Consider the following 57,671-nt stretch of genomic DNA (forward strand, 5'->3'; position numbering starts at 1 on the left):
ATCTGCGTCTTATCGGGAGGTTAAAGAGAAAGTAATAGAATTTGCCGGAGCTTTACTCTCTTTAGGGATGAATAAGGGAGACCGGGCAGCTCTTTTGAGTGAAGGATGTAATCGTTGGGTATATGCTGAACTGGGGGTATTGTACGCGGGAGGGATAAATGTCCCTTTAAGTATCAAATTGACAAGTGATGAAATCTTATTCCGGATAGAACATTCGGGAGTTCGTTTTTTAATTGTTTCTTCTTATTATTTCCGTCGGGTGCGTGAGATGAAATCCCGTTTGCTCCAAGTAGAGAAGATCATTGTATTCGATTATGAGGGAGAAGAGGAGCGTACTCTTTCTTTCGAGTCTCTTTTGTCTGAAGGCAAGTTGTGGTTAGCATCTAATTCTCACGTCTTGAACGATCGGATTCGGTCTGTTCGGGCAGATGATCTGGTAAATATCTCTTATACTTCGGGAACAACGGCAGACCCTAAAGGGATTATGTTGTCGCATGGAAATTATGTGACGAACGTGTTACAGGCCGATTCGCTGATACAGATTCCATCGTCTTATAAGGTGCTTTTGTTTCTTCCTTGGGATCATAGTTTCGCTCATACGGTAGGCATCTACTCTTTTATGTATAACGGAGCTTCGTTGGCTTCGGTGGATTTTGGAAATTCTCCTATGGAATATTTAAGAAATATTCCGGTGAATCTTTTGGAAATAAAACCTCATGTCTTGCTTAGTGTGCCGGCATTAGCGAAAAACTTCAGAAAAAATATAGAGGCCGGTATACGGGCGAAAGGACGCTTTATATGGAAGTTATACCGATGGGGGCTGAAAGCTGCATATCGTTATAATGGTCTGGGAGATGATAGGGGAAAAGGTGGAAAGGCATTTTGGTGGCCTTGGGTTAAAATGGCGGATGGGTTTATTTTCTCTAAAATTCGTCGGAGTTTCGGTGGAAATTTGCAATTCTTTGTCGGGGGAGGGGCTTTGTTGGATATCGAACTGCAACGCTATTATGCAGCCTTGGGGATTCCTATGTTACAAGGGTACGGGTTGACGGAAGCCTCGCCTGTTATCAGCTCCAATACGCCGGAACGGTATCGTTTCGGTTCTTCCGGTATGGTCGTAAAGCCATTGGAGTTGAAAATATGTGACGAGGAGGGAAAGGTTCTTCCGGTTGGTGAACAGGGAGAGGTATGGATTAAGGGAGGCAACGTGATGCTGGGCTATTGGCGGAATGAAGAAAATACAAAAGAATATATCATAGACGGATGGTTGCGTACCGGTGATATCGGTTATCTTGGGAGAGAGGGGTGGCTTTATGTTTTAGGCCGGTACAAATCCTTGTTGATAGCTAACGATGGGGAAAAATACAGTCCTGAGGGGATTGAAGAGGCGATCGTGGAACACTCCCGCTATATCGAGTGTTGTATTTTATACAATAATCAATCTCCATACACGGTCGGGCTGATTGTACCGAATAAAACAGCATTGGAGGAGTATATTATGCAGCAGGAGGTAGAACCGAATACCATGGATGCCTATCGCTCCATGGCCTTGAAGCTGGAAGAGGAGTTGATAGCTTTCAGAAAGGGAGGAAAATGGGCCAATTTGTTCCCGGAACGTTGGCTGCCAGCGGTTACCGGAATACTTCCTGAAGTTATTGGGGAACAAAACGGTTTGATGAACTCTACCATGAAGGTCGTGAGACGTAACGTGATCGAGTACTTTAGAGCGGAAATTGATTACCTTTACACTCCGGAGGGGAAAGCTATTACGAATAAGCGAAACCTTCGGAATTTGAAACGAATAATGTCATAATCGATTGAAATATAATTATTATGCGTAGGAGAACGAGACAAGTTAAAATTGGAAATACGTTTATTGGGTCGGAATATCCGGTTCTTGTGCAGTCCATGCTAAACACGAGTACGATGGATACTTTCGCTTGTGTGGAACAGGCTGTTCGAATTATTGAGGCAGGAGGAGAGTTGGTAAGAATTACGGCTCCGGGAAGAAGAGAGGCAGAAAATTTGAAAAATATACATATTGCTTTACGGGAAAAAGGATATCGGGAACCTCTTTCGGCGGATATTCATTTTAATCCGGAAGCTGCTATGATTGCGGCTCGTTATGTCGAGAAAGTGAGGATAAATCCGGGGAATTTTGTGGATAAACGGGCTACGTTTGAACATTTGGAATACACGGAAGAAGAGTATACGGAGGAGTTGGAGCGTTTGCGGGCGAAATTCACTCTTTTTTTGAACGTGTGCCGGGAATATCATACAGCGGTACGTATCGGTACGAATCATGGTTCTTTATCCGACCGGATTATGAGTCGGTATGGAGATACTCCTGAAGGAATGGTAGAGGCGACGATGGAATATCTTCGAGTATGTCGGGAAGAAGAATTTAATGATGTGGTGATCTCTTTGAAATCCAGCGATTGTCGAGTAATGGTGGAAGCCGTTCGTCTGTTAGTCAGGGAGATGGAGAAAGAGGGGATGGATTATCCGTTGCATTTGGGAGTGACGGAAGCCGGGGAGGGGGAGGACGGACGAATTCGTTCGGCTGTGGGGATAGGAACTCTGTTGAATGAAGGGATCGGAGATACGATTCGGGTTTCTTTAACGGAGGCTCCGCAAAAAGAGATCCCGATAGCTCAACGGCTGGTACGGATTTGTACTCCTGAATATCGTTCGGAATTTCCCGTTTGGAAATCTCGTTTTGTTAAACCTTTGATCGTGGCGGATATTTCTCATGTGGATTGTATCGACGAGCGAATTACGGCAGGATTGGATTTTCACGTTGCCGCGGTCAATGATCCGGTTTACGGTGATTTGCTGAAAGCAGGAAAACAGGCTCCGGAGATTATTTACACGGAAGCTTTGGGACCGGAATTAACTAAATTACCGGAGAGTGTGAAGATCCTTGTCCCCTATGAGAATATCGATGTCGCTCACGTGTATAACCGGAATGCAGTTGCCTTGATTGGGGTAAGGGAATTTTTAACCTTGGAGGAGGGACCGGAAGGTAATGGCGTATTTGTAGAGATACGGGGTGTGGAGGAGATAAATCAGGAGTTGGCCGTGAAATTGCAAAGAGAGGAAGAGGCTATTTTGGTATTGACACCGACGGAAGTACTTTATTCTGACTATCGCCATCTTTTGGAACGATTGGCTGAATTGAACATCAAAAACCGGGTGATTATCCGGGCGGTCGCTTCGGGAGAGGAAATAGATGATTTGAATCTGCGAGTTGCCGCTCATGTCGGAGGGTTATTTATAGATCGTCAGGGATACGGTTTATGGATTAGTTATCCTCAGGCGGGTAGCCCTTTTGACGCCCTATCCATTAGTCGGAATATTCTTCAGTCAGCCGGCGTTCGGCGCTATAAAACAGAGTTTATTAGTTGTCCGGGATGTGGACGTACGTTGTATAATTTAGAGGAGTCGGTTGCTAAGGTGAAAAAGGCCTTTGCTCATTTGAGTAAATTGAAAATTGCCGTGATGGGCTGTATTGTAAATGGCCCAGGAGAGATGGGTGATGCCGATTACGGTTACGTGGGGGCTGGGAACGGGAAAGTGAATCTTTACCGGGGAAAAGAAGTCGTTCGGATTGCCGTTCCCGAGAGCGAAGCTCTCGAAGCATTAAAACAGGTGATCATGGATAATGGGGATTGGGAGTAAACGAAAGAACTTTTTTGAATTTGTGGTGATCGACATGTTATAATTCGTCTATCTTTGCGGCCGTTTTTATTCAACAGCTAAATAGATCTTATGTCACAAAATACACCTTTGATTTTAGGTACGGAGAAAATCGGAAAATTACTTCTTCGTTATGCTATTCCCGCCATTATTGCAATGACGGCCTCCTCTTTATATAATATGGTCGATAGTATTTTCATCGGCCACGGGGTCGGCCCGTTGGCTATTGCCGGATTGGCGGTGACATTTCCTCTGATGAATTTAGCGGCAGCTTTCGGTTCGCTTGTAGGTGTCGGCGCATCTACTTTGGTGGCCATAAAATTGGGACAAAAAGATAAAGAGAGTGCAACGCATGTATTGGGGAATGTTATCGTTTTGAATATAATCATTGGAGCGTTGTTTATGGTGCTGATGCTGATTTTTTTAAAACCGGTACTTCTTTTTTTCGGGGCGAGCCCCGAAACATTACCTTACGCGGAAGATTATATGCAAGTTATTTTGGCCGGAAATTTGGTAACGCATGTATATTTAGGATTGAATGAGGTATTGAGGGCTTCCGGTTATCCTCAAAAGGCAATGGCGGCAACCTTGATGGCGGTGTTGGTAAATTGCGTGTTGGATGCCCTTTTTATTTTCGTGTTGGATTGGGGGATACGCGGAGCTGCTTACGCTACCGTCTTTGCTCAGGTTTTGGCCTTGAGTTGGGAGTTGATGCATTTCTTTAATCCGAAAAGTTTTCTTCATTTTCAAAAAGGTATTTTCGGTTTAAAAAGAAGCATAGTGGGAGGGATGCTCGCTATCGGTTTATCTCCTTTTTTAATGAATTTATGTGCTTGCTTGGTTGTCATATTGATTAATAAAAGTTTGAAAGTACATGGAGGGGATATGGCGATAGGAGCGTATGGTATAGTGAATAGAGTGGTTTTTTTGTTTATTATGATTGTGATGGGTTTCAACCAGGGAATGCAACCCATTGCCGGATATAATTTTGGAGCTCGACAATTTGATCGTTTGATTCGGGTGTTGAAATATACCCTGATTTGCGGTATCGGTGTAACGACTTCCGGTTTTTTGATAGGTCAGATTTTTCCTCGACCTATTATTTACCTTTTTACCGTACATGCCGAGTTGGTCGAAATTGCTTCGAGCGGGTTGAGGATTGTGCTTGCTGCATTTCCTTTGGTCGGTTTTCAGATGGTTACTTCCAGCTTTTTTCAGTCCATCGGGATGGCTAAAAAAGCTATTTTCCTTTCTTTGACACGCCAATTGTTATTTTTGATTCCCGCTCTTTTGATATTTCCTCATTTTTGGGGTACGACGGGAGTTTGGGCCAGTATGCCGACAGCCGATGTGATTGCTTCTGTCGTGACGGGATGTATGTTGCATTGGCAATTGAAACGGTTAAAAATTTCGAATTTGCTTTGATTGCGATGTTTTGTCGTTTTAGGTATGGGCTCTCGCGAATATTTTGATTTAAAATAGGCTCCGGCACCTTATAGGAAAGAAAAAATAAGTAATTTTGTATGTATAACTAATCCTAAATAAAGTGTTATGGAAAATTGTGTCGTTACAATCGGTAGGCAATTCGGCAGTTGTGGTAAGCAAATCGGACAAAAATTATCCGAAAAATTGGGAATTGCTTTTTATGATAAGGAGTTAATCACGTTAGCTTCTCAGGAGAGCGGATTGTGTAAAGAATTTTTTGAGAAAGCGGATGAACAGAATTCCGGTAGTTTATTGCATGCTTTTGCCGCGGGCTTTACTTTCGGCGGATTTCAATATAACGATTTTCTTTCCAATGAAAAACTATTTCAAATTCAGTCGGATGTTATCCGTAAATTGGCGGAAGAGAAATCTTGTGTTATTGTAGGACGTTGTGCGGATTATATTCTGCGGGAGAAGAAAAATTGCGTGAATATTTTTATTCATGCTCCATTGGATGAACGGATAAAAACCGTGATGCGTCGGGAAAACGTATCCGAGCATGATGCTTCGGAACTTATTCGTAGAATGGATAAAACTCGTCCGGGATATTATAACTATTACACGGATAAAGAGTGGGGAGTAGCTTCTTCCTATCATTTATCTGTCGACTCTTCTCTTTTGGGAATCGATCGTAGCGTAGATTTTATACAGGAATTTGTAAAGGAAGTGATCTCTTGTTGATGAATGGATACGGGATTTTAGAAAAGTATGGTTTTACGAGTGTTATAAGTTTAAGGGGGCTTTGGATAGGCCCCCTTAAAATGGGATTGTTTATTTGAGTTCACAAGAAATTCGGGTTTCGTTCGGACTTGCTTGATGATTCTCTTTTTGTTTTAAGCCTGACTTGGCCCGAGGATTTGTCTCTTTTCCGGACAACGAAAATGTTCCGTTGTCGCTTTTGGTAACGGTTTCGGGGATATTCTTTTTATATTCGGTCCAGATTAATTTTACCGGAACTTTGTTATGACCTTCCGGTACAATGGAAGTTAGGTCAAAAGATACTCTGCCGTAGCTCCAAACATATGAATCTGTGTTTTGGGCATCGGGTTTTTCTCCGTATGCGTTATGGCGTAAAGTGATATATACGGAGTCGTTGTGTAATCCCATATCGTCTTGAACCAGATTGATGAAGTGTTTTTCAGAGGAGCCTTTCTTTACCGGAATTTTGAATTCGACATTCAAGTATTTTCCGCCGAACCATGCTTCCGTGATAGTAATGGGATCGTTACCGATGCTGTCGTTTCGGACGGCTTCATTTTCTTTAATGAAGGATTCTTTTACGGGGACTTTACAAAGTACATCGTCAATATCGTATAAACGGATGTAATAATTCATTTTGCCATTTAGGCTTGTTTCCTCCCTTTCACTCCCGATGATGGAGTAATTGGCAACAACCCGCAGACCTTCTTTTACTTCATCGCCATTGAGACGTACTCCTTCGGAGAGAATCAGTTTATTTCCGTCATCCCGGCGGATAACGTATTTGGATTGGGAATGATCGACTTTTTCAAGATTACCATAGCTTATCCACGAATTTCCGTTCCCAACGTAGTAATATTCATCATCGTCATCGCATGACGTAAAGAAGAAGACGGCTAAAAAGCAAATTAACGCCAATTTCCATGTTTTATTTTCCATAGCTGTTTTTAATTATAAAGTTCATCTATATGATGCACTACTTTAAAAAAGGTTGCGTCAATTCGATTGTAATTTTTAATTAACGAGATCGGGAGATTGAAGGACTAAGAGATCCAATGATTGAATTGAATCTCTTAATCGATTGTCGGTACATTGCTCCGTTCTTATGGGTCGTTATTCAGCCATGAAGATTTCCGGTTCTTTTCGGTCATGGAAGTTCCTGAAAAGAAATTCCGTAAAAGGGGTATTGAATATTCTGGCTTGGCTGGGGCATTGTTTTACACAGGCACAACATTTAATACAAGTTTCATCGTTGCTTATGATTTCGTCTTTCAGTTGAATGGCTTCGACAGGGCATATTTCGACGCAAAATCCGCATCGGGTACATAAATCTTTTATGGTTTTCGGAGAGGCGGGAGTTTTGGGTTTCTTTTCTTTGTAAGGAATATTTCCTTTCACTTCCAATAAAGGGATATCGCTGGTAGAACCGTAGATATGCACTTGCTCCACGCTTTTTCTCCCTAATGTTTTTGCTATTTGCAAATCGGATGGGTCGGGCCGTCCGGGAGCGGTTGGCATTGTGGAGGTACTGTAAGAGTGTTCTCCGATGAAGGCTCCTCCACTAATGGGAATAAAACCGAGTTCGTTTACCGTATCTCTTAGTTCGATTAAGGCATCTTCGTAATCTCTATTACCATACAAAACGGCGATAATGGCTGGCGATTGATAGGCTTTAATGATTTTTAATCGATCCAAGGCCGTTTGCGCAACTCGACCCGCGTAAGTCGGAACAGCTATGATTGTTAATGTATTCTCAGCTTCGATTGATGTTGCGTTTGACGCGGGCGTCAAGTCGATCTCTTTTCCGATGGGAAGTTGAGTTCCTTTTGCGATGGCCCTTGCCACTTCCCGAGAAGTGTGAGTTGGTGAAAAATAGATCAATTGAATGGAATTAAATTTCATTTTGTTGCAGATTAATTGTTTTGCGGTAAAGATAAATATAAAAAACAAAGATTAATGTCCGGCGAAAATGAGATTTTTATTTTGTATCGGAGCAATGGCGTGAATTTCGAAACAGAAATTGCCGAAGCCGATATATGGATAAATTCAAAATAGAAGGTAATTCCTAAAAATAATAGTTGAAACGAGTAGCTTATGCTGTATTTTTCCGTAGAAGATATAGATGGGTAATGGTACAAAATGCAGAGCGTTATGAAGAATATTTATATTACGGGGATACATGGTTTTATCGGAGAAACCATACGAGGTATTTTTGAAAAATATGGATATAAGGTCAATGCGATTCCGAGAAACGTGTTGTTTGAGGGAGGGATGGCATTGAAGGTATGTATCGAAGATGCTGACGTGATTGTTAATCTTGCCGGTAAAAGTATTATGGGCCGTTGGACAGCTCGCGGGAAGGAAGAGATTATGCGTTCCAGGGTATTGGCGACTCGAAACCTGGTGAAGGCCGTCAATGCACTTCAGCGAAAACCTCAGGTTTTCATCAATGCTTCGGCCGTGGGTATATATAAGGAAGGGAGCGTAAGTGATGAAAATGCCACAACTTATGATTCCGGTTTCTTGGCAGAAGTTGTAAAGGGTTGGGAAAAAGAAGTAGCGTATTTGGAGGGTGTGCGTAAGGTTATTTTGAGATTCGGAATCGTGCTGGGGAAAAATGGGGGAGTTTTGAAGAAACTCAAACCATCCTTTCGGTTTCATTTATTCTTGATCATGGGAAGCGGGAAGCAAACTTTTCCGGTGGTGCATGTTAAAGATATTGCCGGTTTTATCCGGTACGCCATAGAAAACAGAGATATAGAAGGGATTTACAATATGGTTATTCCAAATACACTTAGTTACTTAGAGTTTATCAAAACCTTGGAAGAACATATTAGAATAAAAATAACAATAAAAGTTCCTGAGAAAGTATTACTGATGCTGTTGGGAGAATCTGCTTTGGTATTGACTCGCTCTGCTAATGTGATCCCCTTTCGAACGTTACGTTCCGGCTATCGAATGCAATATCCCGATTTAAAATCTATCTTGTCAGATGTTTTAATTGACGATTAGAATGATTTAGTGATTCAATGATTCTGAGATTTAGTGATTCAAATCTCTTAATCCTTTAATCCCTTAATCTCTTAATCTCCTAATCCGTCCGTTCATTGTAAATTGTAGATTGTAGATTTTAGATTGTAGATTGAACGCTGTTTTTAAATTTGCAATCGTCAATCTACAATCGTCAATCTTTTTAATCTCCCAATCTCTTCTTCTAATCTTTTCATCTTTTAATTTTCGTTCTCGCTGTGTTGTCGAGTTTTTCCTTTTCGTTGGCAGTAGTTTTCCGGGGGGGACATTTTTTAATTCTTTCAGGTTCAGCTTGATAATTGCCTGTTAAAATTTTTCCGGGAAAAAATGTGGTAAAAAATTTGGAGAAGGGGATAAAGTTTGTTTATCTTTGCACCCGCTTTCCGGAGGGGTAGCGACACGAAACGGGCTTGGAGGTGTTGAACGAGGGGGGTGAAAAAAGTTCGAAAAAATAGTGAAAAAGATTTGGAAGGGAAGAATAAAAGGTGTTATATTCGCGTCCGCTTTCGCCGTTAAAAAAGGCGGGAGCCGAAAGACAGAGAGAGACGAGTTCTTAAAGATATTGAAGTGACAAAAAGCGAGCGTGGCTTTTGATGACGAGAGTTGTCAGGAGCGCGAGAATTAAACCGGGACAGGAAGAACAAAAAAGTAAAGATTTTTTATCATGAAGAGTTTGATCCTGGCTCAGGATGAACGCTAGCGACAGGCTTAACACATGCAAGTCGAGGGGCAGCGGGGAGTGGCAACACTCTGCCGGCGACCGGCGCACGGGTGCGTAACACGTGTGCAACCTGCCCGTCACCGGGGGATAACCCGTGGAAACGCGGACTAACACCCCATGAGACGTTGATGGCGCATGCCGTTGACGTTAAAACTCCGGTGGTGACGGATGGGCACGCGGGACATTAGGTAGTTGGCGGGGTAACGGCCCCCCAAGCCGACGATGTCTAGGGGTTCTGAGAGGAAGGTCCCCCACACTGGTACTGAGACACGGACCAGACTCCTACGGGAGGCAGCAGTGAGGAATATTGGTCAATGGGCGCGAGCCTGAACCAGCCAAGTCGCGTGAGGGAAGACGGGTCCATGGCCTGTAAACCTCTTTTCTGGAGGAAGAACCGCGGGGACGTGTCCCCGCCTGCCAGTACTTCAGGAATAAGCATCGGCTAACTCCGTGCCAGCAGCCGCGGTAACACGGGGGATGCGAGCGTTATCCGGATTCATTGGGTTTAAAGGGAGCGTAGGCGGCCCGACAAGTCAGCGGTCAAAGACTGCAGCTAAACTGTAGCACGCCGTTGAAACTGCCGGGCTAGAGTGCAGACGAGGTTGGCGGAACAGGTGAAGTAGCGGTGAAATGCATAGATATCACCTGGAACCCCGACAGCGAAGGCAGCTGACCAGGCTGTAACTGACGCTGATGCTCGAGAGCGTGGGTAGCGAACAGGATTAGATACCCTGGTAGTCCACGCCGTAAACGATGCTCACTGGCCCTGGGCGACAGACGGTCCGGGGTCGAGCGAAAGTAAAAGTGAGCCACCTGGGGAGTACGTCGGCAACGATGAAACTCAAAGGAATTGACGGGGGCCCGCACAAGCGGAGGAACATGTGGTTTAATTCGATGATACGCGAGGAACCTTACCCGGGTTTAAATGCAGGTTGCATGGGTTGGAAACATCCCTTTCCCACGGGACCACTTGCAAGGTGCTGCATGGTTGTCGTCAGCTCGTGCCGTGAGGTGTCGGGTTAAGTCCCATAACGAGCGCAACCCCTATCGATAGTTGCCACCGGTCAGGCCGGGCCCTCTATCGAGACTGCCACCGTAAGGTGCGAGGAAGGCGGGGATGACGTCAAATCAGCACGGCCCTTACACCCGGGGCGACACACGTGTTACAATGGCCGGTACAGAGGGTCGCGAGCCGGTAACGGCGAGCCAATCTCGAAAACCGGTCTTAGTTCGGATCGGGGTCTGCAACTCGACCCCGTGAAGTTGGATTCGCTAGTAATCGCGCATCAGCCATGGCGCGGTGAATACGTTCCCGGGCCTTGTACACACCGCCCGTCAAGCCATGGAAGCCGGGAGTACCTGAAGCTCGGAACCGCGAGGGCCGATCTAGGGTAATACCGGTAACTGGGGCTAAGTCGTAACAAGGTAGCCGTACCGGAAGGTGCGGCTGGAACACCTCCTTTCTGGAGTCCCCTTTTTTCTCGTTTTTCTCGCTTTTTGTTTCATTTCAAGACAGTCTCTTAGCTCAGTTGGTTAGAGCGCTACACTGATAATGTAGAGGTCCGCGGTTCAACTCCGCGAGGGACTACGCGTGATTTCTTAACGGGTAAGACGCACGGGGGATTAGCTCAGTTGGCTAGAGCACCTGCTTTGCACGCAGGGGGTCAAGGGTTCGACTCCCTTATTCTCCACGTTAAAGTTCTTTGACATGGTGGGACATCGATGTACAAATGAAACATTGATATATAACGAAAGTAGAACGATAATCAAGAGCCGCCCTGGCCGCGAGGCGAGGGCGAGGCTAAAGGAGTCGAGCGTTAATAATGACAGAGTAAATTAAGGGCGCGCGGTGGATGCCTAGGCTCTCGGAGGCGAAGAAGGACGTGACAAGCTGCGATAAGCCCCGGGTAGGTGCAAATGACCATAGATCCGGGGATTTCCGAATGGGGCAACCCGGCACGCGGGACGCGTGTCATGCTATATATAGCAGGCGAACGCGGGGAACTGAAACATCTCATTACCCGCAGGAAAAGAAAACAACAGTGATACCCCCAGTAGCGGCGAGCGAACGGGGCGTAGCCCAAACCGTTGGCGTCGAGGCGCCAGCGGGGTTATAGGACCGTGTAATGTCATGGAGAGGAAGACGCAGAAGTCGCTGGAAAGCGACGCCGTGGATGGTGAAAGCCCAGTACGCTAAATACCTTCCCGTGATAACGGTATCCTGAGTAAGGCGGGACACGAGTAATCCTGCCTGAATTCACCGGGCCCACCCGGTAAGGCTAAACACTCCCGAGAGACCGATAGTGAACCAGTACCGCGAGGGAAAGGTGAAAAGCACCCCGAGCAGGGGAGTGAAATAGACCCTGAACCCGCGCGCCTACAAGCGGTCGGAGCCACGCGATGTGGTGACGGCGTGCCTTTTGCATAATGAGCCTACGAGTTAGTCGTCACTGGCGAGGTTAAGGGTCTGGAGACCCGTGAGCCGAAGCGAAAGCGAGTCTTAATAGGGCGCAAAGTCAGTGGCGCTAGACGCGAAACCTTGTGATCTACCCTTGTCCAGGTTGAAGGATGGGTAACACCATCTGGAGGATCGAACCGGTAAACGTTGAAAAGTTTTCGGATGAGGCGAGGGTAGGGGTGAAAGGCCAATCAAACTGGGAAATAGCTCGTACTCTCCGAAATGCATTTAGGTGCAGCCTGTCGAGTTTCGTTACCGAGGTAGAGCTACTGATTGGACGCGAGGGCTTCACCGCCTATCAAATCCGGCCAAACTCCGAATGCGGTAACTTCAAATCGATGGAGCGAGCCCGCGGGTGCTAAGGTCCGCGGACGAGAGGGGAATAACCCGGACTATCAGCTAAGGTCCCGAATTGACGTTTAAGTTGAATAAACGAGGTGGGATCGCCTAGACAGCTAGGATGTTGGCTTGGAAGCAGCCATTCATTTAAAGAGTGCGTAACAGCTCACTAGTCGAGCGCTCCCGCGTGGATAATACACGGGCATGAAAACGTCAACCGAAGCTATAGGATGTACTTGAATGGTACGTCGGTAGGAGAGCATTCCTGTCAGCGTCGAAGCGATATCGCGAGGTGTCGTGGAGCGTCAGGAAAAGCAAATGTAGGCATAAGTAACGATAATGGAGGCGAGAACCCTCCACGCCGCAAGACCAAGGCTTCCCCGGCAATGTCAATCACCCGGGGGTCAGTCGGGCCCTAAGGCTAACCCGAAGGGGGATGCCGATGGCGAACGGGTTAATATTCCCGTACTTCTTCACGTCGTGACGCGGTGACGGGGCGATGACAGGGTCGCGTGCGGACGGAATGGCACGTTGAAGCCCGTACCCTTCGAGGCCGGTAGTTAAGCACGCCGGCCGAGGCGAAAGGCGATAGTACCGCGAGATTTCGGTCGAGCGGATAGTACCCGTAATTTCACCCCCAAGAAAACCCGCTAAACTTCAAGCGTGAAGGACCCGTACCGTAAACGGACACACGTGGTCGGGTAGAGTATACCAAGGCGCTCGAGTGAATCGTGGCCAAGGAACTAGGCACAATGGTCCTGTAACCTCGGGATAAAGGACGCTCTAGTGATAGAGCCGCAGAGAAATGGCCCAGGCGACTGTTTACCAAAAACACATGGCTATGCTAAATCGCGAGATGACGTATATGGCCTGACACCTGCCCGGTGCCGGAAGGTTAAGAGGAGGGGTTAGAGTGATCGACGCCCCTAATTGAAGCCCCGGTAAACGGCGGCCGTAACTATAACGGTCCTAAGGTAGCGAAATTCCTTGTCGGGTAAGTTCCGACCTGCACGAATGGTGTAACGATCTGGGCACTGTCTCGGCCACGAGCTCGGTGAAATTGTAGTTCCGGTGAAGATGCCGGGTACCCGCGACGGGACGGAAAGACCCCGTGAACCTTTACTGCAGCTTCGCGTTGTTCCCGGGCACGGGACGTGTAGGATAGGTCGGAGACATAGAAGTGGTTTCGTCAGGAATCATGGAGTCATCGTTGAAATACGACCCTTCCCTTGTCTGGGATCTAATCTAGTGATAGAGACACCGCGTGGTGGGTAGTTTGACTGGGGTGGTCGCCTCCAAAAGCGTAACGGAGGCTTCCAAAGGTACCCTCAACTTGTTCGGTAATCAAGTGTAGAGTGCAATGGCACAAGGGTGCTTGACAGGGAGACACACGAGTCGATCTGGCGCGAAAGCGGGGCATAGTGATCCGGTGGTTCCAGTGTGGAATGGCCATCGCTCAAAGGATAAAAGGTACTCCGGGGATAACAGGCTGATCGCCCCCAAGAGCTCATATCGACGGGGCGGTTTGGCACCTCGATGTCGGCTCGTCACATCCTGGGGCTGGAGAAGGTCCCAAGGGTTCGGCTGTTCGCCGATTAAAGTGGCACGCGAGCTGGGTTCAGAACGTCGTGAGACAGTTCGGTCCCTATCTGTCGTGGGCGTTGGAGATTCGCGAGGTCCTGACTCTAGTACGAGAGGACCGGGTTGGACGCGCCTCTAGTGAACCGGTTATGACGCCAGTCGTACGGCCGGGTAGCCACGCGCGGATCGGATAAGCGCTGAAAGCATCTAAGCGCGAAGCCGGCCTCAAGATGAGATCTCCATTTAGGGTCGTTGTAGACGACGACGTTGATAGGCCGCAGGTGTACAGCCGGTGACGGCATAGCCGAGCGGTACTAATCACCCGATATACTCTGTTGGTTGTTTCATTTCCACGTTCGATGTCCCTCTCATTCAAACGAGCTTTAGATTTGACGCGAGGCGTTGAATTTTTTTAAAGGTATTAAAAGGTATCTACAGCGACGGTGATCCACCTCTTCCCATTCCGAACAGAGAAGTTAAGCCCGTTAGCGCCGATGGTACTGCCGCGAGGTGGGAGAGTAGGTCGATGCCGAATTTAAAAAATCGTTCTAATTTATTAGGGCGATTTTTCTCTGGCGAGGTAGCTCAGCTGGTTAGAGCGCATGATTCATAATCATGAGGTCTCCGGTTCAATCCCGGATCTCGCTACGATTTCGATAAGAGCCACGAGAGATCGTGGCTTTTTTTATTTTAGATTTTAGATTGTAAATTGTAAATTAAAAACGGAATTCAATCTACAATCTACAATCCTTTAATCTCCTAATCACGGAATCTCCTAATTTCTCAATCTTTTATTCCCTAAGCTTAGAATCGTGAGTATCGTAAGAATGAATGGGTATACAAGAAAAAGTATAATCGTATTCTATGTTTCCCAAATAGGAGGTGGCATATCTTGTTTTGCACGATCGGCTAAGGTATATACGGAACGATGAATAAGTTGTCGATAGAAACAGGCGGGAAGTTAGCGGATTAGAGTAGTTAAAGAGAGCAACTCACCTTATATTGAGTTGCTCTCTTATTTTAGTTATTATCAAGATCTTCCAGTAAGGCTTTAACGGTAGCTTCGACCTGAAGGTCTCTCCCCTTTATGGCATTCGCCGGATCGTTATTGACTTTTATATCCGGTTCCAATTGAAGATTTTCCAAATAGCGTCCTTGGTTATCTTTCATACCCACTTGAGGGATACCGAATACAAGTGTCGGGTCCTGTTGAAGTTCCCACCATACGGCAGTCATGGTTCCGGGAACCGGCATACCGACTAATTTACCGAGCTTCATCTCTTTGTAGGCCCACGGGAAACCGTGTGCATTACTGTAATTGTCTTCGCTCATGATTACCGCAGAAGGTTTGGCCCATTGGAATAGAGGGTCCCGGCCGATGTATTGCCCTCTGGGGACGAATTGGGCGTATATGTTACCGCTTAATAGCGTTAGCAGGTCTTCATGAAGCCACCCTCCTCCGTTCGAACGGGTGTCGATAATAATGGCTTCCCGGTTACGATAACGTCCCAGTAGTTCGGAAAAAACTTCCCGGAAGCTTTGGCTGTCCATAGCTTTGACATGTATATAACCGATTCTGCCTTGCGATAATTTGTCTACCAAAACTTTACGTTGTTTTACCCAACGTTTGTATAACAGGGCGTTTTCTTGTCTTGATGAAATGGGTTTCACGTATTCTTCCCAACGTACTTTGGTCGTCGGATCATAAAGGGAAAGAAGGACTCTTTTCCCCGCTAAATTTTGTAATAGTTGGAAATAATCTTCTCCTGCTTTGATTTCTTGCTGGTTGATCTTTTCGATGATTGTTCCTGCTTTGATTCTGGTGTCGGCGGAAACAAGCGGGCCTTTCTCGATGATCTCTTCAATTTTTAAACCGTTACCTTTGTATTTGGCGTCATAAAAGGCTCCCAGGGAGGCTGTTTGAGTTTTGTTGTATGTCCCGAAATATCTTGCACCCGTGTGGGAGGCATTTAGTTCGCCTAATAATTCACTAAGCAGGTCAGCGAAATCGTAATTGTTATTGATATGCGGCAAGAAACGCTCATAGGCTTTTTTATAAAAATTCCAATCCAACTGATGAAGATCCGGATCATAGAATTTATCTTTTACTTGTCGCCAGGCATGTTCATAGATGTATTGGCGTTCGGCTGCTTTTTGGAGTTCTAATTCGGCATTGAATGGCAAAGGGGTTACTTTTCCGGAATTGACGTCGATTTTGCTGAGGCGTCCGCCCGACAACATGTAGATGTTTTTACCTTCTTTATCCATTTCCAGGCTGGCATAACGACTGTTTAGCTTGGATAGGATACGGGTGCTTCCCTCTTTGAGATCTCTGACCCATAGGTCGTAGCCTCCTTCGAAACGACTCATGTAGAAGAGTTTGTTCGCGTCATTTGTTAAAATAGCGTCTCCTAAATTGGAAGAGTTGATCGTGAGACGAGCTATACGATCTTCCAGATTGTTAAAATCGATCTTCAGTTCGGGAAGTTTATCTTTTTTCTCCGTCGTCTTCTCTTCTTTCTGTTTTTTAGCGTTCTTTGTCATCTCTTTGGCTAAGGCCGATTCTTCCTTGTTTCTTTTGAATTCATCCCAGGCTTCCGAGTCCAGGAACAGGGCATAAACATCGTATTGGGAACCCCAGCTTCCGTGACTACGGTAACCTTGTCGGTCGGTAGACCAGATGATCACTTTGCCGTTCATCATCCATTTAGGATTACTATCATTGTATCCGCTATTGGTCAGGTTATGTATTTCTCCGCTACCGTCGGCTTTGACAAGAGCGATGTCCGTATATTGCCAGCCTCCTTTTTCAAAATATTGCGCCAATATCCATTTCCCGTCCGGGGACCATTGATACCATTGATCTCCATCCGCGTAAGAGTAATTGTATTTCCCGTCTAATACGGTTCTTGTTTTTTTGTTTTTAAGCTGGATCACTTTGATTTCGGTTCTGTTTTCCAAATAAGCGATCTCTTTTCCATCCGGAGAAAAAGCCGGTTGGAAACAGGCATTTTTACTGTTTGTGATTTGAGATTCTTTGATCTCTTTTGCATATGTGAACGAGTGATCCGTACTATCCGTCAGGGAGGAAACATAGATGTTCCAGCCTCCGTTTCGTTCTCCGGCGTATACTAAAGATCGTCCGTCCGGAGAAAAACTTACGGAGCGTTCTTGTGTCGGGGTATTAGTGATTCGTCTCGTTGTGCCGTATTCGACTGAACTGACAAAAATATCTCCCCTGAGGACGAAAGCAATCTCTTTTGCGTTGGGCGATAATGCCATTTCTGTTGCCCCATAAGTTAAATTTTGTAAGATTGAGCTCGGTTCTATCTCATCGGTTGTGATTTGGATGGTCAGTTTTTGAGGTTGTTCGCCTTCTTTACAGGTATAAATTTCTCCGTTGTAAAAATAACATAAGGTCCCGTTATCTGACATGGAGAGAAAACGTACCGGATGTTTACGGTGTTTGGTCAATTGTTTTACTTGTGAAGGATTTTCGAGTGATAATTTGCATACATTGAAATCCCCGAAGCGTTCACTTAGGAAATAGATGCTTTTTTCATCTTTTGTGAAAATAGGATTCCGGTTTTCGACCTCTTTGTTCGTGATATTAGTGAATTTGCCCGTTTTCAGATCGTGTAACCAGATATCGCGGGTGACAGAAGAGGTATGGTGTTTCCGCCAATTATCTTCGTAGCCTTTTCGGTCATGATAAACGATCCGGTCTCCTTTTTTATTAAAATGAATATCGTAAGCCTCAAAAGTCAGAAATTGTTCCGGTCTTCCGCCTCCTACGGGAATACGATACATTTGTGCGCTGTTGGGAAACTGGGTGTAATGGACATCGGGTAAGATCGTTGCTCTGTAAATAATACTTTTTCCGTCTGGAGTAAAACATACCGGAATCTCGGAATTGGAATGAAATGTAAGTCTGGTAGGAGAACCTCCTGTCGCGGGCATGACATAAACATCAAGGCCGCCTGCTCGATCCGAAGCAAAAGCGATGCTTTTACCGTCCGGGGACCATATCGGTTGGGTGTCGTAAGCCGGGTTTGTCGTGAGTTGCGTAGCTTTTCCTCCCTTGCTGTCTACCGTGAATAGGTCTCCCTTGTAACAGAAAACGATGGTCGTTCCGTCCGGGGAGATGGCGGGATAACGCATCCACAGTGCCTCGTGTTGAGCAAATGCCTTTGGAATACTCAACAGGAAAATAATGGAAATGAAAAATGAAAATAGTTTCATGTTTGATCGTTTAAATGATTTGTTTGGTATAAAAATAATAGAATTATGATATATAATCTCTTTTCGCAACATATTTAAATATATGGCGTCCCGCTCGAATGGAATTAAATTTGTACATTTACGTGTTAGGCGTATGAATGTCGGTTACCGTTACTTCGATTCCCCTTTCTTGTAAATCGTTTAAAATTTTAGAGGGGATCTTGTTATCCGTGATGATATGGTCAATGGCATCCAGATCGCAGATTTTACTGAATCCCCGCCGACCGAATTTGGAAGAATCTGCCAATACGATTGTTTTTTGTGAAGCCTTCATCATTACTCGATTTAAATTGGCTTCCATCATATTGGTTGTTGTCAACCCGTATTCCAAATCAATTCCGTCGACACCCATGAATAATTTGCTGCATGAAAAATATTCAAGCATATTTTCAGCATAATTTCCTACGACAGAGAGGGCGCTGTTGCGCACGAAACCTCCCAATTGAATAATGTCGATGTTCGGATTACGGGCCAGTATATTAGTTACGTTTATAGCTGCCGTTATTACGGTAAGATGTCCTTGGGCTTGAATTTGTCTGGCAAGGGCATGCATGGTGGTTCCCGAGGCGATCAAGATGGAATCATCGGGGGTGATCAATTGGGCTGCACTTATTCCTATCAGACGTTTTTCTTCCGTGTAGAATTTCTCTTTTTCGCTTACATGCCGGTCGTTGATATATGGGTTGATAAGGATGGCACTACCGTGGGTACGATACAACATCTTTTTTTCCTCTAACAGGGTTAAGTCTTTTCGGATGGTAACGGAGGAGACCTTTAGTTGGTTCGCCAGGTCTACAACGGATATAGAGCCTTGTTGACGTAAAGCTTCCAGAATATAATTATGCCTTTCCTTTACGGATAATGTTTTCATCCTATTTTGTAGTTATAAATGTCGTTTATTGTAATGATATATACACCTGAGACTTATAAATTAAGTTGGACGAAGTTAATAATTTATTTTGAAGGCCGGATGAAGCTCCTTTAAAAAAGAGAACTTTTATTATATTATTTCGTATGTTAACTTAGATGTCCGGAGTTAATCGACGAGCATCGCATGGTATGGATATAAATTATAAACAGATGAAACGTAATGATTTAATCGGAAAAATTACAGATACATCTAAGACTTGGGATGTAGTAGTCATAGGGGGTGGGGCTACAGGACTTGGGGTTGCTGTTGATGCAGTTCTTAGAGGATTTAGTGTTGCTTTATTTGAATATGATGATTTTGCAAAATGTACTTCCAGTAGGAGTACGAAGTTGGTTCATGGCGGTGTACGGTATTTGGCTCAAGGTGATGTGGGGCTCGTGCTGGAAGCTCTTTATGAACGTGGACTATTGAAGAAGAATGCTCCGCATTTGGTGAAGAATCAATCTTTTTTAATCCCCAATTACAGGTATTGGGATAATATTTTGTATACGGTCGGTTTGACTTTATACGATCTTTTGGCGGGACGTTTGGGATTAGGACGTTCTTTATATGTATCTAAATCGAAATCTTTGAAGCACATTCCCGTGCTTCGTGAAAAGGGGTTGAAAGGGGGTGTCATCTATCATGACGGTCAGTTTGATGACTCCCGTCTGGCTGTCAATTTAGTACAGTCTTGTATAGATAACGGGGGATGTCCTATAAATCATATGAAAGTTACGGGTTTGATTCATGGTACGGAAGGGAAAGTAAAAGGGGTGGAAGTGGTAGATATGGAAACCGAAAAATCATATGAAGTTCAAGCGAAAGTCGTTATAAATGCGGCAGGTGTATTTGTGGATGATATTATGCAGATGGATACTCCCACGGGGGAGCATATGGTACGTCCCAGCCAGGGAGTTCATTTGGTTTTGGATAAATCGTTCCTGCAAAGTGATTACGCGATTATGATACCGAAAACGGATGATGGCCGGGTACTTTTTGCTGTACCGTGGCACGATAAAGTTGTTGTCGGGACAACGGATACTTTGCGGGAAAAACCGGAATTTGAACCTAAACCCTTGGAAAAAGAGATTGAATTCATATTGAATACCGCGGGGAAGTATATGACGCGCAAACCTACCCGTAAGGATGTGTTGTCCGCTTTCGCGGGTTTGCGTCCTTTAGCTGCTCCCAAAAAGGAGGGGAAGAGTACGAAGGAGATTTCGCGAAGTCATAAGATTATAGTTTCTCCGAATAATCTGATCACCATTACGGGGGGAAAATGGACGACTTACAGGCGGATGGCGGAAGATACCGTGGATCAGGCTATAAAAATGCAATTACTGGAGGAACGGAAATGCATGACAAAAACGTATCATATTCATGGTTACCGTCTGAATCCGGATCTTTCGGATCATTTATATGTTTATGGTTCTGATGTGGACGGGATAAAAAAATTGATGGATAGCGATCCGGCAATGAGAGAAAAATTAAGTCCTAAATACGATTATACGGTAGCGGAGGTGGTATGGGCAGTCAGGGAGGAGATGGCCAGGAACGTGGAGGATGTTTTGGCCAGAAGGGTTAGGTTGTTGTTTCTTGATGCTCGGGTTGCGATAGAGGTTGCCCCGAAGGTTGCTGAGATTGTCGCGAAAGAGTTAGGGTATGATGAGATCTGGAAAAAATCGCAGATAGAGCGATTTGAAAAAACAGCTGCCAATTATATACTGGATTAAACAAGAAGCCGATGTACCGGAGCTTCCTGAAAAATATTTTGTACCGCAAATAAATCTGCTTTTGGAGTGGCAATGTATTACGATTAGAAACCTTTATTCTCATTAATTGTTTCGTTTTGTTATGAATTAAGTAAAAATAATTGCGTTTTTGTTTTGAATTATTTCGTTTTGTTTGTTTCTTTGTAACAAAACTAAAAATTTCTGTATATGAAACAGGATACTACAAAGCCATTTGATGTCATTGTTATTGGCGGGGGAGCTACCGGAGCGGGGACGGCGAGGGATTGTTCGCGTCGAGGATTGCGGGTGCTGTTGGTCGAACGTTTCGACATCTCGACTGGAGCTACGGGTAGGAATCATGGATTGTTGCATAGTGGGGCTCGTTACGCCGTGACCGATAAAGAGTCGGCGGAAGAGTGTATTAAGGAAAATATGATTCTACGCAAAATAGCCAGTCATTGTGTGGAGGAAACGGATGGTCTGTTTCTTAGTTTGCCGGAGGATGATATCGCTTATCAGGCCAAATTTGTAGAGGCTTGTCGCCAGGCTGGAATTCGGGCGGATGTTATTGATCCGAAAGAAGCTTTGCGGTTAGAGCCGGCGGCTAATCCGGATATTATCGGAGCTGTTCGTGTTCCGGATGGTGCCGTAGATCCGTTTCGATTGACGGCTTCCAATATAATGGATGCGAAGCATCACGGTGCTAAGGTGTTGACTTATCACGAGGTGACGGAGCTTTTGCGGGAACAGGACCGCGTTGTCGGGGTAAAGGTGTTGGATCATAAGACCAAAGAGGTGAAGTCGTATTATGCTTCGGTAGTTGTTAATGCGGGAGGAATTTGGGGACATAATATAGCCCGGTTGGCGAGAATCGATATTAATATGTTGCCGTCGAAGGGTGCCTTGTTGATTTTCGGACATCGGGTGAATCATATTGTTTTGAACAGATGCCGGAAGCCGGCGGATGCGGATATTCTTGTGCCGGGAGATACCATTTGCCTGATCGGAACGACTTCGAGTAAGGTTCCTTTTGAGGAGATCGATCATATGTGTGTTACCTCGGGAGAAGTCGATTTGTTGCTGAGAGAGGGGGAGAAATTGTCACCTGTTCTGGCTCAAACCCGAATCCTCCGGGCTTACGCGGGCGTCCGTCCTTTAGTAGCATCGGATAATGATCCCAGCGGGCGGAATGTGAGTCGGGGTATCGTTTTGTTGGATCATGCCGTTCGGGATGGATTGGAGGGATTTATAACGATTACAGGCGGAAAATTAATGACTTATCGGTTGATGGCTGAATGGACGAGTGATCTGGTCTGTAAAAAATTGAATATTTCGGCTGTTTGTACCACGGCCACGGAAAAATTGCCCGGTTCCCGGGAAAATGTGGAAGAGATAAGTAAAAAAATTCTTTCTATACCTTCAACACAGCGGAATGCCACGATTTCCCGTCACGGTGATATGGCCGGTAAATTTTCTGAAAATACCTCTTTGGACAACAGTTTGGTCTGTGAATGCGAGGAGGTATCGGTAGGAGAGGTGAAATACGCCTTAAACGAGCTGGATGTGAATAACCTGGTCGATTTGAGGCGGAGGACGCGTGTCGGAATGGGTACTTGTCAAGGAGAACTTTGTGCTTGTCGCGCCGCGGGGCTGATGAGCGATCTGCATAAATCCTGCACGAGAAGGGCGAAAGAAGATCTCTCCTCTTTTCTGAACGAGAGATGGAAAGGAATGGCCCCGATTGCCTGGGGTGATACTTTACGCGAGAGTGAATACACGTCTTGGGTTTATGAAGGCGTATGCGGTTTAACATGGTCTCAAAAACAAGAAGAATAATATGAAATTTGATACGGTTATTATAGGCGGAGGTTTGTCCGGATTGATTTGCGGTATTTATTTGTCAAAAAGAGGACAACGTTGCGTTATCATATCTTCGGGCCAAAGTGCCCTGCATTTTTCTTCTGGTTCTTTCGATCTGTTGAATGCGTTACCTGATGGAACCGGGGTGAATCATCCTTTGGAGGCCGTCGAAAAATTGATCTTACAAGCTCCGGAACACCCTTACGCGAAGTTGGGAGTAGAGAAGTTTGCAACATTGGCGGCAAAGGCAAAATCATTTCTTGAAGAGGCCGGAGTACCGGTTTCCGGAGATGAACGGAAGAATCATTACCGGATCACTCCCATGGGAACGATGAAACCTACTTGGCTGACCTTAAAAGAGCAATTGATGTCTGCTGAAAAAGATCGGTTGCCTTGGAAAAAGATAGCTGTTTTTAATGTTACGGGATTTTTGGATTTTTACACGCAATTTATTGTGGATGAATTTTGTAAGATGGGAACGGAGTGTAGGGTTCATCTTATTCATTTTCCTGCCCTGGAGAATTTGCGGAAAAATCCGACGGAGATGCGTTCCGTAAATATTGCCCGCGTGTTTGATCATCCTGAAAATTTGGATGAATTGATTCGTATACTTAGAGAGAAAAGTGTCGATTGCGAGGCGGTCGTTCTGCCGGCAATTCTCGGTCTGGGGCGGGATAATGTATTGGATTACGTGCAAAATGAAATAAAAAAACCTGTTCGTTTGGTATCCACGCTTCCGCCCTCTGTGCCCGGAATTCGGGCACAACAGCGATTATGCAGGAGTTTTCAACAGGCGGGAGGAGTCTATATGCCGGGAGATACGGTGCTGAAGGCGGATAGGGAGGGAAGACGGATCATGCGCCTTTACTCTGCTGACCATGGGGATATCCCTTTCGTGGGGCAGCAGGTGGTGCTGGCCACGGGAAGCTATTTTAGCCAGGGGCTGATTGCCGAACCGGACCGGATATATGAACCTGTTTTCGATTTGGATGTCTCTTACCTGAAAGATCGGGAACAGTGGTATCGTCATAATGTATTCGAGGTGCAACCTTATCAATCTTTTGGCGTAAAAACGAATACCGATTTCCGGGGGATGTATCGAGGTGAGCCTTTGGATAATCTATATGTAGCGGGAGCGGTATTGGAAGGTTGCAACGCGATGAAGGAGGGGTGTGGTGCCGGGGTCTCTATTTTAAGTGCGTTGTATGTAGCAGAGCGAATTTTAAGTAAATAAAACGGACGACATGAATCTTCAACAACATAATATTAGCGATAATAATTTCGAACAATGTATCAAATGTACGATTTGTACGGTATATTGTCCTGTTGCTGCTGTAAATCCGGCTTACCCGGGTCCCAAGCAGGCCGGTCCCGATGGGGAACGGTTACGTTTGAAAAAGTTTGATTTTTATGATGAAGCGCTGAAATATTGTATTAATTGCAAGAGATGTGAGGTCGCTTGCCCCTCTAACGTGAAGATAGGGGATATCATTCAGTCCGCTCGTATTAAATATAGCGATAAAAAACCGAAATTCCGTGATTTTATATTAGCCAATACGGATTTGGTAGGCAGTTTGTCGACTCCTTTGGCCCCGATTGTAAATATGACATTAGGAATGAAACCCGTCAAGGCGGTTTTGGACGGTGTAATGAAAATCGATCATAGGCGTTCATTCCCTAAATACGCTTTTGGTACTTTTGAAAGCTGGTATAAGAAACAGGCGGAGAAACAGGCGGCTTACCCGGAACAAGTCAGCTATTTTCATGGTTGTTACGTGAATTATAATAATCCGCAGCTGGGAAAAGATCTGATCAAGGTAATGAATGCTTTCGGGGTGGGAGTGCAGTTATTGAAAAAAGAAAAGTGTTGCGGGGTCGCCCTGATCTCCAATGGTTTTATAAAACAAGCTCAAAAACAGGCGAATGCAAACATTAAGTCCATTCGGGAGTCTGTGATAGAGAGAAATATGCCGGTAATCGCTACTTCTTCAACCTGTACATTCACTATTCGCGATGAATATCCGCATTTATTGAATATAGAGAATACGGATGTTCGAGATAAGGTGGAATTGGCCACGCGTTATATATATCGATTGTTGAGTCAACGGGAAGTCAAGCTGAATTTTAAAAAAGGAAAAAAATGGAGAGTTGCTTACCACACGCCTTGCCATATGGAAAAATTGGGTTGGTCTTATTATTCGATCGAATTATTGAAATTGATTCCCGATATGGAGTTAATCGTATTGGATTCGCAATGTTGTGGTATAGCGGGAACTTATGGTTTCAAAAAAGAAAATTATAAGACTTCACAAGATATTGGTAACTCGTTATTTAAGCAAATCGAGTCTTGCGATATCGATTATGTTGCTACCGATTGTGAAACATGTAAATGGCAGATTGAAATGTCTACAACGAAACGTTGTGAACATCCGATATCAATATTGGCAAGCGTTTTGGAATAGTACGTTTGTCATTTTTTTTGAAAGAGAGAATGTTTTATTTCGTAAATATAAAATGTTAAAACGAAATATTGATCTAAATTTTGTTGAATTTTATTTTGATTTAAAAATGTTATTCTCTATTTTTGGTGCGAATTGAAATTAAATTGTTTCGAATTTGCAAGCAAACTATTTCGCATGAGTTCATTTTGAAATTAGATTTATCTGTTATTGTTAATATTAACGCGTAAGTTATGAACCGAGAAAACAGGATGGATGGATTTCCGTTTTACGCTGAATTAGAGGCTGTGTTTGAAAAACAATTTCTTCTGTCCGATTCGGGAAGGAACAGGGATCGGTATGTAAAAAATCTTACGGTATCAGATGATTTATTCGAAATTCGGAAAAAACAGATGAATTTTTACTCTTTGGGATGGAGTAGAATGACAGGTAGAAATAAATTAATTGTAAATAATTAAAATCTAAACACATGTGGAGTTTTTTGAAACCGGAGCCTCATAAGCCCTTGCTTCCAAAGGAAGAAATAGCTCCGACGTACAATCGGTTACGTTGGCAGGTTTTCATTGGTATCTTTATCGGATACGCTGGTTATTATCTCGTTAGAAAGAATTTTGCGCTTGCAATGCCGTATCTTGTGGAGATGGGATTCGACAAAGGACTTTTGGGTGTTGCCATCTCGGCCAACGCTATCGCGTACGGTCTTTCCAAGTTTTTGATGGGAGGTGTTTCCGATCGCAGTAGTGCCCGGAAATTTTTGCCGTTAGGATTGTTGCTTTCGGCTTTGGTGACCATCATCCTGGGAACGGGCTTGGGAATTTCTTCCATCGTGTCGATGTTTATATTGCAATTCCTGATCGGTTGGTTTCAGGGTATGGGATGGCCTCCCAGTGGGCGGGTGATGACCCACTGGTTTTCTCAAAACGAGCGAGGAACTAAAATGTCTATATGGAATTGCGCTCATAATGTAGGTGGGGCTGCGATCGGTCCTATGGCTGCTGTCGGTATGGTTTGGTTCGGCTCGTGGCAAGCCGGTACCTTTTGGTTCCCCGCGGTTGTCGCTCTTTTCATTGTCGTAATCAGTTTCTTGTTGATTCGGGATACTCCTCAGTCTTGCGGTTTGCCTCCTATCGAGGAGTTTCGGAACGACTATCCGAAAAATTATAGTGCCAAATCGGAAGAGGAGCTGACAACGAAGGAGATTTTCTTCAAGTATGTATTGAATAACAAAACATTGTGGTTTATTGCCATTGCTAATGCTTTTATTTATTTAGTACGTTATGGCGTATTGGATTGGGCTCCGACCTATTTGAAAGAGGCGCGGGACTTCGACATAAAGAGTATCGGATGGGCTTATTTTGCTTATGAGTTTGCGGCCATTCCCGGTACGATTGTTTGCGGTTGGTTGAGTGACCGGGTGTTTAAAGGACGTCGTGCTTTGACCACTATGATTTATATGGTATTGGTCGCCGTGTTTATTTTCGTTTACTGGCAATTTGCCAGAACTCCGATGGCTATCAGTATTTGTTTGATTGCCATAGGATTCTTGATATACGGCCCTGTAATGCTTATCGGAGTGCACGCGTTGGATTTGGCTCCTAAGAAAGCCGCGGGAACATCGGCTGGATTAACCGGATTTTTCGGTTACTTCTTCGGAACAGCCTTGTTGGCAAATATAGGTTTAGGGTATGTTGTTCAACATTTCGGCTGGAATTGGAACTTCATCGTCTTGCTCTTGGCTTGTGCATTAGCATTCCTGTTTATCGGATTTACATATAAAGAGGAACAATATCTTGTTAAAAATAATCATTAACATTCCTAAAAATCGAAATTATGATTAAAAGACTATTTCATGTCGCATGGGCATGCGGGTTAGTAGCCTCCGTGATGTCGTGTGAAGATCAAAAATTTAATGATGTGACAGTTGATGTCGACCGCGTACACGTGGCGACTTTGTCTGAAGAGATGCAAAAAGTTCGGGATTATGTTCCGGAATATGCCGTGATGGCTCATAGAGGTTCTACGTTCTGGACGCCGGAAGAGACAGAAGCCGCTTATCGTTGGGCGAGAGAGATCGGCGCCGATTATTTGGAATGCGACTTGCAGGTGTCGAAGGATGGAGTGGTATTGGCTTTGCATGATACGGATTTGAAACGTACTACTAATATTGCGGATGTTTTCGGTGAGGCTCTTCCCACGGAATTGAGAAAAGAGTACTACGAGAAATTGGGATATACCGCCGCACAAATCGATAGTTTGATGATCGTGGATACGAAAAATTTCGTTCCCAATTATCCTTCTTCTTATACTTACTATGAATTGATGCATTTGGATGCTGGAAGATGGTTCAACGAGAGCAGTTTAGAGCAGGCGCGCGCCGGGTTCGTGGAACAACATCAATATATTTCGACTTTGGAAGATTTGGTAATGTATTCAAAAGGGTATCGTTTGAAGAGATACAAAGCGGGAGAAACGGATCCTTTTGGGCTTTGGAAGAAACCGGAAGGAGAGCGTGTCGTAACCGGAATGACGGCTACGAACAAAACCATTACCAATCCCATAAATTTTGTTACGGTTGATAAGGTCGTCAAATATGATTTCGAGTATATCGTAGATACAAAGGCTGACGGAGGTGCACTTAGCGGAAATATTCCGGGTATCTACATCGAATTCAAGGAACCGTGGTTGAATCCGGCGGGATTTGAGCAAATGGTATATGATGAGTTATCGGAATTGCATATGAATATTATTACCGAGCCGGCAAACGAAAATGAACCTTTCTATAAAAATCATAAAGTGAATGTCGGCAATACGAACGGTAAGGTAGTTCTTCAAACTTTCTCTTTACAAAGTTTGGTACAGGTGAGTAAGGTTTTTGAAGGAAAAGTTCCGATGTGTTTCTTGTTGTGGCTGGGAAGTGGGGCTACTGATCTGACATATGACGATCCTACCGGATATGCCTCTTTCATTAATTTGGGAGTACAGTATAAAGCTCATTTCATCGGACCGTGTATCGGTGGAGCTCCCAATAACTATCCGGAATTAAACAAACCCTGGCAAAATCATTTGATTCACCGGGCAAAAATGAAGAATCATCCGTATACTTTCGATACTTATGATCAGATGGCTAAATATTTTGGTCAGTATAATTATGGAGTAGAGGGCGGAGCCGTCTTTAAGGCTCCCTATCTGGATGCGTTGTTCACTAACCACTCGGATATGTCTCTTCAATACATGATTAATTTTAATTGGAGAAGTAAAGATGCTCCTCAGACTGTACCGGATGCACGTCAATTACTGGAAGAGTTGGGTTACGAAAAATAATCACATTTAATAGCATATACAAATGAAGAAATATATATTATTCCCTCTTGTGTTAGTAGCTGCCATGCTGTCTTCTAACGTGATAAAAGCTCAGGATCAGGATGTCGAGCCTTTGTTGAAATATATTAATAAGGAAAACGGACTTAAACTTACAGCCGGTGGTCGTCTTTTTGCCGATTTCGCTTATTATCATACGGAATTTACTCCCATGAAATCGGGGGCCGCAATTACAGATGCCCGCATCCGTACTTCGCTGACTTGGAAAAATTTCTATTTTTATGCTGATTTCGATTTCTCCAAGGGAACCTTCAAGCAGAAAAATATTTTTGTAAGGTATAATTTCAAAGAGTCTGTAAATGGCATTCATAGCGTGAAAGCCGGTTATTTTAATGAACCGTCCACGATGAGTTTGAATACCAGTCTGTATAATTATCACTTTATTTCTCGTCCCGCGGGGGTGAATGCGTTGTCTCCCGGACGTGCCTTGGGTGTTACCTACAAGTATTTTGACCGGAACTTTTTTGCGGATCAGGGCTTTTTTGCCGAAAACAAATACAACGACCAGATTGCAGGATTCCAAGGATTTAGTTTAAGCGGTCGTTGGTTATACAAACCGATCAATAATGACTATATGACGTTGCAGTTCGGTATCGGCATGCGTTACGGACGGATCAACAGCGGTGAAGTTATTAATGATAACGTGTTTAAGACCAACTTGGAAATCGAGGCCAACATGCAAACTTATGTGGATGCAACTACCCGTTTCTTGAATGCAGATGTGGCTTGGGCTAAAAATACGTTGAATGTAAATCCTGAATTATTGTTCAGAACGGATCGTTTCTTCTTCCGCGGAGAATATATTTTCAAAAAAATCTGGAAAGACCGGGATGATTTGACTTTGTTCGAAAATCAATTGGGAGGTCAGCAAAGTTGGCAAACTCTGGTGTCCTGGCAGAATGGAAACCCGATTCGTGCTTCCAAGTTCGATGCCGCGTATGTCGAGTTAGGCTATTTGTTGTGCGGTAAGGCTTATACCTATGATGACGAATACGCTTTGTTGGGAGGAATGAACGATAAAGGCGGACTTGAAGTGGTCGCTCGTTATAGTTACACGAATTTGAATGATATCAATAAGGGTGATGTGTTCTTGATAGGCAATCATAAGTTCTATCCGAATGGAGAGATAAAAGATTACCCGGTGGTTTCAACCAGTATCGGCGGAGGAAGAATGCATGCCGTTACTTTGGGATTGAACTACTCGTTTAATCAATATGTCAAAGTGATGGGTGAGTACCAATACGCTAATCTGGATAATGTTTATTTCCCCAATGATAAAAATTTCCATCAGCTGCAATTGCGCTTAATGGTTTCTTTCTAATGATAGGTAGGTTTGTAAGAAAGGGATGGCGTATGTCATCCCTTTTTTTAGGAATAAAGCGAGTTAATTTTATATATTTTCTATATCTTTTTTTGCGTTGGTGTTTTTATTAACAATTATTTTTTTTATTTTTGACATTGAAATGTTGATGATAAACTGTACCAATTACTGAAATATGAAAATAACCGGCTTAATTATATTGTCTTTTTGGATTGTAACTAAAGGATCTTTCGGTCAGATTGATGTACGTGAAATAAACAAGCCGATCGAATTGCTGAATGAGGCGAATGAGGATATTAAAGATGGTAAGTATAAAGAGGCTGTTCCCAAATTACTGGCAGCAGCCAAATTGAATCCGAAATTGAGAGATATTTATATTTCGTTGAATCAGGCTTGTCCTCAGACGAATCAAATATCAATACTAAAGGAGTACCTGAAAAGAGCACAAGCTATTTTTATTGAAGATGATGAGATTTGCTATTATTTAGGAAATGTCTATCAAAACGAGAATCGTTTCGCTGAAGCGATAAGAGAGTATACTTCAGCTATCAAATACGCTAAGAAAAATGGCGAAGAGTTTGGCTTGACTTATGCTTATTATTTGAATCGCGGAAATTGTTATTTGAAACGAAGTGAGTTTCAGAAAGCCATACAGGATTATACCTACTCCTTGTCATTGAACGATAAAAGCGGAGCACTCTATGCTAATAGAGGAATTGCTTATTTTAAAACCGGAAAGAGGACAGAAGCTTGCCGTGATTGGAAAAAGGCCAAAACTCTCGGTGTAACGAGTGTGGGGCAATATTTGAATCGCTATTGTAAATAATCGACAAAAGAAGATTTACGGATTCAACGTCTCGATCAATGAGGTTAAATTACTGGTAAATAATTTTACAGAGATGGCCAGCAAAATGATTCCGAAGAATTTTCTCAGGATGTATACTCCTCCCTTGCCGAATATTTTTTCCACTAAAGAAACATTCTTTATCACCAAGTAGACGACAATGATGTTCAGTATTAAGGCGATAATAATATTGATGGTATGATATTCCGCTTTTAAGGCTAACAGGGTCGTTAAGGTTCCAGCTCCGGCGATAAGAGGGAAAACCAGGGGAACGATTGCGGCGGCATCGGTCGGCCCGTCGTTTTTAAAAATTTCGATTCCGAAAATCATCTCCACGGCTAAAACGAAAATAATCAGGGCTCCGGCAACGGCAAAGGAAGAGATGTCCACGCTGAATAACCCTAATAAGGCATCTCCGACAAAAAGAAAACCGAAAAGGATAAGAAACGAAAACAAAGCTGCTTTGGCTGCGTTTAATTTATGATGTTTATTCTGGATGTCGATAATAATAGGAACGGAACCCGTAATGTCGATTACCGCGAATAGAACCATAAAGGCGCTGACGATTTCCTGTATGCCAAGTGTCGAAATATCCATATTGTAAATCATTTATTCACTTGATGTTTTTTATAATCTCTTTTCTTTTTGTCAGAAAAAAATGGGTTAAATGCCAAATAAAAGTATTATTTTTGTCTGGATCTCGTTCATATCTGATGGATAGATACGCTAAGACTCGGCAAAGATACTGAATCATAGGATTTTTTCAAAAAATATGAATGGCAAAGAAAAGATATTTATGGAATATACGAAGTTAATTGTTGAGAAACAGGAAAATATTTGTATTGTAAAAGTCAATAATCCGGAAGCGTTAAATGCTTTGAGTTCCGTTGTGTTGAGAGAGTTAGACGATGTTTTCACGGTAATAGGTGAGGACGAGGCTACGGATATTGTTATTTTGACCGGGGTAGGACGTTCTTTTGTCGCTGGTGCTGATATTTCGGAGATGAGTAATTTGAATGCCGCGGAGGGTAAAGCATTCGGTGAGTTGGGAGCTAAGGTTTTTAGAAAAATTGAGTTATTGAACAAGGTGGTCATCGCTGCCGTGAACGGGTTTGCTTTAGGCGGGGGATGTGAATTGGCTATGGCTTGCGATATCCGGATTGCTTCTTCGAAGGCTAAATTCGGACAACCGGAAGTGGGGCTGGGGATTACCCCCGGATTTTCCGGAACCCAACGATTGCCCAGAATCGTGGGAATGGGGAAAGCGAAGGAGTTGATCTATACGGCGGATGTGATCCATGCCGAAGAAGCTTGTCGGATCGGCTTGGTGAATAAAGTTGTTGAACCCGAAATGTTGTTGGAAGAGTGTTTGAATATGGCCAGGAAGATAGCCTCGAAAGCTCCTTTAGCCGTGCAATATTCGAAAGAAGCTATCAATCGGGGAATGGAGACGGATATAGAGACGGGTATTGCTATGGAAAACTATTTGTTTGGACTTTGTTTTTCCACGGAAGATCAAAAAGAGGGGATGAAGGCTTTCCTGGCAAAGCAAGGGGTGACTTTTCAAAAAAAATAATATATATTAACAAAGTAATTGAGGGTTTAATATGAAAATTTGTGTCGTAGGTACAGGGACGATGGGTAACGGTATTGCCCAGACGTTTGCCCAGGCTGGTCACGATGTGTTGTTGAAAGGGAGATCAGAAGCTTCTTTGGCAAAAGCACATAAAGCCATAGATAAGAGTCTTTCTAAAATGGTAGAGAAAGGCAAAATGGAAGCCGTTCAAAAAGAGGCGATTATCGCGAAGATTAAGGATACCATGGCTTATGAAGATTGTAAAGATGCTGATTTGGTCATAGAGGTGGTGGCCGAAGATATGAACACCAAGAGTGAGATATTTAAAACGTTGGATGCTGTTTGCAAACCTGAGGCAGTATTGGCTACCAACACTTCTTCTCTTTCTATAACCGAGATTGCTGCTACGACTAATCGTCCGGAAAAGGTTATAGGAATGCATTTTTTCAATCCTGTCCCCATGATGAAATTAGTGGAAGTGATAAAAGGACAATTAACTTCTCAAGAAGTACATGATAAAATCATGGCCCTTGCCGCAGAAATCGGTAAGACTCCCGTGAGTGTAAATGAAGCTCCCGGGTTTGTGGTGAACCGTATTTTAATACCGATGATTAACGAGGGGATCGGTATTTATGCCGATGGAGTGGCTTCCAAAGAGGAGATCGATGAGGCTATGAAATTAGGGGCAAATCATCCTATGGGACCTTTGGCATTGGGGGATTTGATCGGTTTGGATGTTTGTCTGGCTATTATGGAAGTTTTATACCATGAATTCGGAGATTCCAAATACCGTCCGCATCCTTTATTACGTAAGATGGTTCGGGCGAACCTGCTGGGTAGGAAGACCGGAATCGGTTTTTATGATTACCGTAAATAATAAAAATAAAAAAACCGGGAGATTCCTCCCGGTTTTTTTTATTCTGATTTTTTCAATTTCTCGGTAAGCAAAGGAACGATTTTCCGTATATCTCCCACGATACCCAAGTCTGCTACATTGAAAATAGGAGCATACTTGTCTTTGTTGATAGCGATGATGTATTCTGCTTCTTCCATTCCGGCCAGATGCTGGATAGCCCCGGAAATACCCATGGCGAAATAGACATCCGGACGAACTGTTTTACCGGTTTGTCCTACCTGACGTTCGTGACCGAGAACTCCCGCGTCCACCATTGCGCGGGAAGCCGATACCTCGGCTCCGATGGTGTTGGCCATGGCCCGTAACAGATCAAAACCCTCCGTGTTTCCAACTCCGCGTCCCCCGGATACCAGAATATGAGCTTCGGTGATGTCGATCAGATTCTTTTGTTCTTTTACGGTTTCTAACACGCGTACACGGAACTTGGATTTGTCAAAGCGGATCGTAACATCTTCGATCGAACCTTGACGATTCGTGTCTCGCTGTCCGATGCGCATTACACCCGGACGAACGGTTGACATTTGAGGACGATGGTCTTTGCAGATGATTGTAGCCATCAGGTTTCCCCCGAATGCCGGACGCGTCATTAGCAGGTCTCTCTCCTCTGAAATTTCTAATCCGGTACAGTCTGCCGTCAAACCGGTTTCTATACGGGCAGACAGACGTGGTCCCAGGTCCCGTCCGATTGTCGTGGCACCGATTAAAACGATGCTGGGTTTATTTTCCTTCACGATCTGGTAGATAGCCTGAGCGTAAGGTTCCGTTACGTAGGTTTCCAACTCGGGAGCATCTACACGTAAAACCGTGTCGGCTCCGTAAGCAATGCACTCCTGGGCTTGAGTCGATAAGTTGTGGCCTAATAGTATGGCGTATACTTTTTCATTTAAAGCATCTGCCAATTCTCTGGCTTTACCTAATAACTCCAGAGCCACATTTTGGATTACGCCTTCTCTTTGTTCGATAAAGACATAAACGTTTTTATATTGTGATTTATCCATCTGACTATTTAATTTTGAATTTGGAGAAAAGCTCTAAATTCTTATTAGATAATAAATTTCTCTTTTAGTTTATTGATAATGATATCGGCGGCTTCCGTCGGTTCTACCTCGTAGATTTGTCCGGCAGCTTTCACTCCCTTCGTGAAGGATTTGTATACCCGGGTAGGAGAACCGTTTAGACCGATCTTGTTTTCATCCACGGTGATATTCGTGTAATTCCATAATTCAATTTCACGGTCGTAGGCTTCAACAATACCTCTTACGGACATATAACGGGGTTTTACTCCCGATGCCAATGCCGTTAATACACAAGGGGCATCTACTTCTACGATTTGGTGGCCTTCCTCGGTGGATTTTTTTATGGTAAAGGTTTTATTGCCGTCGAACTTCAGATCCTCTACATAGGTTACTTGCGGTAAGTCCAAGTGTTCTGCAATTTGAGGGCCTACTTGTGCCGTATCTCCGTCAATAGCTTGACGTCCGGTAATTACCAGATCGTAATCCAAAGCTCTCAATGCTCCGGCTATCGTGTTAGAGGTAGCTAAGGTATCCGCTCCCGCGAATTTGCGGTCGCTTAATAAAATAGCGCGATCGACTCCCATGGCGAAAGCTTCTCGCAAGATGGCTTCGGCTTGTGGCGGACCCATCGTAATAACGGTTACGTGAGCACCGTATTGATCTTTTAATTGAAGAGCAAATTCAAGACCTCCTTTGTCATCGGGGTTCATGATACTGGGAACCCCGTCTCTGATTAAGGTTCCGGTAACCGGGTCAAGTTTAATTTCCGTGGTATCCGGAACTTGTTTAATACAAACAACTATCTTCATGTCGACTTTTTTTACTTTAATAAATTGGCTGCGATGACCATTCTCTGAACTTCTGAAGTTCCCTCGTAAATTTCAGTGATTTTGGCATCTCTCATCATTCTCTCAACCGGATATTCCCGGGTATAACCGTATCCTCCGTGGAATTGTACCGCTTTGGTCGTTACTTCCATTGCTGTTTCTGCCGCGAACAGTTTAGCCATGGCCGCATCGGCGGAGTAATTCTCTTTTTGATCTTTTTTGAAGGCGGCTTTTCTGACTAACAAACGGGAGGCATTGATTTTAGCTTCTAAGTCGGCCAATTGGAATTGGGTGTTCTGGAATTGACCGAGCGCTTTACCGAATTGTTTACGCTCTTTCACGTATTTCACCGTTTCGTCCATAGCTCCTTGGGCAATACCGAGGGCTTGCGATGCGATTCCGATACGTCCTCCGTCCAATGTTTTCATGGCGATTCCGAATCCCTTGCCTTCTTGTCCCAATAAGTTTTCAGCCGGAACAATGCAGTTTTCAAAAATCAATTCGCAGGTAGCCGATCCGCGGATACCCATCTTTTTCTCTTTTTTGCCGATGGAAAAACCGGGAAAATCTTTTTCCACGATAAAGGCGGAGATTCCTCTCGTGCCTTTAGACTTATCGGTCATTGCCATGACAATATATACATGAGCATATCCGGCATTCGTGATGAATATCTTAGATCCGTTCAATACGTAATGATCTCCCTCTTTCACAGCCGTGGTTTGTTGTGCGGAGGCGTCCGTACCCGCGTTGGGTTCGGTTAACCCGAAAGCGCCGATCCATTCGCCGGAGGCTAATTTGGGAAGGTATTTGGCCTTTTGTTCGGGTGTCCCGAACTCCATAATAGGAGCGCCGCATAGAGAGGTGTGAGCCGATACAATGACTCCTGTTGTGGCACATACACGGGATAGTTCTTCTACGGCCATCGTGTAAAGAACATTATTTCCACCAGCCCCGCCATACTCAACGGGGAAGGGAATACCCATAATACCTAACTTTGCCATTTTTTCTACGGTTTCCATCGGGAATCTTTCCGATTCGTCTACTTCTGCCGCTAATGGTTTTACTTCTTTTTCTGCAAACTCTCTTATCATTTGCAAGAAGAGTTGCTCTTTTTTTGATAGACTGAAATCCATTATTATTAATGTTTTTTTAATTGATTGAAGCTAACTGTAATCTTAAATCAGCATTTTTTTAGAATTAATGCCGTTCCCATACCTCCCCCTATACAAAGAGAAGCAAGACCTACTTCAGCTTCACTGTTTAGCATTTCATATACAAGTGATACGATGATGCGATTGCCTGACGCCCCTATGGGGTGGCCTAATGCAATGGCACCTCCGTTGACGTTGGTACGTTCGTTTATCCACTCTCTCGTTACGCCGTGTTGTGCCATTAGTTCATGAATTACTCCCAGTGATTGTGCCGCAAATGCCTCGTTGAGTTCTATCACGTCAATATCAGATAGTTTTATATTGGCATTTTTCAAAGCATTGGTAATGGCTGGTACGGGGCCCATACCCATAATGGCGGGGTCCACACCACCTTGTCCGACACCGATAATCTCGCATAGAGGGGTTAGGTTGTATTGTTTAACGGCCTCTTCCGATGCGATCATCACGAATGACGCTCCGTCGTTGATTCCGGAAGCATTACCGGCAGTTACAGAGCCCTCTTTTTTGAAAGCGGGACGTAAGGTCGATAGTTTTTCCAGCGACGTTTTTCTATTGGGGAATTCGTCCGTATCGAATTGTAAAGTTTCTTTTTTTACTTTATACTCGATAGGCACAATTTCAGCTTTAAATTTACCGTTATCGATAGCAGCTATTGCACGCTTTTGCGATTCTAAAGCAAATTCGTCCTGTTCTTCCCGGCTGATGGAATATTTTTCTGCTATATTTTCAGCCGTAATGCCCATGTGATACCCTTCAAATGCATCAGTAAGACCATCGAATACCATGTGGTCGATGACCGTTACGTCTCCCATGCGGTGTCCGTCGCGGACATGACCGGGAAGAATATAACCGGCTTTTGACATGGATTCGGTACCTCCCGCGATAATAAGGTTAGCAAGTCCCGCTTTGATAGCGCTTACACCGTTGAGCACGGCTTTCATTCCGCTACCGCATATCATGTTGATGCCATAAGCCGGTACTTCCTGGGGAATTCCCCCTTTTATGGACGCCTGACGGGCCACTCCCTGCCCTTGTCCGGCAGATAGTACGTTACCTACGATTACTTCATCAATATGGGCAGGATTAACACCGGTTTCTGCAATGATGTTTTTAATTACTGCGGCACCGAGGTCCGCTGCTGACAATGAAAGAGTACTTCCTAAAAATTTGCCAATCGCTGTTCTTTTTGCTGCTACGATATATGCCTTCATTTATTGAGCCATTGGTTTTAAATTTTTAGAAACGAGTAATTCACAGCCCGTTGCTGCTTTGATGTCATCCAAAGTAAATTCACTGTTTAATTCTACCAATTCGATTCCGGCAGGAGTGATGTTCATAACACCCATCTCGGTGATGATCATGTCGACTTCACCCGCAGCTGTTAACGGTAGTGTACATTCTTTCAATATCTTGTGGTTCCCTTTTGCGGTATGTTCCATGGCAAGGATTACTTTTTTAGCACCCACTAAAAGATCCATGGCTCCTCCCATTCCCGGGGCTTTCTTGCCGGGGATGATCCAGTTGGCCAAATTCCCTTTCTCGTCTACCTGTAAAGCACCAAGAATAGTTACGTCCACATGTCCGCCTCGGATGATTCCGAAAGAAGTGGCACTATCAAAGCTACATGCTCCGTCGATAGCCGTGATGTATCCACCGCCGGCATCCGTCAATTCCGGATTTTCTTTACCTTCTTCCGGTTTCGGGCCCATGCCTAATAATCCGTTTTCGGATTGTAGGATCACGTGTACGTCACTCTTCAGGTAGTTGGGGACCATTGTCGGCAACCCGATGCCCAAGTTAACTACGTCGCCGTCTTTTAATTCGAGGGCAACCCGCTTGGCAATAACTTCTCTTACTTGATCTTTATCCATAACCGTTTTAATTTTAAATTATAAATTTTAGATTGTAAATTGACGATTACCTTTGGCGTGTAATTTAGGATTTAAAATCTAAAATTCTAAATGCTATTTCGTTTTTCTTCTAACAAGTTCTTGTGCAACAAATGAAGCCACATCATCGGCATAGGTGTTCATGCCGAAACCGGCATCGTATCCCAATTCTTTCGCTAACTCATGAGATATGCGAGGACCTCCGCAAGCTAAAATAACCTTATCCCGGAGACCTTCGGCTTCCAACATCTCTACCAATTCCGTCAGGTTTTTGATATGAATGTCTTTCTGTGTTACTGTTTGTGATACTAACAAGGCATCAGCATGCAGCTCGATAGCCTTGGCGATAAACTCTTCATTGGGAACCTGACTTCCTAAATTATGGGCCTCGATCATGTCATAACGTTCCAGTCCATAGTGTCCGGCGAACCCTTTCATGTTCATGATGGCGTCAATACCTACCGTGTGGGCATCGGTGCCGGTACTGGCTCCGACAACGACAATGGGACGTCCGATATGTTCACGGATGAATTCGTCTGTCTCGTGCATCTCCCATTTGGTCGATTCGACTTTGGGAACATGGATTGCGGTAAAATCAACCGTGGGTGTACAGCTCCCGTAACAGTTAAAAAAGGTATAACCTTCGGTCAATTCTTTACTGAATACGATTTGAGGATTTTCGAAACCCATTTTCTTCAGCAGTTGTTTTGCAGCCTCGATGGCCTCTTCTCCGGCGGGAACGGGCAGGGTAAAACTTAATTGAGTTTTACCGTCGTTCATGGTATCGCCATATGGTTTTATCTTTTTCAGATCTAAGGTCTGATCAAAATCATTTTTTTCCGTTGAATATAATCCACCACTCATACTAATTGAAAATTGAAAATGAAAAATTGAAATGGTTCAATAGATCATTTGTTGTTATTATTTTAAATTACGCGTTCATTGAAACTTTGGGATTAAAATTTAGTCCTCAAATTTCAATTTTCAATTCTTTTTGAGCATAAGCTCAATGAACGGATTGTAATAGTTCGCACCTTTTTCCGCTACTCCGTCCAGACCTTTGCCTCCGTTTTTCGGACGTTTGATATCTGCAAAAATCCCCTTTTCCAGTGCGGTAAACAGCCCTTCGTGTTCGATGTTCTCCAAAAGAGCAATGGCTTTGTCTAAGACCTCTTTGGCCCGGCGTTGAATGATTCCGTCCGTTTTAAACTCTACTTCGTCCCCGATGTTTCTCATATTACCGAAAATATATTTTGCATTCTCGATGGAGAGATAGCGGTCTGACATGAAAGGCGTGTGGATAGCCTCTGTCGGCATTCCCAATAATTGAATACCTTGTGAAGTCCAAATACCGATCATGTTGAAAAGAGCATCTTGAATATGACCGCGGAAAATATTTCCCGTCATAAATTTGGTCGGGGGCATGTATTTTAACGGGGCTTTCGGGAAAATTTCGCGGGTCATTTGAGCTTGTGCCAATTCGAATAAGAAACCGTTTTCTTGCATGGGGTCCATTTCGAATGCATGTCCTAATCCCATTTGTTCTTCCGGAAGTCCGGCAATGAGAGCTAATTGTTCGTTGATTAAATCGGAGGCTAATACCGTATGAGCTTGTTCGATTGCGTCGGCCGTCGTTAAATAGTTGTCTTCTCCCGTGTTGATAATGACACCGGCGAATCCGTTGATGACACGGGACATGAATTGATCGACCAAGGTCCGTTGCATGTTGATGTCGCGGAAAAGAATACCGTAAAGAGCATCGTTCAGCATAACGTCCAACCCCTCTAAAGCTCCCATGGCGGCGATCTCAGGCATACATAGCCCCGAGCAGTAGTTACATAACCGAATGTATCGGCCTACTTCTTCGCCTACTTCATCCAGGGCTTTTCGCATGATTCGGAAATTCTCCTGGGTTGCAAAGGTTCCCCCGAAACCTTCCGTTGTAGCTCCGTAAGGCACGTAGTCTAAAAGACTCTGTCCTGTGGTACGGATTACGGCGATAATATCTGCTCCCTGACGGGCTGCTGCTTGAGCTTGTACCACGTCTTCATAAATGTTTCCGGTAGCGACGATGACATAAAGGTAGGGTTTAGGACCTTCGCCGATCGTTTTTAAATAGTGTTCTTTCTTTGCTCGACGATCACTGATTCGTTTGATGCTGGCTTCTACGTAAGGTTTCAAGGCCGAGCGGATCTCTTCATTGGAGTGGACGGGTAGTTTCGTCATATCCAATTGGCCGTCGGCTACCTTCTCTGCAATTTCCTGGGGAGTCATTCTTGTTTCGGCGATCGTATTACCGAGAAAGAAAAGAATACCTTGATTCAATACCCCTTGTTCTTTGATTTCGTCTACCAAAACATTGGGGAGTGGAACGGTGTTTGCGTCCACGCCGTCGATGCCTAAGAGACGGCAAAGAGTCCGCTCTACGGCAACAGTGGTGTAATGTTCCACGAATTTTTGTACATCATCGGCTATTTTCTTGGACACTTTTTTCGCGTGTGCCACTTTGTCAAAATCCAGCCCTAATTTACTGTTCTGCATAGTTTTTTTGTTACGATTTTACATTCGTTTGGGGAAGAGGGGAAAAGAGGACTCTCTTGCCTTGATCCTCGTTTCTTCTCTTTATTTCCCTGCATTCGAACTTTATTTTCAATTTAATATTATTCTTTCTCTCTTTTATTCTTGGTGCAGATAGATTTCTGCCCGGTCCAACAAATTCTCGTCTACTCCCAATATACGAGCAATACGCATCGCCTCCTGCGGTACGGAGGTATCGTTATCCTCGATCAGGGAATAGTCGATGTATTCGTTTATATTATGTATGGTTAACGTGCCTTTTACTTTTTCTTTCATAAATCCTTTTACCCTTAGTTTTCGGCAAGAAGCCTGAATCCCGCTATAATGGGAGGTGATCAGGGATCGGACCTCGTTTTCCGTGAGAAAATCGAGTACCGCATTCACGATAGCTTTTCCTTCTGCCGGATTGGTCGTCCGTGCTAATTCATCGATAAGGATGAGGGCATTTTTGCCTGCTTTGATGTCTTGGACGATCCGGTTGATCCGGAGCATTTCTGATGCAAAGGAGGATAATCCGTTGAGCTCGCATTGCTCATCTCCGATACAGAGTAAAACCTCATCTACTAAAGCGATCTCGGCCTGAATCGCCGGTACGAAAAATCCGAATTGGAAAAGAGTTTGAGCTAAAGCGACGGTTTTGAGGATAACGCTTTTTCCGGCCATATTGGCTCCGGTAATCAGACAGGCTCCTTTGCCTATTTCGATATCAATCGGTTGATAGGTTTTCCGTTCGCTTTCCAGGATCTTCTTTATCTGCGGATTGAAGATACCCTGATAAGAGGTAGTATGTACCGCGATTCCCGGTTTGCAAAGATGCATCTCGATAGCCTGCTTGGCTTTAGCGATAAGGATATCTATTGTCGCGATTCCGGTTAAAGCTTCTGAAACGGAAAGAGCCAATCCACGCAACTGTCCGGAAAGTTTCTCCCGGATCTCGTCTTCCAGTAGAATGCTACGGAAATATAGTTTCTCCACTTGTTTTTCATCCGCTTTTCCGGATTGTTTCAGTTTCTTTATTTCATTTCGTAAATCGGCCAGCTCGGAAGAGTATGCATCGTATATGTAAAAATAAGGAATACGCATCTTGTCCGGATCGAGGATATCGATGACCGGTTCGAGATCGGGAATACGGATGATATCAATCTTTCCCGTCTCTAACAAAAGACGTATATCCATGGCCAACAAGGAGAAGTTCTTTAATTCGAATAGTTCGATGTCATCTAAGTTATGATTTTCTTCTATCCGGGAAATCGTACCTCGAATGTCTTTTATTTGTGTCAGTTTTATGCTGATCCTCGAAAGAATATCGGCGTATTGAGTATCTCGAAGGTAAAGACACATTTGTTCCACTCGATTCAATTCGTTGATAATTTCATCCGGGATTTGCTGGTAGGGAGTTGCATAGAGAACCCGTTTCGCCAAACCGGATTGTATTTCCAGTTGATCGATCATAAACCTGAATCCGTTCACTTCTTCTATGGCATTCCTTACTAAAAACATATTTGTTTCAAATTCTTTTTACATTATATACCGGTATTTGTAGGCTTTCCTGCATGGCAGACCTTAATTCATCCGGATCCAAACAATAGCCTTCGGGAGATAAAGGGTTGATACATACGGCAAGCAACTTGCTTTTTTGCAGGACTTTCAACTGTCCCCCTTTTTTCACGAAAGCGTAATAGGACTCCATAGAGGCAAATACCCGGGTGAAGTCCTTGATTAGTAACGTTATTTCCTTTATTTGCTTTTGTGTCCTTAAGAATTGCAATAACTTGTCACTGATTGCCCCGGCAACGAAAAGGGTGTTCCCATGACGGAAAATATCTTCTTTATGCTGTTCCAGCATAAAAACAGAGGGTATATTCAAATCATGAACGACACCCGTTTCATCTATAGACCAAACTCCGTTTTCGATACCGGCTAATTGGTGTGCCGTCATTGCATCTGCGGTATCAAGACTGATCAGGTCGTATATGTATTTTGTTTTTCTGACCAATTGAGGGATATTACAAGAGAGAGCAGCTCCCGTTGCCAGTATCATAGCTTCCGTTACAGCCGGAGAACTGAGACTGAGACGCGATAAGGCTCCGTCTACGATCGTCGTATCTACGTTAAAACGTTTCATCCCTTCGATGAGGTATCGTAAGGAAGCGGTATCCGGAGGACCGGATAACAGCACTTTTCCTCGCGAAACGGCTTTGGCTGTGATCAGTCGGCCTAAAGAGGTTTGACGATTGCTGACATCCATGATTTCGGAAACCAATCTTTTTTCCCGGTAATGTTTTTCGGACGTGATAAAGATCATGCCTTCGTATACTTCGATTTCCGGTTTGGGAGTTTGGCAAACCTGATCCCGGTCTTCACCGTCAATGCCAATGGAAGTTAGGGCAAATTGCTTTCCCGTATTCTTAACTCGATTAAGAATATAGTTTAAGCATTCTGTCTTCCCGGCATTTTTTGCCAATCCGACGATAGAAATACTGTTGTATTTTAATATCTCTTCAATAAAAGGCAAAGCGATCGTTGTTTTTAGTCGACGATGGTAAAGGATTCTCTTCACCATCGTCGATTGAAATCGTATTAATGTTTATTTCTTTCGTGACGAGCTAAAACTTTCGGTTCGATAGAAAGCTGATCTCCGTGTAAAAGAGCCGCGATACCTTCTCTGCGAGCCTTTTCACATTCGGGGCAATGACACTCTTCTTGGTAATCCGTCGGTTCCGTATAGGTCGTGATAACGCCTTCGTAATTTCTTAATACTACCCGTTTCGGAGATTGGGAAAGAACATAATTAGGCATGACCGGAGTTTTTCCGCCACCTCCGGGAGCGTCCACGACAAAGGTTGGAACGGCATATCCGGAGGTATGGCCGCGTAGATTTTCTATGATTTCGATACCTTTGGATACCGGGGTCCGGAAATGTTCGATACCCATGGAGAGGTCACATTGATAAATGTAATAGGGACGAACACGCATTTTCACCAGTCCGTGCATTAATTTTTTCATCACGTAGGTACAGTCGTTGATACCTCTTAATAATACGGTTTGGTTTCCTAATGGGATTCCGGCATCAGCTAAACGGGCGCATGCTGCTGCAGATTCAGCCGTGATTTCATTCGGGTGGTTGAAATGGGTATTCAACCAGACCGGGTGGTATTTTTTCAGCATATTGACCAATTCCGGAGTAATACGCTGAGGGCAAACAACCGGGGTCCGGCTACCGATACGAATAATTTCCACGTGCGGAATAGCTCTTAATTTACTAATAATGTACTCCAAACGATCGTCGCTTACCAAAAGCGCATCTCCTCCTGATAATAAAACATCTCTTACCTGCGGTGTTTTAGCGATATAGTCGATACACTTGTCTATTCTTTCTGTCGGGGAAGCACAGTCGTGTTGACCGGCAAAACGCCTGCGGGTACAATGACGGCAATACATGGAACATTGGTCGGTGATCAGGAATAACACCCGGTCCGGATAACGATGGGTCAGTCCGGGAACAGGAGAATCGCTATCTTCGTGTAAAGGATCTTCCAGGTCGGCAGCGGCTTTATGCAGTTCCAAAACAGAAGGTACGGATTGTTTGCGGATCGGACAGTAAGGATCGTTTTTATCGATTAGACTCAAATAATAAGGAGTGATTGCCATTCTTAACGTCTTTAGTGACTCGCGAATACCCTCTTCCTCCTCCGGGGTTAATTCGAGATATTTCTTTAATTGATCAACAGTCTCGATTCTGTTTTTTACTTGCCATTTCCAGTCATTCCATTGCTCATCGGTAACTTCCGGAAAAAATTCTTTTCGTCTGCTTTCTGACATTACTTTTTTATTTTAATTTTAGTTTGAATCTATATAGTGGATTGAAAAAATTCACTCCTATGATTATTTCACGTACAATTTTTCAAATAATTCCCGGATGCACGCTGATTCCCGGACGATATTCAGGGTTAATTCCGCGTGTCCTTTCGCGTAACCGTTTCCCACGATTAAACTTATATCTTTGCCTACGCCCTCGGCACCCAAAGCTGCTTTCGTGAAGCTCGTTGCCATAGAGAAGAAGTAAACACATCCTTGTCCTTTGGTGATTAAAATTGAAGTCATTTCGGTCGAGGGAACGTTGACGTTATTGATGGTTACTTCGCATCCTCTCTCGCCGGCGATCTCTGTCACCTTTTTATATACGTCCATCACTTTAGTTGCGTCTGCGACAATCACGTGAGTGGCTAAATTCATCTCTTTTATCCGTTGTGCATTTTCTTCGGAAAATTCTACAACAATGACCTTTCCGTAAGGTCCCACGTTTTTCATGGCCTGGTAGCAGCATAGGATACCTGATTTCCCGCCGCCTCCGATAATGCAGACCGTATCTCCTTCTTTTACAAGACGGGCTACTTGTGCCGGAGCTCCGGCAACATCCAGAAGAGCCAATGCCAGTTTTTCCGGAATATCATGGGGAAGTATGGCATACAACCCGCTTTCAAATAGAATGGCTTCCGCGTCAACGTCTACTTGATCGGAGGCCGGATCTAATTTTTTTATCCGGTGAATTTTTAAAGGTGTCAAAGATAAGGAAACAAGAGTGGCTATTTTATCGCCGACCTTCAGGCTCTTGTCCGGGAAGTTCGATCCTATCTCTTTCACGGTACCGATAAGCATCCCTCCGGAACCCGTCACCGGGTTCTGCATTTTTCCCCTCTCCTTTACGATCGCTAAGATCATCTCTTCCATACGGGAGGCATCTCCGTTGCAGGCTTGTTTGATCTGCGTGTAACTGGCAGAGTCGATGTTTAAGGTTTGAACGTCAATGAGTACTTCATTGTCGTATATCTCCATCGTGTTGTCTAACTTTATGGCCGGTTGAGGGAGAGTCCCTTCTGGAGAGATCACTCTATGCGTTCCGTATCTGCATCCTTTTTTCATCGAATAATATAGTTTTATTGAAAAGATACTGTGACCTGCAAGGAATCTTCGTTGCAGATCACAGTAACATTATTTTTTAAGCGTAAAGTTCGGTAAAGATTTTTCTTAGAGCTTCACACTCTCTTAACTCTTGAAGAGTGATCTCTGCATGTCCTTTGGTATATCCGTTTCCGACGATCATGGTTACATCGCTACCTACTCCTTCTGCACCCAAAGCTGCTTTCGTGAAGCTGGTAGCCATAGAGAAGAAGTATACGATACCGGTATTTTTCGTGCAAAGAATACTGGTCATTTCGGTGTCGGTAATGTTTACGTTGTTGATGGTGATATCACACATCTCTCCGTTGGTCAACTCGCTGATTTTTTCCATTACCGGAACAGGCTGGGTGGCGTCGGCAGAGAACACGTAGTCACAGAATCCGAGTTTTTGTAAACGCTCCGTACTTTTTTGACTGTGGCAAAGACCGATTACCTTACCGGTTACTCCGGCACGTTTTTTAGCCTCGTAGCAGCATAACATACCTGATTTACCACCGGCTCCGATGATTAATACGGTATCTCCCGGTTTTACTAATTTGGCGGTCTGAGCGGGGGCTCCTGCTACATCCAGGGCAGAAAGTGCCAAGTTCTCAGGAAGGTCTGAAGGAATTTTAGCATAAATACCGCTCTCGAATAAAATGGCTTTACCGTCGATGTCTACTTGGTCAATATCCGGACGGATATCTTTGATTTTGTCAATGCGAAGCGGGGTTAGGGAAAGAGAAACCAAGGTTGCTATTTTATCTCCCTCTTTCAAATCAATTTTACCTTTCAAAGCATCACCGATCTTTTCCACGGTGCCCAGTAACATACCGCCTGAACCGGTTACCGGATTCCGGTGTTTTCCTTGTTTTTCAACAATGCCCATCATGATTTCGGCAATTTTCTTTTTGTCACCGCCGGCTTGTTCTTCGATCTGCGTGAAGCTGGCAGAGTCGATATTTAAGGTTTGAACATCGATTAAAATCTCGTTGTCGTAGATTTCATCCATGTTGTTGTCAATTTTGTTGGCCGGTTGCGGTAAAACCCCTTTCGGTTCGATCACGCGGTGTGTACCGTATTTATTTCCTTTTTTCTGCATAAAACTTTTATTTTAATGGTTTTAAATTTAAAATTCTTCTTGCTTCTTCCGAAGTCGCAATCTCTCGGCCTAATTCTTTTGCCAAACGAACGACTTTAGCTACTAATTCGCCATTGGATTTGGCGAGCACGCCTCTTTCTAAATAAAGATTGTCTTCAAAACCGACTCTCACGTTACCGCCCATGACAATCGCGGGAGCTGCCAGAGCAAACGCGTGACGACCGATTCCGGTTGCCGTCCAGGTTGAACCCGCGGGAATGGCGTTTACGAGCCAGCAGAGATTCTGTACCGTGGCAGGGGTACATCCGGGAACGCCGAGGACGAAGTTGAATTGCATGGGAGCGCCGGGAACCTGGCCTTTTTTAGCCATGTTTAATACGGTGTCCAAGTGTCCCATTTCGAAACACTCGTATTCCGGTTTGATGTTGTTCTCTAACATCCTTTTGCCAAAATCTCTCATCATGGGCATGGTGTTTTCAAACACGTCGTCCCCGAAGTTGCAAGTACCGCAATCGAGTGTCGCCATTTCGGGGAATAGTTCCGTCGGTTGAAGACGTTCTTCCGCGGTCATACCTACGGCTCCTCCCGTGGAGGGAATGATAATGACGTCGGGGCATACCTTGTAAATGGCATCAATGCACTCTTTGAAACGTGCCTTGCTCTGGGTAGGAGTACCGTCATCTTCGCGAACGTGAAGGTGAACAATGGCCGCACCCGCGTCTACAGCAGATTTGGCTTCTCTAACTATTTCTTCTACTGTATAAGGGACGGCGGGATTTTGTTCTTTGGTTACTTCTGCCCCGCAAATGGCTGCAGTGATAATTAATTTTTCCATGAGATTATTGATTTTTGCGTTGATCTTCTTTTTTTACCACGCAGGTTCCGCTTGCGCGACAAACTACGATCGGTTCAGCCAAAACATCCGCTGCCGAAGCAGAGATATCAGGTCTGGCAGCAACTACTTTCTTAGCCTCGAAAACCATTTTTCGGGAAGAGTTTCCTACTTTCACGATCTCTCCGGTAGCTTCGATATAATCTCCGGCATAAACGGGCGCTAAGAACTCCACGTTGTCGTAAGCCACGAACAACCCTTCGTCTCCGTCGTGCATGATTAACAATTCCGTGGCCACATCGCCGAACAAGTGTACCATATGAGCTCCATCCACTAAATTTCCACCGTAATGAGCGTCTTTTGCACTCATTCTTAAACGTATCATTGTCTTTTCCATAACTTCTTTGTTTATTATTTGTTAGAGTAAAAGCGTTTACGCTTTGTCTTGTTTTATTATAAAATCTACCATAATAGCAGGGGTCTTTACGTTTTCTGCCGCAATTGCACCTACCTCAACTAACTCCGCAACTTCGGCGATTACCAAATCGGCAGCAGCAGCCATTAACGGATTGAAGTTTTGTGAAGTGCCTCTGTAAACAAGGTTTCCGGATTTATCTCCTAAACTTGCACCGATCAAAGCCACGTCAGCGCGTAAAGGTTTTTCCAACAGATACTCTTTCCCGTCTACCCGAATGATCTCTTTTCCCTCTGCTACGATCGTACCCAAACCTGTCTGGGTTAAAATACCTCCTAAACCGTTGCCTCCGGCACGCACTCTCTCGGCGAGACTTCCCTGGGGACAGAACTCTATCTTCAACTCTCCGCTATTCATTTGTTCACTGGTACACGGGTTCGTCCCGATGTGAGAAACATACAGTTTACTTACTTGTTTATTGGCAATTAACTGACCTACTCCTCTATCCGGGTATGCCGTGTCGTTGCAAATCAACGTCAAATTTTTAACTCCTGATTTTGCCAATGCATCAACAATTTTGTTGGGGGTTCCGTTGGCCAAAAAACCACCTACCATGATGGTCATACCGTCTTTTACTTTAGATACGGCTTCTTCGATTGAAATGAATTTATCCATAGGAAGCATTTTATATTGTTTTGTTAAATATTTAACACATTCGCATTGATTTGTCAAATTTATATCGTTCTAAGGTATAAATAAAATATTTTCAACAAAATCTTTTGCGAATCCCATTATACAGAATGATTATATTTAATTAAAGATATTTTTCCGCTATTCCCACATTTTTGACAGCTATAAAGGTATGTTTTTTGAGGGTAAAATCAAGTATTTTTTCGGATTTTGTTTCAAAAATCCAGAGAAATACCCCAAGTAAAGGAAATTGATAGTGAATAACTTGAAAATATCCATTCCGAAGATTTAACAATATTCCGAAATGTATACGGGGACTGTAAAGTCGTCAGGTCTATAATGTCCGTAAAGTCTGAAATTAATTCCTTAATTGTGGAATCAATCATGGTCTATAAAAGTCTGAAATTAATTTTTGATGTATGATTTATAATTGGGGTTCTGCTCTTGTTGTCTTTAAATCGTAAATCTTAATCCTCCAATCACTGAATCATCATATCACTGAATCTCTTAATCTACAATCGTCAATCTACAATTTACAATGAATACAGTTTAATCAATTGTATGCCCAAAAACCAATCGCCGTTAAAGAGTTCCATAACATGTGTAGAGCGATGGCATAACCGAATCCCAGGCGGGTTCTTGTATATCCGAATAGTAAAGCTACGGCAAAAAAGGCAAACAAAAACCGGGTTGGCATATTGAAATGGTAAATAGCAAAAAGAATTGCCGATAAATAAAAAATGACGGTATAATACTTATCCCATTTGCTTTCGAATAAGGCGAGTTGCTTGTTTAATAGGCTTATGGTAAAGAAAAGAATGGTTGCAATTGAAAGAAGACTACCGTATAGAGAAAGAATATGCCAGATATAATTTGAATCACAAAGTTCTTTCAATTTGTACGTGTATAAAAAGTACGAGATATAAAAGGATATGATCAGGCTTAACGAGATTTTAATTTTAGTGACACTGAATCGACCGAGCGCATAGCGGCAACTAAATTCTTCTATGATAGGACCCAATAGGACCATTTGGAATAGGTATAGTCCGTTATCCGGATAAATCTGATAGAGAGCCGTGTTGGGTATTATGGGATGACTATAGATAAGGGATTCTGCTATTGCTGTCAGCAAATTCACCACGTACACGGTCAGTGATAGCCATAAAAATATAACGAAGAATAGCTTTATTTTATTCCGGGATTTATCCTGAATAGGTTCAAAATCGGGTTTTTTTAGAAATTGAATAATGTCAGTGATGGTTTTCATGTTTTAACTGATTGTTCGTTAGAAATAGGTTCTGAATTTTAGCCTTAAAAAAGTGAAGCATTACTTCTTTTTTGGTTTTGTTTGAAAGTGGTGGAGTGATTATTATTTTATTTACTTAAAGTAAATCTTTATCTATAGTTTGGTAATAACGGGATAAACTATGATCACGCCTGTACCAGCTAAATTGTCCTCGTTCGCAATTTCTCACGCGAGCTACACCATTTCTTATAGCAACATATTGATGGGCGCCCATAGAGGGAGAGTTACAGGGATATAGCCCATTGGGTAAACTTGTTCCAAAAGAATCTCCGGCATGAAATATGCGCCCATTATACGGTATGTTTGGAGATATTATAAAACCCGACCCCAAAAAGGGCAAACAAAAGAAATCAAACATTGATGCCACAGTTATGCCAACTGTTATACAAAAAAAAGTTGATCATGCCTTCGTTAATTTCTTGCCATGTACCGATTATTTTATCCCATAGATAACTTAATTGTCCAGCTGCCCATGTTTCATAATCGCAACCAGGATAAGATTTTGCTATAGGTAATTTATCTTTAGTATTATCTATTCTAATATTTATTTTTTTATTTATAAACGCATCCATCTGTTCTTTATATTTTAAAGATTCTGTAAGAACGTTGAATAGGTCTTCGCTGATACTTATATCAGCACCTTTATTGATTGAGGTTTTGTACACATTATTTTCGTCTTTATAAACGTATTTCTCAAAACGTTTGTTGGCTTCAATAAATAGCTGTAAATTAGCTTTGTAATTTGAACTTTTAAAATTAATTTCAATATAATCTGGATATAGTTCATCCATTTTTTGATCTTTAGTACATCTTACTCCCAATAGGCTGCATATAATGATAGCCAGACAAGTCACTTTATTTCTCATGTTTAATTATTTTTTATTAGTTAATAATTATAGTATTTGTAAAATGAATCAGCTTCTCCATATTGGTAATGGGCTTTAATCACTGAGATTTCTGTAATCATCTATTATTGATTATCTTTTACCCTAAATGCTCCCGTATATATCATATTGCTTTTCTTCTTTGTCTCATGGTTGAATGTTATCCAATTTATGTCAATAATATGATTTGTTTGAGTGTTTTGATGATAATTTAATTTGTTAATATAGTAATTTTTTTTGTGTGTTAAAATTCACGTCATTGTAATATAGTGCATAAATATAATTATTTATATCTATTTTGAAATATAAACGATGTATATTTTAATATTTATTGAATAATCGGTTTGATTTATAATAGTTTAAATTGTATTTTTTTTATTTTTTACACCCATTATCTGTAATTGCAATTTTGAATGCATTGTTTATCTGTAATTGTAGATACTGTCCATGATTACTATTGAAAATTGGAGTAATGTCATTCGCAATTACAAATTATATGTAGATTGGAAAAGTCAAATATGCAATTGATTAACTCCTTCGGTGGATTCGTGTATATCAAAACGAATTTTTGTTAGTTTTGCCTTATGTTTTTCTTGAAAGCGGTTTAACGACATAAATGAAGGATGAGAGAAGTAATGGTGCAATATTTGCAGCGAAGGCTGCTGGAGTGGTTTGACCGTAACAGGCGTTCGTTTCCCTGGCGGGAGCCGGGTGCGACGAAATACCAGCAGATACTCTCCGAGATATTGCTGCAACGAACGAAGGCCGAGACCGTTGCTGATTATTTCAATACCTTCTTTTCAAAATATCCGGATTGGGAAGCTTTGTCGGATGCGACTCTGGAAGAATTGGAGGAGATCATGCGCCCTTTGGGGTTGTATCATCACCGGGCAAAGCGGTTGTATAAGTTGGGACAGGATCTCAAGCAAAAACAAGGGAAGTTGCCGGAAGATTCCAACCAGTTGGCCGATTCCGGTTTTATCGGGTTATATGTGACTAATGCTTACGAGTTATTTGTTTTGTCGAATAGAAAACCCTTGTTGGATGTGAATATGTCCCGTTTGTTGAAGCGTTATTTTAAACCGGGAGAGTTTATCGATGTGCGTTTTGACAAAGAGGTTCAGGATCTTGCCAATGATATTATAGAGGTCCGACGTTGCAAAGAGCTGAATTGGGCTATACTCGATTATGCCTCGGTGGTTTGTAGGAAAAAGAATCCCCTTTGTGAAGAGTGTGTTTTAAATAAGTACTGTACGTTTTATCAGCAGAAAACGGGAAGTGTTGATAAAAAATAAATCGAGTACATGAATTTCCGGCGAATGGTTTAAGACCGATAAATGGGATGATGGAACCCAATTGTCCGTCAATTTGTAATTATCCTCTTTCGGATTTGAAATGGGATGCAATTGGAGATTGCATAATATTTCCAGTTACCTGGGGGGGAAAATGCAAAAATGTAATTGTAACAGTTGTAACACAAAAACCAGATGGCTCTATTATAGGGGCCCCCGCGTTAATGATGACGGATGAAAATGGTGTTGCTCGCGCACGTTTCCCTGTTGATTTTGTGCCTTGTCTTGTGATTGGCTATGTTTACTTTGAGGAACATGGGCAAACTTATGAGGGTTTCGCTTTTGTAAATCTTAATGATGAAACAAATGTACCAAAACTTGTTCAGAAAATTATATTTTTAAAAGTCATACCGGAAAGGACTTCTCTTGCAATGATTAAACTGGAATCAATAGGGGCTGCAATACTAAATGATAAACAAAGGATGGAACTTACTTGATTGGTTAACGTGCCTGTTTTTATAAAAAAATCTCTCTTGCCTGTTTAGATAAGAGAGATTTTTCTTTATAGTCAACGTCTTATTTAATCACGTTTAGTTTTTTACCGATTTTGATAAAGGCGGCCAAAGCACGATCCAATTGTTCGCGCGTATGAGCGGCGGACAGTTGGATACGGATACGGGCTTGTCCTTTCGGAACGACCGGATAATAGAAACCGGTAACGTAGATGTTTTCTTTCTGTAGTTCTGCAGCGAATTCCTGAGAAAGAACGGCATCGTAAAGCATCAACGCACAAATAGCGGATTCCGACGGTTTCAGGTCGAATCCGGCTTCCGTTAATTTGGCCCGGAAATAATTCGCGTTATCCATCACTTTGTCTCTTAACTCGGTACTCTTGCTCAGCATATCGAATACGGCGATAGAGGCACCGCAGATTGCCGGAGATAAAGAGTTGGAGAATAGATAAGGTCTGGAACGTTGACGCAACATGTCGATAATCTCTTTTTTACCGGTGGTATATCCTCCCATGGCACCACCTAAGGCTTTACCGAGGGTTCCGGTGAAAATATCTACCCGATCCATGCAATGATGGTGCTCGGCAGAGCCACGGCCCGTTTTGCCGATAAATCCGGCCGCGTGGCTGTCGTCAACCATAACCAAAGCGTTATATTTTTCGGCTAAATCGCAGATTTCGTTCATTTTAGCGATGTCTCCATCCATGGAGAATACCCCGTCGGTAACGATGATGCGGTAGCGTTGTGCTTGCGAGATCTTCAATTGTTCTTCCAGATCAGCCATGTTGGCGTGTTTATATCTGTAGCGGACGGCTTTACACAGGCGAACACCATCAATAATAGAGGCATGGTTCAACTCGTCGGAGATAATGGCATCCTCTTGTCCGAATAAAGGCTCGAATACACCGCCGTTAGCGTCGAAACAAGCCGCGTAAAGAATAGTGTCTTCGGTTCCGAAGAATTTGGAGATTTTGGCTTCCAGTTCCTTGTGAATATCTTGAGTCCCACAGATAAAACGAACAGACGACATTCCGTATCCGTGACTGTCTAAAGCCTTTTTCGCTCCTTCGATTACGGCAGGATGAGACGAGAGCCCCAAATAGTTGTTTGCGCAAAAATTTAATACTGTCTCACCTGTGGCAAGTTTGATTTCTGCACCTTGCGGTGTAACGATAATTCTTTCGCTTTTGTATAAACCGGCATCTTTTATGGACTGGATTTCAGTCTTTAAAAAGTCTTGAAATTTTCCGTACATATAGCTAAATTTTTTTGTTTGTTTTAATGACCCCAAAAGTAATTAATTTTTGATTATTATCTACTTAAAAATAAATAATCGTGTTTTATTTCAATCCTGGGACTTAGATGTTTTTTACCGTGTGCTTGCTATAAACGAGTGATTATCTTTCACATGAGAAGTGTCATGTTTTGAATTATTTCTTTAAAAAGAACTAAAAGACGAAACGACATAAATTTTTATCTTTGATACGGGAAAAGATGAGTGTTTATAAGGATAATAATAAATTTGAGATTTAAATTATTTTTTATTAATACTTGAAGAAGGAGATTATTTTAAATAAAAGCTATATCTTTATCTCAAATTTCAGTTAAATTTCATTGTAAAGTGAAGAAAATAGCTTATTTAGTGAAAGAATGGGGAATGCTGTTCGTGTGGATGATGATTGGAATTATCTCGGTAAAAGCAGAAACAGGAGTATTTCCTACGGCAGATTCGGTGAAGCAAGTTTTGTTTATCAGCTCTTATCACGAAGAGCAAATATGGACGAGAAATATCATTGAGACGGTAAAACGGCAATTGAAGGATGCCGGGTTGAGGGTTGATTTGAGAATTATTCATTTGGATTCTAAAAGAACAAAAGATAAGGATAAACAGGGCGAAATCTTGTTTCAGGCGTTGAGTGAAATTCGGGGGAGACAGGATTTGATTATTGTCTCGGATAAGGAGGCCAATCAAATCTTTTTTTCATTGGATATTCCGATGATAAAAAAAATTCCGGTTGTTTTCTGTGCGGTGGCAGTCTCTGATGACAGAAAACAAGAGGGTTGGGAAAATGTGACGGGAGTGGTTGGTAAATTGGATTACGAGAAAGTTTTTTTACTGGGACGGAGATTATTTCCGGAAGCTCGTAAAGTATATGTTATTTCGGATAGTACGGAATCCGGAAGGATGCATAAAAAAATGGCCCAAGGCCAATTGGTTAAATATGAACGTGTGTTCCCGATAGAATACGTGGGAGAGCATGAAGCGACGGTGGATGATTTGATAAGGGAAATGAAAAATTTTGATCCTCTCTCTTTTATTATTCTTTCGACTTGGCAGCGGGATCGGCAGGGAATGTATAGGTCCGCGGAAGTTTATTATCCTATTTTTTCAAAGGAGGCTCCGGCGCCGATCCTGTCTTCGATGGATTTTGTCGAGGGAAACGGTATTTTGGGCGGGTATTTGTTGCGGGCGGAGGATCAAGGAACTCGGGCGGGAAAATTAGCCGTGAAGATATTGAAGGGGGAGAATGTCCGGAATGTGCCGGTTGATACGGCAGAGGGTGTCTTTATGTTTGATGACTTGCAATTAAAGCGTAGGCGGGTGGAACGGGCGATTTTGCCGGAAGGAAGCATTATCGTGAATGAACCTGATTCCCTATTTGTGACTTATCGGAATTACATATTCTTTTTTGTTGTTTTCATCGTTCTTCTTGTCATTTTATTAGGGTTATTTCTTTTTTTCTATTTACGTTACCGAACCATGTTCCACAGGAGTCAGAAACTGGAAGCGGCGGCTAAAGGAATGGCAAAAAATTTGGAGCGAAAAACAGAGGTTTTATCCCATACGCTCTCTTCGATGGAGGAGGGTATTGTTGTTGTGAATCGGGAGATGGAGGTGTTGGAAATGAATCGTATCGCCTTGGAAAATGTGGGATACGGGCAAGATGGAATAGGAAAACGTTTGAATGAGGTGTGCAACATTTGTGTGGATGGGGATGAAAAATATATGCAGCATGTTATACGAAAAGTGATGGAAACGGGAGAGAGACAGGTGTTGAATGCGGATGCATTGTTGGTTTCGACACGGGGAGAAGTAAAGCATGTGACGGGAAGTATATCTCCTTTATTTGATAGTTTGCGTGGTGTTGCCGGAGCCGTGTTGATTTTCAGGGATATGACGGATGAATTGCAACAACAGAGATTCTTGAAGATTTCGATAGGGATATTACGTTTTTATACGTGGGTATTTAATATCGATAAACAGACTTTTGAATTTGGAGAGGGGTTCGGGGAGACGGGAGCTCAAAAAGAGCCTTTTGATACCTTGGAGAAATTTGCACGCTATGTTCATCCGGAAGATCGAGCCGGATTTAGTGAGTTTTTCGAAAGGGTACAAAAACAGGATAGTGGCGAATTTACGGCGGCTTATCGTGTGGATTACAAGGGAAACGGTCAGTACAGTTGGTGGGAATGCCGGGGTGTCGTTCAAACCATTGATGTGGGTAAAGGTAAGAAAATAAAGTATTTATATGGGTTGGACATCAATATAGAACAGCATAAACGAATAGAAGAAGAGTTGAAACACGCTATGGAAAAAGCGGAAGAATCCGATCGTTTGAAGTCCGCTTTTTTGGCAAATATCTCTCATGAAATACGGACTCCTCTCAATGGAATTGTCGGTTTTGCAAATCTAATATGTGAAAAGGATTATTCCCATGAAGAAAAGCAAACATTTTATGCTGCGATCAATAAAAATAGTAAACTGCTTTTGTCTTTGTTGGATGATATATTGGATCTTTCTCGTATCGAATCCAATTCGGTCGGATGTCAGGTGGAAGAGTGTGACGTAAATGAGATGGTTAATTCGGTTTTTGAAACTCATCGGCTTTTGATGCCTGAACGAATTGTTTTGGTCAAAGAGGAGATTCCAACAGGTTTACGGGTAAAAACGGATAGCGTGAAACTTACGCAGGTCTTTACGAATATTATTAATAATGCCAAGAAATTTACCTCACAAGGAAAGATTACTTTAGGAACCCGGCTTTCGGAAGATCGGGAATGGTTGGAGTTTTCGGTTGCTGATACGGGAGAAGGGATTCCGGAAAAGAGTTTGCCGCGTATTTTCGATAGGTTTTATAAGGTGGATGAGTTCAAGCCGGGGACAGGACTGGGTTTGCCTATTTGTAAGGCTATTATGGATTTGTTAGGTGGTGATATTCGCGTCGAGTCTGAATTGGGAAAAGGTACCGTTTTTTATTTTCGTATACCTCTTTATCTGGATGAGGCTAAGGGGCATTTTGTCTTTGAGGTCTCTAACGAGCCGGAAGATTGGCCTGTGATAGCGAATGAGGATAAGAAGCATATTTTAATTGCCGAAGATACGGATAGTAATTATCTATTGTTAAAGGCATTGTTGAAGAAAGATTATATGTTGGATCGGGCTCGAGATGGAATAGAGGCAGTGGAAATGTTTAAGAAAAATAAGTACGATGCCATCCTGATGGATTTGAAAATGCCTCGTATGGATGGTTTGGAAGCAATGATAGAGATCCGTAAATTTTCGGATATCCCTATAATCATTCAAACGGCTTATGCATTCGAAGTGGATCGGGAGAAATGCTGGGAGGCAGGATGTACGGATTTTATAAGTAAACCTATAAAATCCGTGACGATACATTCTATTTTGAAAAAACACCTCTCTTGATGGGGATATTGGAAATACAGTCTGAAAAGGAATCTTTTCTTCAGAAAAGAAAGGAATAAAAAAAGCCTTACAGAATTTGTAAGGCTTTTTGCGGCTCCTCAGGTAGGACTTGAACCTACGACCTACGGATTAACAGTCCGCCGCTCTAACCAACTGAGCTACTAAGGAATTTTCTCAAAAGCGATGCAAATATATGGATTTGTTTGGTTCCTGCAAAA

42 protein-coding genes, 4 tRNA genes and 3 rRNA genes (1 of these 49 running past the window's edge) are annotated in these 57,671 nt (G+C 43.2%); 25 read left to right on the forward strand and 24 right to left on the reverse strand.

Annotated elements, in window-relative coordinates:
• The 4 genes from NVS78_RS04215 to NVS78_RS04230 form a co-directional block, all read left to right on the forward strand.
• A protein-coding gene (locus NVS78_RS04215) for an AMP-dependent synthetase/ligase (protein ID WP_286358070.1) crosses the window boundary here: on the forward strand, positions 1–1,813 show its 3' portion. It extends 89 nt beyond the left edge of the window; only the last 1,813 of its 1,902 coding nucleotides appear in the window; its start codon lies beyond the left edge, outside the window; it ends in the stop codon at positions 1,811–1,813.
• 20 nt (positions 1,814–1,833) lie between these two features.
• On the forward strand, positions 1,834–3,681 hold the full coding sequence (gene ispG, locus NVS78_RS04220; protein ID WP_286358071.1) for a (E)-4-hydroxy-3-methylbut-2-enyl-diphosphate synthase: 1,848 nt from the start codon (positions 1,834–1,836) through the stop codon (positions 3,679–3,681).
• A 90-nt stretch (positions 3,682–3,771) separates the two neighbouring features.
• Positions 3,772–5,124 (forward strand): MATE family efflux transporter, encoded by a 1,353-nt coding sequence (locus tag NVS78_RS04225; protein ID WP_286358072.1) that lies wholly within the window; start codon positions 3,772–3,774, stop codon positions 5,122–5,124.
• A 126-nt stretch (positions 5,125–5,250) separates the two neighbouring features.
• A complete protein-coding gene (locus NVS78_RS04230; RefSeq protein WP_286358073.1) occupies positions 5,251–5,865 on the forward strand; it encodes a cytidylate kinase-like family protein in 615 nt (204 codons plus the stop codon).
• A gap of 90 nt (positions 5,866–5,955) precedes the next feature.
• On the opposite strand, the gene NVS78_RS04235 is transcribed toward NVS78_RS04230, so the two are convergent.
• The gene (locus tag NVS78_RS04235; protein ID WP_286358074.1) at positions 5,956–6,822 is read right to left on the reverse strand and encodes a NigD1/NigD2 family lipoprotein; all 867 of its coding nucleotides are present in this window, start codon (positions 6,820–6,822) and stop codon (positions 5,956–5,958) included.
• Between the two features lie 174 nt (positions 6,823–6,996).
• Positions 6,997–7,785 (reverse strand): 4Fe-4S binding protein, encoded by a 789-nt coding sequence (locus tag NVS78_RS04240; RefSeq protein WP_286358075.1) that lies wholly within the window; start codon positions 7,783–7,785, stop codon positions 6,997–6,999.
• A gap of 249 nt (positions 7,786–8,034) precedes the next feature.
• Here NVS78_RS04240 and NVS78_RS04245 point away from each other — a divergent pair, with 249 nt between their 5' ends.
• From NVS78_RS04245 to NVS78_RS04275, 7 genes are all read left to right on the forward strand, one after another.
• Positions 8,035–8,895, forward strand: coding sequence for a TIGR01777 family oxidoreductase (locus tag NVS78_RS04245; protein WP_286358076.1), 861 nt, complete (start codon positions 8,035–8,037; stop codon positions 8,893–8,895).
• 679 nt (positions 8,896–9,574) lie between these two features.
• A 16S ribosomal RNA gene (locus NVS78_RS04250) occupies positions 9,575–11,097 on the forward strand.
• 51 nt (positions 11,098–11,148) lie between these two features.
• Positions 11,149–11,222 (forward strand) — tRNA-Ile (locus NVS78_RS04255).
• 29 nt (positions 11,223–11,251) lie between these two features.
• Positions 11,252–11,325 (forward strand) — tRNA-Ala (locus tag NVS78_RS04260).
• Positions 11,326–11,460: 135 nt separating this feature from the next.
• Positions 11,461–14,350: ribosomal RNA gene (locus NVS78_RS04265) — 23S ribosomal RNA — on the forward strand.
• Between the two features lie 86 nt (positions 14,351–14,436).
• A 5S ribosomal RNA gene (gene rrf, locus NVS78_RS04270) occupies positions 14,437–14,547 on the forward strand.
• Together the 16S, 23S and 5S rRNA genes with 3 tRNA genes alongside form the textbook arrangement of a ribosomal RNA operon.
• Positions 14,548–14,586: 39 nt before the next feature.
• A tRNA-Met gene (locus tag NVS78_RS04275) sits at positions 14,587–14,660 on the forward strand.
• A gap of 372 nt (positions 14,661–15,032) precedes the next feature.
• Here the strand turns inward: NVS78_RS04275 and NVS78_RS04280 are convergent.
• Together NVS78_RS04280 and NVS78_RS04285 are read right to left on the reverse strand one after the other, a co-directional pair.
• Positions 15,033–18,254: a S41 family peptidase gene (locus NVS78_RS04280; protein ID WP_286358077.1), complete on the reverse strand. Its 3,222-nt coding sequence runs from the start codon at positions 18,252–18,254 to the stop codon at positions 15,033–15,035.
• A 118-nt stretch (positions 18,255–18,372) separates the two neighbouring features.
• On the reverse strand, positions 18,373–19,164 hold the full coding sequence (locus NVS78_RS04285; RefSeq protein ID WP_270517309.1) for a DeoR/GlpR family DNA-binding transcription regulator: 792 nt from the start codon (positions 19,162–19,164) through the stop codon (positions 18,373–18,375).
• Between the two features lie 209 nt (positions 19,165–19,373).
• Between NVS78_RS04285 and NVS78_RS04290 the strand changes: the two genes are divergently transcribed.
• The 9 genes from NVS78_RS04290 (at position 19,374) to NVS78_RS04330 (ending at position 30,783) form a co-directional block, all read left to right on the forward strand.
• The gene (locus tag NVS78_RS04290) at positions 19,374–20,939 is read left to right on the forward strand and encodes a glycerol-3-phosphate dehydrogenase/oxidase (RefSeq protein WP_041502710.1); all 1,566 of its coding nucleotides are present in this window, start codon (positions 19,374–19,376) and stop codon (positions 20,937–20,939) included.
• A gap of 207 nt (positions 20,940–21,146) precedes the next feature.
• On the forward strand, positions 21,147–22,775 hold the full coding sequence (gene glpA / locus NVS78_RS04295) for an anaerobic glycerol-3-phosphate dehydrogenase subunit A (protein WP_286358078.1): 1,629 nt from the start codon (positions 21,147–21,149) through the stop codon (positions 22,773–22,775).
• A gap of 1 nt (position 22,776) precedes the next feature.
• Positions 22,777–24,033 carry a glycerol-3-phosphate dehydrogenase subunit GlpB gene (gene glpB / locus NVS78_RS04300; RefSeq protein WP_286358079.1) on the forward strand — a complete coding sequence of 419 codons (1,257 nt, stop codon included), beginning with the start codon at positions 22,777–22,779 and terminating at the stop codon, positions 24,031–24,033.
• 10 nt (positions 24,034–24,043) lie between these two features.
• Positions 24,044–25,261 (forward strand): anaerobic glycerol-3-phosphate dehydrogenase subunit GlpC, encoded by a 1,218-nt coding sequence (gene glpC, locus NVS78_RS04305; RefSeq protein WP_286358080.1) that lies wholly within the window; start codon positions 24,044–24,046, stop codon positions 25,259–25,261.
• A 230-nt stretch (positions 25,262–25,491) separates the two neighbouring features.
• Complete coding sequence (locus NVS78_RS04310) at positions 25,492–25,716, forward strand: hypothetical protein (RefSeq protein WP_059026548.1); 225 nt, start codon at positions 25,492–25,494, stop codon at positions 25,714–25,716.
• Positions 25,717–25,727: 11 nt separating this feature from the next.
• Positions 25,728–27,068, forward strand: coding sequence for a glycerol-3-phosphate transporter (glpT, locus tag NVS78_RS04315; RefSeq protein ID WP_041502651.1), 1,341 nt, complete (start codon positions 25,728–25,730; stop codon positions 27,066–27,068).
• A gap of 20 nt (positions 27,069–27,088) precedes the next feature.
• On the forward strand, positions 27,089–28,579 hold the full coding sequence (locus NVS78_RS04320; protein ID WP_286358081.1) for a glycerophosphodiester phosphodiesterase family protein: 1,491 nt from the start codon (positions 27,089–27,091) through the stop codon (positions 28,577–28,579).
• Positions 28,580–28,601: 22 nt separating this feature from the next.
• A complete protein-coding gene (locus tag NVS78_RS04325) occupies positions 28,602–29,957 on the forward strand; it encodes a porin family protein (RefSeq protein WP_041502653.1) in 1,356 nt (451 codons plus the stop codon).
• A 175-nt stretch (positions 29,958–30,132) separates the two neighbouring features.
• Entirely contained in the window at positions 30,133–30,783 is a 651-nt protein-coding gene (locus NVS78_RS04330; RefSeq protein WP_286358082.1) for a tetratricopeptide repeat protein, read from the forward strand.
• A 15-nt stretch (positions 30,784–30,798) separates the two neighbouring features.
• Here NVS78_RS04330 and NVS78_RS04335 read toward each other — a convergent pair whose 3' ends face one another.
• Entirely contained in the window at positions 30,799–31,398 is a 600-nt protein-coding gene (locus NVS78_RS04335; RefSeq protein ID WP_286358083.1) for a MarC family protein, read from the reverse strand.
• 199 nt (positions 31,399–31,597) lie between these two features.
• Between NVS78_RS04335 and NVS78_RS04340 the strand changes: the two genes are divergently transcribed.
• Both NVS78_RS04340 and NVS78_RS04345 read left to right on the forward strand, forming a co-directional pair.
• Positions 31,598–32,377 (forward strand): short-chain-enoyl-CoA hydratase, encoded by a 780-nt coding sequence (locus NVS78_RS04340; RefSeq protein ID WP_286358084.1) that lies wholly within the window; start codon positions 31,598–31,600, stop codon positions 32,375–32,377.
• Positions 32,378–32,408: 31 nt separating this feature from the next.
• The gene (locus NVS78_RS04345; RefSeq protein ID WP_286358085.1) at positions 32,409–33,254 is read left to right on the forward strand and encodes a 3-hydroxybutyryl-CoA dehydrogenase; all 846 of its coding nucleotides are present in this window, start codon (positions 32,409–32,411) and stop codon (positions 33,252–33,254) included.
• Positions 33,255–33,292: 38 nt separating this feature from the next.
• On the opposite strand, the gene NVS78_RS04350 is transcribed toward NVS78_RS04345, so the two are convergent.
• From NVS78_RS04350 to NVS78_RS04430, 17 genes are all read right to left on the reverse strand, one after another.
• Positions 33,293–34,291 (reverse strand): electron transfer flavoprotein subunit alpha/FixB family protein, encoded by a 999-nt coding sequence (locus tag NVS78_RS04350; RefSeq protein WP_286358086.1) that lies wholly within the window; start codon positions 34,289–34,291, stop codon positions 33,293–33,295.
• 44 nt (positions 34,292–34,335) lie between these two features.
• The gene (locus NVS78_RS04355; protein WP_041502657.1) at positions 34,336–35,118 is read right to left on the reverse strand and encodes an electron transfer flavoprotein subunit beta/FixA family protein; all 783 of its coding nucleotides are present in this window, start codon (positions 35,116–35,118) and stop codon (positions 34,336–34,338) included.
• An 11-nt stretch (positions 35,119–35,129) separates the two neighbouring features.
• Positions 35,130–36,269 carry an acyl-CoA dehydrogenase gene (locus NVS78_RS04360; RefSeq protein WP_041502658.1) on the reverse strand — a complete coding sequence of 380 codons (1,140 nt, stop codon included), beginning with the start codon at positions 36,267–36,269 and terminating at the stop codon, positions 35,130–35,132.
• Positions 36,270–36,316: 47 nt separating this feature from the next.
• The gene (locus tag NVS78_RS04365) at positions 36,317–37,519 is read right to left on the reverse strand and encodes an acetyl-CoA C-acetyltransferase (RefSeq protein WP_286358087.1); all 1,203 of its coding nucleotides are present in this window, start codon (positions 37,517–37,519) and stop codon (positions 36,317–36,319) included.
• Complete coding sequence (locus NVS78_RS04370) at positions 37,520–38,179, reverse strand: 3-oxoacid CoA-transferase subunit B (protein WP_041502660.1); 660 nt, start codon at positions 38,177–38,179, stop codon at positions 37,520–37,522.
• Positions 38,180–38,272: 93 nt separating this feature from the next.
• Entirely contained in the window at positions 38,273–39,061 is a 789-nt protein-coding gene (gene kamE, locus NVS78_RS04375) for a lysine 5,6-aminomutase subunit beta (protein ID WP_041502661.1), read from the reverse strand.
• 120 nt (positions 39,062–39,181) lie between these two features.
• On the reverse strand, positions 39,182–40,738 hold the full coding sequence (kamD, locus tag NVS78_RS04380) for a lysine 5,6-aminomutase subunit alpha (protein ID WP_059026545.1): 1,557 nt from the start codon (positions 40,736–40,738) through the stop codon (positions 39,182–39,184).
• 135 nt (positions 40,739–40,873) lie between these two features.
• Positions 40,874–42,274 carry a lysine 5,6-aminomutase reactivase ATPase KamC gene (gene kamC, locus NVS78_RS04385; RefSeq protein WP_286358088.1) on the reverse strand — a complete coding sequence of 467 codons (1,401 nt, stop codon included), beginning with the start codon at positions 42,272–42,274 and terminating at the stop codon, positions 40,874–40,876.
• A 7-nt stretch (positions 42,275–42,281) separates the two neighbouring features.
• A complete protein-coding gene (kamB, locus tag NVS78_RS04390; RefSeq protein WP_286358089.1) occupies positions 42,282–43,337 on the reverse strand; it encodes a lysine 5,6-aminomutase reactivase subunit KamB in 1,056 nt (351 codons plus the stop codon).
• A 17-nt stretch (positions 43,338–43,354) separates the two neighbouring features.
• Entirely contained in the window at positions 43,355–44,596 is a 1,242-nt protein-coding gene (gene kamA / locus NVS78_RS04395; RefSeq protein WP_059026544.1) for a lysine 2,3-aminomutase, read from the reverse strand.
• Between the two features lie 63 nt (positions 44,597–44,659).
• Positions 44,660–45,697 (reverse strand): L-erythro-3,5-diaminohexanoate dehydrogenase, encoded by a 1,038-nt coding sequence (gene kdd / locus NVS78_RS04400; protein WP_041502664.1) that lies wholly within the window; start codon positions 45,695–45,697, stop codon positions 44,660–44,662.
• Positions 45,698–45,773: 76 nt separating this feature from the next.
• On the reverse strand, positions 45,774–46,817 hold the full coding sequence (gene kdd / locus NVS78_RS04405; protein WP_041502665.1) for an L-erythro-3,5-diaminohexanoate dehydrogenase: 1,044 nt from the start codon (positions 46,815–46,817) through the stop codon (positions 45,774–45,776).
• A 7-nt stretch (positions 46,818–46,824) separates the two neighbouring features.
• Positions 46,825–47,652, reverse strand: a complete 828-nt coding sequence (kce, locus tag NVS78_RS04410) for a 3-keto-5-aminohexanoate cleavage enzyme (protein ID WP_041502666.1) — start codon at positions 47,650–47,652, stop codon at positions 46,825–46,827.
• Between the two features lie 4 nt (positions 47,653–47,656).
• Entirely contained in the window at positions 47,657–48,046 is a 390-nt protein-coding gene (gene kal / locus NVS78_RS04415; protein ID WP_041502667.1) for a 3-aminobutyryl-CoA ammonia lyase, read from the reverse strand.
• 36 nt (positions 48,047–48,082) lie between these two features.
• The gene (locus NVS78_RS04420; RefSeq protein WP_041502715.1) at positions 48,083–48,739 is read right to left on the reverse strand and encodes a CoA transferase subunit A; all 657 of its coding nucleotides are present in this window, start codon (positions 48,737–48,739) and stop codon (positions 48,083–48,085) included.
• 568 nt (positions 48,740–49,307) lie between these two features.
• Positions 49,308–50,021: a CPBP family intramembrane glutamic endopeptidase gene (locus NVS78_RS04425; protein WP_286358090.1), complete on the reverse strand. Its 714-nt coding sequence runs from the start codon at positions 50,019–50,021 to the stop codon at positions 49,308–49,310.
• Between the two features lie 389 nt (positions 50,022–50,410).
• On the reverse strand, positions 50,411–50,926 hold the full coding sequence (locus NVS78_RS04430; protein WP_286358091.1) for a hypothetical protein: 516 nt from the start codon (positions 50,924–50,926) through the stop codon (positions 50,411–50,413).
• A 641-nt stretch (positions 50,927–51,567) separates the two neighbouring features.
• Here NVS78_RS04430 and NVS78_RS04435 point away from each other — a divergent pair.
• Together NVS78_RS04435 and NVS78_RS04440 are read left to right on the forward strand one after the other, a co-directional pair.
• Complete coding sequence (locus NVS78_RS04435; RefSeq protein ID WP_286358092.1) at positions 51,568–52,239, forward strand: HhH-GPD family protein; 672 nt, start codon at positions 51,568–51,570, stop codon at positions 52,237–52,239.
• A 47-nt stretch (positions 52,240–52,286) separates the two neighbouring features.
• Positions 52,287–52,733 (forward strand): hypothetical protein, encoded by a 447-nt coding sequence (locus NVS78_RS04440; RefSeq protein ID WP_286358093.1) that lies wholly within the window; start codon positions 52,287–52,289, stop codon positions 52,731–52,733.
• Between the two features lie 79 nt (positions 52,734–52,812).
• Here NVS78_RS04440 and kbl read toward each other — a convergent pair whose 3' ends face one another.
• Positions 52,813–54,003: a glycine C-acetyltransferase gene (gene kbl / locus NVS78_RS04445; RefSeq protein ID WP_041502673.1), complete on the reverse strand. Its 1,191-nt coding sequence runs from the start codon at positions 54,001–54,003 to the stop codon at positions 52,813–52,815.
• 366 nt (positions 54,004–54,369) lie between these two features.
• Between kbl and NVS78_RS04450 the strand changes: the two genes are divergently transcribed.
• A complete protein-coding gene (locus NVS78_RS04450; protein ID WP_286358094.1) occupies positions 54,370–57,453 on the forward strand; it encodes an ABC transporter substrate binding protein in 3,084 nt (1,027 codons plus the stop codon).
• Positions 57,454–57,547: 94 nt separating this feature from the next.
• Here NVS78_RS04450 and NVS78_RS04455 read toward each other — a convergent pair.
• Positions 57,548–57,621, reverse strand: a tRNA-Asn gene (locus NVS78_RS04455).
• Positions 57,622–57,671 lie beyond the last annotated feature (50 nt).

It is taken from the genome of Gabonibacter chumensis, from assembly GCF_024741215.1.
Lineage (GTDB): Bacteria > Bacteroidota > Bacteroidia > Bacteroidales > Marinifilaceae > Gabonibacter > Gabonibacter massiliensis.

Coding starts and splice junctions, on each gene's coding strand:
- kbl (WP_041502673.1), bottom strand. CDS start 54,003: ATGTACGGAAAATTTCAAGACTTTTTAAAGACTGAAATCCAGTCCATA.
- NVS78_RS04355 (WP_041502657.1), bottom strand. CDS start 35,118: ATGAAGATAGTTGTTTGTATTAAACAAGTTCCGGATACCACGGAAATT.
- NVS78_RS04320 (WP_286358081.1), top strand. CDS start 27,089: ATGATTAAAAGACTATTTCATGTCGCATGGGCATGCGGGTTAGTAGCC.
- kal (WP_041502667.1), bottom strand. CDS start 48,046: ATGGAAAAGACAATGATACGTTTAAGAATGAGTGCAAAAGACGCTCAT.
- glpC (WP_286358080.1), top strand. CDS start 24,044: ATGAATCTTCAACAACATAATATTAGCGATAATAATTTCGAACAATGT.
- NVS78_RS04425 (WP_286358090.1), bottom strand. CDS start 50,021: ATGAAAACCATCACTGACATTATTCAATTTCTAAAAAAACCCGATTTT.
- NVS78_RS04335 (WP_286358083.1), bottom strand. CDS start 31,398: ATGGATATTTCGACACTTGGCATACAGGAAATCGTCAGCGCCTTTATG.
- kamA (WP_059026544.1), bottom strand. CDS start 44,596: ATGTCAGAAAGCAGACGAAAAGAATTTTTTCCGGAAGTTACCGATGAG.
- NVS78_RS04330 (WP_286358082.1), top strand. CDS start 30,133: ATGAAAATAACCGGCTTAATTATATTGTCTTTTTGGATTGTAACTAAA.
- kdd (WP_041502664.1), bottom strand. CDS start 45,697: ATGAAAAAAGGATGCAGATACGGAACGCATAGAGTGATCTCTCCAGAA.
- NVS78_RS04360 (WP_041502658.1), bottom strand. CDS start 36,269: ATGGATTTCAGTCTATCAAAAAAAGAGCAACTCTTCTTGCAAATGATA.
- glpT (WP_041502651.1), top strand. CDS start 25,728: ATGTGGAGTTTTTTGAAACCGGAGCCTCATAAGCCCTTGCTTCCAAAG.
- NVS78_RS04345 (WP_286358085.1), top strand. CDS start 32,409: ATGAAAATTTGTGTCGTAGGTACAGGGACGATGGGTAACGGTATTGCC.
- kamB (WP_286358089.1), bottom strand. CDS start 43,337: ATGGTGAAGAGAATCCTTTACCATCGTCGACTAAAAACAACGATCGCT.
- kdd (WP_041502665.1), bottom strand. CDS start 46,817: ATGCAGAAAAAAGGAAATAAATACGGTACACACCGCGTGATCGAACCG.
- NVS78_RS04340 (WP_286358084.1), top strand. CDS start 31,598: ATGGAATATACGAAGTTAATTGTTGAGAAACAGGAAAATATTTGTATT.
- NVS78_RS04290 (WP_041502710.1), top strand. CDS start 19,374: ATGAAACGTAATGATTTAATCGGAAAAATTACAGATACATCTAAGACT.
- NVS78_RS04245 (WP_286358076.1), top strand. CDS start 8,035: ATGAAGAATATTTATATTACGGGGATACATGGTTTTATCGGAGAAACC.
- NVS78_RS04365 (WP_286358087.1), bottom strand. CDS start 37,519: ATGAAGGCATATATCGTAGCAGCAAAAAGAACAGCGATTGGCAAATTT.
- NVS78_RS04420 (WP_041502715.1), bottom strand. CDS start 48,739: ATGGATAAATTCATTTCAATCGAAGAAGCCGTATCTAAAGTAAAAGAC.
- NVS78_RS04225 (WP_286358072.1), top strand. CDS start 3,772: ATGTCACAAAATACACCTTTGATTTTAGGTACGGAGAAAATCGGAAAA.
- kamE (WP_041502661.1), bottom strand. CDS start 39,061: ATGAGTGGTGGATTATATTCAACGGAAAAAAATGATTTTGATCAGACC.
- NVS78_RS04430 (WP_286358091.1), bottom strand. CDS start 50,926: ATGAGAAATAAAGTGACTTGTCTGGCTATCATTATATGCAGCCTATTG.
- NVS78_RS04240 (WP_286358075.1), bottom strand. CDS start 7,785: ATGAAATTTAATTCCATTCAATTGATCTATTTTTCACCAACTCACACT.
- ispG (WP_286358071.1), top strand. CDS start 1,834: ATGCGTAGGAGAACGAGACAAGTTAAAATTGGAAATACGTTTATTGGG.
- glpA (WP_286358078.1), top strand. CDS start 21,147: ATGAAACAGGATACTACAAAGCCATTTGATGTCATTGTTATTGGCGGG.
- NVS78_RS04280 (WP_286358077.1), bottom strand. CDS start 18,254: ATGAAACTATTTTCATTTTTCATTTCCATTATTTTCCTGTTGAGTATT.
- NVS78_RS04435 (WP_286358092.1), top strand. CDS start 51,568: ATGAGAGAAGTAATGGTGCAATATTTGCAGCGAAGGCTGCTGGAGTGG.
- kamC (WP_286358088.1), bottom strand. CDS start 42,274: ATGTTTTTAGTAAGGAATGCCATAGAAGAAGTGAACGGATTCAGGTTT.
- NVS78_RS04310 (WP_059026548.1), top strand. CDS start 25,492: ATGAACCGAGAAAACAGGATGGATGGATTTCCGTTTTACGCTGAATTA.
- NVS78_RS04440 (WP_286358093.1), top strand. CDS start 52,287: ATGATGGAACCCAATTGTCCGTCAATTTGTAATTATCCTCTTTCGGAT.
- NVS78_RS04370 (WP_041502660.1), bottom strand. CDS start 38,179: ATGGATAAAGATCAAGTAAGAGAAGTTATTGCCAAGCGGGTTGCCCTC.
- NVS78_RS04235 (WP_286358074.1), bottom strand. CDS start 6,822: ATGGAAAATAAAACATGGAAATTGGCGTTAATTTGCTTTTTAGCCGTC.
- NVS78_RS04350 (WP_286358086.1), bottom strand. CDS start 34,291: ATGGATAAATCACAATATAAAAACGTTTATGTCTTTATCGAACAAAGA.
- kce (WP_041502666.1), bottom strand. CDS start 47,652: ATGGAAAAATTAATTATCACTGCAGCCATTTGCGGGGCAGAAGTAACC.
- NVS78_RS04230 (WP_286358073.1), top strand. CDS start 5,251: ATGGAAAATTGTGTCGTTACAATCGGTAGGCAATTCGGCAGTTGTGGT.
- NVS78_RS04285 (WP_270517309.1), bottom strand. CDS start 19,164: ATGAAAACATTATCCGTAAAGGAAAGGCATAATTATATTCTGGAAGCT.
- glpB (WP_286358079.1), top strand. CDS start 22,777: ATGAAATTTGATACGGTTATTATAGGCGGAGGTTTGTCCGGATTGATT.
- kamD (WP_059026545.1), bottom strand. CDS start 40,738: ATGCAGAACAGTAAATTAGGGCTGGATTTTGACAAAGTGGCACACGCG.
- NVS78_RS04325 (WP_041502653.1), top strand. CDS start 28,602: ATGAAGAAATATATATTATTCCCTCTTGTGTTAGTAGCTGCCATGCTG.